Source organism: Pseudomonas sp. A-B-19, from assembly GCF_019947515.1.
Taxonomy (GTDB): Bacteria; Pseudomonadota; Gammaproteobacteria; order Pseudomonadales; family Pseudomonadaceae; genus Aquipseudomonas.
The window spans coordinates 51818-109488 of record NZ_JAGYGN010000018.1 but is presented as its reverse complement, the minus strand read 5'-3'; the positions used below and the strand labels follow the sequence as shown (position 1 = coordinate 109488).

Annotated in this window: 45 protein-coding genes and 8 tRNA genes (1 of these 53 cut by a window edge); 44 read left to right on the top strand and 9 right to left on the bottom strand. The window is 60.5% G+C overall.

Going from position 1 to position 57671, the window contains the following annotated elements; genetic code table 11:
- Nucleotides 1-336: 336 nt before the first annotated feature.
- The gene (locus KGA81_RS19965) at nt 337-1347 is read right to left on the bottom strand and encodes an AraC family transcriptional regulator (protein WP_223547812.1); all 1011 of its coding nucleotides are present in this window, start codon (nt 1345-1347) and stop codon (nt 337-339) included.
- A 119-nt stretch (nt 1348-1466) separates the two neighbouring features.
- Here KGA81_RS19965 and KGA81_RS19960 point away from each other — a divergent pair, with 119 nt between their 5' ends.
- The 12 genes from KGA81_RS19960 (at nt 1467) to KGA81_RS19905 (ending at nt 17426) form a co-directional block, all read left to right on the top strand.
- Nucleotides 1467-2291, top strand: coding sequence for an SDR family NAD(P)-dependent oxidoreductase (locus tag KGA81_RS19960; protein ID WP_223547811.1), 825 nt, complete (start codon nt 1467-1469; stop codon nt 2289-2291).
- 125 nt (nt 2292-2416) lie between these two features.
- Nucleotides 2417-2818 (top strand): carboxymuconolactone decarboxylase family protein, encoded by a 402-nt coding sequence (locus tag KGA81_RS19955; protein ID WP_223547810.1) that lies wholly within the window; start codon nt 2417-2419, stop codon nt 2816-2818.
- A 34-nt stretch (nt 2819-2852) separates the two neighbouring features.
- Entirely contained in the window at nt 2853-3902 is a 1050-nt protein-coding gene (locus KGA81_RS19950) for a 3-keto-5-aminohexanoate cleavage protein (protein WP_223547809.1), read from the top strand.
- Between the two features lie 112 nt (nt 3903-4014).
- A complete protein-coding gene (locus tag KGA81_RS19945; RefSeq protein ID WP_223547808.1) occupies nt 4015-5301 on the top strand; it encodes an MFS transporter in 1287 nt (428 codons plus the stop codon).
- 127 nt (nt 5302-5428) lie between these two features.
- The gene (locus KGA81_RS19940) at nt 5429-7063 is read left to right on the top strand and encodes a 3-(methylthio)propionyl-CoA ligase (protein ID WP_223547807.1); all 1635 of its coding nucleotides are present in this window, start codon (nt 5429-5431) and stop codon (nt 7061-7063) included.
- 63 nt (nt 7064-7126) lie between these two features.
- A complete protein-coding gene (locus KGA81_RS19935) occupies nt 7127-9031 on the top strand; it encodes a DUF1302 domain-containing protein (RefSeq protein ID WP_223547806.1) in 1905 nt (634 codons plus the stop codon).
- Between the two features lie 37 nt (nt 9032-9068).
- A complete protein-coding gene (locus KGA81_RS19930) occupies nt 9069-10427 on the top strand; it encodes a DUF1329 domain-containing protein (RefSeq protein ID WP_223547805.1) in 1359 nt (452 codons plus the stop codon).
- A 102-nt stretch (nt 10428-10529) separates the two neighbouring features.
- Complete coding sequence (locus KGA81_RS19925) at nt 10530-11609, top strand: WD40/YVTN/BNR-like repeat-containing protein (RefSeq protein WP_223547804.1); 1080 nt, start codon at nt 10530-10532, stop codon at nt 11607-11609.
- A 22-nt stretch (nt 11610-11631) separates the two neighbouring features.
- Nucleotides 11632-14160 carry an efflux RND transporter permease subunit gene (locus tag KGA81_RS19920; protein ID WP_223547803.1) on the top strand — a complete coding sequence of 843 codons (2529 nt, stop codon included), beginning with the start codon at nt 11632-11634 and terminating at the stop codon, nt 14158-14160.
- Complete coding sequence (locus KGA81_RS19915; protein WP_223547802.1) at nt 14157-14483, top strand: Rieske (2Fe-2S) protein; 327 nt, start codon at nt 14157-14159, stop codon at nt 14481-14483. Before KGA81_RS19920 ends, KGA81_RS19915 begins: the two co-directional genes overlap by 4 nt.
- Nucleotides 14480-15490 carry a YeiH family protein gene (locus KGA81_RS19910; RefSeq protein ID WP_223547801.1) on the top strand — a complete coding sequence of 337 codons (1011 nt, stop codon included), beginning with the start codon at nt 14480-14482 and terminating at the stop codon, nt 15488-15490. The genes KGA81_RS19915 and KGA81_RS19910 overlap by 4 nt, the downstream gene beginning before the upstream one ends.
- A 157-nt stretch (nt 15491-15647) precedes the next feature.
- The gene (locus KGA81_RS19905) at nt 15648-17426 is read left to right on the top strand and encodes an acyl-CoA dehydrogenase C-terminal domain-containing protein (RefSeq protein ID WP_223547800.1); all 1779 of its coding nucleotides are present in this window, start codon (nt 15648-15650) and stop codon (nt 17424-17426) included.
- 155 nt (nt 17427-17581) lie between these two features.
- Here KGA81_RS19905 and KGA81_RS19900 read toward each other — a convergent pair.
- A tRNA-Asn gene (locus KGA81_RS19900) sits at nt 17582-17657 on the bottom strand.
- A gap of 227 nt (nt 17658-17884) precedes the next feature.
- Here KGA81_RS19900 and KGA81_RS19895 point away from each other — a divergent pair.
- Nucleotides 17885-18115, top strand: a complete 231-nt coding sequence (locus KGA81_RS19895; protein ID WP_223547799.1) for a hypothetical protein — start codon at nt 17885-17887, stop codon at nt 18113-18115.
- On the opposite strand, the gene KGA81_RS19890 is transcribed toward KGA81_RS19895, so the two are convergent.
- A complete protein-coding gene (locus KGA81_RS19890) occupies nt 18112-18321 on the bottom strand; it encodes a hypothetical protein (protein WP_223547798.1) in 210 nt (69 codons plus the stop codon). The two genes, KGA81_RS19895 and KGA81_RS19890, sit on opposite strands and share 4 nt — an antisense overlap.
- Before the next feature lie 231 nt (nt 18322-18552).
- Nucleotides 18553-19749: an amino acid aminotransferase gene (locus KGA81_RS19885; protein ID WP_223547797.1), complete on the bottom strand. Its 1197-nt coding sequence runs from the start codon at nt 19747-19749 to the stop codon at nt 18553-18555.
- Nucleotides 19750-20085: 336 nt separating this feature from the next.
- Between KGA81_RS19885 and uvrB the strand changes: the two genes are divergently transcribed.
- The gene (gene uvrB, locus KGA81_RS19880) at nt 20086-22101 is read left to right on the top strand and encodes an excinuclease ABC subunit UvrB (protein ID WP_223547796.1); all 2016 of its coding nucleotides are present in this window, start codon (nt 20086-20088) and stop codon (nt 22099-22101) included.
- Between the two features lie 117 nt (nt 22102-22218).
- Here the strand turns inward: uvrB and KGA81_RS19875 are convergent, their stop codons facing one another.
- Nucleotides 22219-23709 (bottom strand): MDR family MFS transporter, encoded by a 1491-nt coding sequence (locus tag KGA81_RS19875; RefSeq protein ID WP_223547832.1) that lies wholly within the window; start codon nt 23707-23709, stop codon nt 22219-22221.
- Between the two features lie 49 nt (nt 23710-23758).
- Nucleotides 23759-24847, bottom strand: coding sequence for an HlyD family secretion protein (locus KGA81_RS19870; RefSeq protein WP_223547795.1), 1089 nt, complete (start codon nt 24845-24847; stop codon nt 23759-23761).
- Between the two features lie 219 nt (nt 24848-25066).
- On the opposite strand from KGA81_RS19870, the gene gltX reads away from it, so the two are divergent.
- From gltX to KGA81_RS19820, 10 genes are all read left to right on the top strand, one after another.
- On the top strand, nt 25067-26548 hold the full coding sequence (gene gltX, locus KGA81_RS19865; RefSeq protein WP_223547794.1) for a glutamate--tRNA ligase: 1482 nt from the start codon (nt 25067-25069) through the stop codon (nt 26546-26548).
- Between the two features lie 249 nt (nt 26549-26797).
- Nucleotides 26798-26873: transfer RNA gene (locus tag KGA81_RS19860), tRNA-Ala, on the top strand.
- Between the two features lie 79 nt (nt 26874-26952).
- Nucleotides 26953-27028 (top strand) — tRNA-Glu (locus KGA81_RS19855).
- Between the two features lie 53 nt (nt 27029-27081).
- Nucleotides 27082-27157: transfer RNA gene (locus KGA81_RS19850), tRNA-Ala, on the top strand.
- Between the two features lie 80 nt (nt 27158-27237).
- A tRNA-Glu gene (locus KGA81_RS19845) sits at nt 27238-27313 on the top strand.
- 184 nt (nt 27314-27497) lie between these two features.
- A complete protein-coding gene (locus KGA81_RS19840) occupies nt 27498-28037 on the top strand; it encodes a TetR/AcrR family transcriptional regulator (RefSeq protein ID WP_223547793.1) in 540 nt (179 codons plus the stop codon).
- A gap of 29 nt (nt 28038-28066) precedes the next feature.
- Nucleotides 28067-28900: an alpha/beta fold hydrolase gene (locus tag KGA81_RS19835; RefSeq protein ID WP_223547792.1), complete on the top strand. Its 834-nt coding sequence runs from the start codon at nt 28067-28069 to the stop codon at nt 28898-28900.
- A 48-nt stretch (nt 28901-28948) separates the two neighbouring features.
- Nucleotides 28949-29386 carry an acyl-CoA thioesterase gene (locus tag KGA81_RS19830; protein ID WP_223547791.1) on the top strand — a complete coding sequence of 146 codons (438 nt, stop codon included), beginning with the start codon at nt 28949-28951 and terminating at the stop codon, nt 29384-29386.
- Nucleotides 29387-29489: 103 nt separating this feature from the next.
- The gene (locus tag KGA81_RS19825) at nt 29490-30449 is read left to right on the top strand and encodes a tRNA dihydrouridine synthase (protein ID WP_223547790.1); all 960 of its coding nucleotides are present in this window, start codon (nt 29490-29492) and stop codon (nt 30447-30449) included.
- Between the two features lie 130 nt (nt 30450-30579).
- Complete coding sequence (locus tag KGA81_RS19820; protein WP_223547789.1) at nt 30580-31026, top strand: Hsp20 family protein; 447 nt, start codon at nt 30580-30582, stop codon at nt 31024-31026.
- Nucleotides 31027-31140: 114 nt separating this feature from the next.
- On the opposite strand, the gene KGA81_RS19815 is transcribed toward KGA81_RS19820, so the two are convergent.
- From KGA81_RS19815 to KGA81_RS19805, 3 genes are all read right to left on the bottom strand, one after another.
- Nucleotides 31141-31383: a hypothetical protein gene (locus tag KGA81_RS19815; protein WP_223547833.1), complete on the bottom strand. Its 243-nt coding sequence runs from the start codon at nt 31381-31383 to the stop codon at nt 31141-31143.
- A 272-nt stretch (nt 31384-31655) separates the two neighbouring features.
- Nucleotides 31656-34934, bottom strand: a complete 3279-nt coding sequence (locus KGA81_RS19810; protein ID WP_223547788.1) for a PAS domain S-box protein — start codon at nt 34932-34934, stop codon at nt 31656-31658.
- A 67-nt stretch (nt 34935-35001) separates the two neighbouring features.
- Entirely contained in the window at nt 35002-35892 is an 891-nt protein-coding gene (locus KGA81_RS19805) for a LysR family transcriptional regulator (protein WP_223547787.1), read from the bottom strand.
- Between the two features lie 148 nt (nt 35893-36040).
- Here KGA81_RS19805 and leuC point away from each other — a divergent pair, with 148 nt between their 5' ends.
- The 20 genes from leuC to KGA81_RS19705 form a co-directional block, all read left to right on the top strand.
- A complete protein-coding gene (gene leuC, locus KGA81_RS19800) occupies nt 36041-37471 on the top strand; it encodes a 3-isopropylmalate dehydratase large subunit (RefSeq protein ID WP_095943683.1) in 1431 nt (476 codons plus the stop codon).
- A 2-nt stretch (nt 37472-37473) separates the two neighbouring features.
- Nucleotides 37474-38118: a 3-isopropylmalate dehydratase small subunit gene (gene leuD / locus KGA81_RS19795; RefSeq protein WP_223547786.1), complete on the top strand. Its 645-nt coding sequence runs from the start codon at nt 37474-37476 to the stop codon at nt 38116-38118.
- A gap of 145 nt (nt 38119-38263) precedes the next feature.
- Complete coding sequence (locus KGA81_RS19790) at nt 38264-39031, top strand: class I SAM-dependent methyltransferase (protein WP_223547785.1); 768 nt, start codon at nt 38264-38266, stop codon at nt 39029-39031.
- Between the two features lie 65 nt (nt 39032-39096).
- Nucleotides 39097-40179: a 3-isopropylmalate dehydrogenase gene (gene leuB, locus KGA81_RS19785; RefSeq protein ID WP_223547784.1), complete on the top strand. Its 1083-nt coding sequence runs from the start codon at nt 39097-39099 to the stop codon at nt 40177-40179.
- A gap of 66 nt (nt 40180-40245) precedes the next feature.
- Complete coding sequence (gene asd / locus KGA81_RS19780) at nt 40246-41358, top strand: aspartate-semialdehyde dehydrogenase (protein WP_008075929.1); 1113 nt, start codon at nt 40246-40248, stop codon at nt 41356-41358.
- A gap of 238 nt (nt 41359-41596) precedes the next feature.
- Nucleotides 41597-42607: an aspartate-semialdehyde dehydrogenase gene (locus KGA81_RS19775; protein ID WP_223547783.1), complete on the top strand. Its 1011-nt coding sequence runs from the start codon at nt 41597-41599 to the stop codon at nt 42605-42607.
- 206 nt (nt 42608-42813) lie between these two features.
- Complete coding sequence (locus KGA81_RS19770) at nt 42814-45387, top strand: FimV/HubP family polar landmark protein (RefSeq protein WP_223547782.1); 2574 nt, start codon at nt 42814-42816, stop codon at nt 45385-45387.
- A gap of 280 nt (nt 45388-45667) precedes the next feature.
- Nucleotides 45668-46492, top strand: coding sequence for a tRNA pseudouridine(38-40) synthase TruA (gene truA, locus KGA81_RS19765; protein WP_223547831.1), 825 nt, complete (start codon nt 45668-45670; stop codon nt 46490-46492).
- A gap of 63 nt (nt 46493-46555) precedes the next feature.
- Complete coding sequence (locus KGA81_RS19760) at nt 46556-47182, top strand: phosphoribosylanthranilate isomerase (protein WP_223547781.1); 627 nt, start codon at nt 46556-46558, stop codon at nt 47180-47182.
- Between the two features lie 217 nt (nt 47183-47399).
- Entirely contained in the window at nt 47400-48320 is a 921-nt protein-coding gene (gene accD, locus KGA81_RS19755) for an acetyl-CoA carboxylase, carboxyltransferase subunit beta (protein WP_223547780.1), read from the top strand.
- A complete protein-coding gene (folC, locus tag KGA81_RS19750; protein ID WP_223547779.1) occupies nt 48317-49624 on the top strand; it encodes a bifunctional tetrahydrofolate synthase/dihydrofolate synthase in 1308 nt (435 codons plus the stop codon). The genes accD and folC overlap by 4 nt, the downstream gene beginning before the upstream one ends.
- Complete coding sequence (locus KGA81_RS19745) at nt 49608-50276, top strand: SPOR domain-containing protein (RefSeq protein ID WP_223547778.1); 669 nt, start codon at nt 49608-49610, stop codon at nt 50274-50276. Before folC ends, KGA81_RS19745 begins: the two co-directional genes overlap by 17 nt.
- 99 nt (nt 50277-50375) lie before the next feature.
- Nucleotides 50376-50936, top strand: coding sequence for a CvpA family protein (locus KGA81_RS19740; protein ID WP_223547777.1), 561 nt, complete (start codon nt 50376-50378; stop codon nt 50934-50936).
- 41 nt (nt 50937-50977) lie between these two features.
- Complete coding sequence (gene purF / locus KGA81_RS19735) at nt 50978-52483, top strand: amidophosphoribosyltransferase (RefSeq protein WP_046026886.1); 1506 nt, start codon at nt 50978-50980, stop codon at nt 52481-52483.
- Between the two features lie 166 nt (nt 52484-52649).
- Nucleotides 52650-53861 carry an O-succinylhomoserine sulfhydrylase gene (locus KGA81_RS19730; protein WP_223547776.1) on the top strand — a complete coding sequence of 404 codons (1212 nt, stop codon included), beginning with the start codon at nt 52650-52652 and terminating at the stop codon, nt 53859-53861.
- Entirely contained in the window at nt 53858-54634 is a 777-nt protein-coding gene (locus tag KGA81_RS19725; RefSeq protein WP_223547775.1) for an SDR family oxidoreductase, read from the top strand. Before KGA81_RS19730 ends, KGA81_RS19725 begins: the two co-directional genes overlap by 4 nt.
- Before the next feature lie 245 nt (nt 54635-54879).
- A tRNA-Val gene (locus tag KGA81_RS19720) sits at nt 54880-54955 on the top strand.
- Nucleotides 54956-55008: 53 nt separating this feature from the next.
- A tRNA-Asp gene (locus KGA81_RS19715) sits at nt 55009-55085 on the top strand.
- A 92-nt stretch (nt 55086-55177) separates the two neighbouring features.
- Nucleotides 55178-55254: transfer RNA gene (locus KGA81_RS19710), tRNA-Asp, on the top strand.
- A 457-nt stretch (nt 55255-55711) separates the two neighbouring features.
- Nucleotides 55712-57671: the 5' portion of a xanthine dehydrogenase family protein molybdopterin-binding subunit gene (locus KGA81_RS19705; protein ID WP_223547774.1), read on the top strand. The gene runs 872 nt beyond the window's last position; the window shows 1960 of its 2832 coding nt (coding positions 1-1960); it begins with the start codon at nt 55712-55714; its stop codon lies off the right edge, out of view.

The following is a 57671-nucleotide window of genomic DNA, read 5'->3' as shown; positions in this document are numbered from 1 at the left end:
CGAAACGCCAAAACGAAAAAACCCGCCTGTGAGGGCGGGTTTTTCGGTGGTTTCAGAGATTTTTAAAGCCTTCTCTGGAACCTTGTCTGGCTCACGACCTGGACTCGAATAGAAAAATAAGCATCTGTTTTTCAATGATATTATTCTGATTTCTAAAACTTATATCCCTACGATTATCCTAATAACGCCCGTATTTTATGCGAACTCTTTCGATACCCATGAGCACGGCAATAGCCAACTGCCAAGGTGGTATACGCAGGCAATTCTGCGGCTCTATATTGGTGAGCTTGATCGTCCAATGGCCATTATAAATCCTCATTTGAGATATAGAGCTCATTAGGCTACCGGGTTCGTTTGACGAGCCCTCCAGATGGATGGACTGCAATCGAAGTGTCGACTGAACCAGCGGGAGAAGGCACTGAGTTCGGAAAAACCCAGAACGCCGGCTATCTCACTCAAAGGATGATTGGAGTGTGCCAGGTGCCGCATTGCCAGCTCAGCACGCACCTGATCCAGCAGGGAGGAAAATGTTTCGCCTTCCTGTACCAGCTTGCGATGCAGTGTTCGCCTGTCAAATCCCAGGTTGACCGCTACTTGCTCTACCGAGCAGCGCCCCGTGGGCAACAGCATCCAGATCATCTGGCGCACCTGCTCAAGCAAAGCGGTTTTGGATTCTTCGCGGATACTGTCCAGATACTGATGAACATAACGGGCCATGACTGGATCGGCACTGGGCAATGTCTTGTCGAGGTCGGTACTGCGACAAACGATGCTATCCATCAGACTGTTGAACTGCACCGAGGTGGCGAACACTCGGCGGTGTCGGCTGTCGTCGATCGGTGCAGTGTGACGGAAGCAAACCACTGAAGGATGCCAGTGGTTACCCAGCAAGACTTTCAGCAAGCGGTGGATCACCGCGACGGACAACTCCATCGCCTGGCGCACCGGCAGGTTACCCACCGTGACCTGTTCCATACGCAAAACCACGACGCCACCACTTTCCTCGATATTCAACACCAAACCCTGATTGTGCAGGTAAAGGAAATCGCGGAACGCTTCCAGGGCTGAACGGATGGTTGGCTCGTCACGCCACAATAGTGCCAGAGGTCCCAGATTGGAGAGCTTGCGAGTTTCCGCCATGCGCAGGCCAAAATCATCCACACCGGCTTCGCGCGCAGAACTTTCGAGCAGTTGCACTACGGCTTCGGTGGGAATCTTCAAATCTGGCTCGAGCAGGCATCGCGGATCGAGACCGACGAGGCGCAATTGCTGCAGGTGATCAACGTGCAGAGATCGGGCTATTTCAGCGTAGTTGGTCAGGCTGGCACTGCGAACGAGACCGCTCATGAATGATTTACCAATCCGGGACAGCGATTTATCAGCTTAGCAGGTCGATGTCCCGCTAAGTCAAGAGACATGCCGGCAGCCGGGCGACACTGCGTCACCACCAAGACGGAGTGTTTCCAATGAAATTGCATGATCGAGTTGCCTTGATTACCGGTGGCGCAGGTGGCCTGGGCCGGGCCATCGCCCTGCGCTTTGCCAGCGAAGGCGCCTGCGTGGTCATTTGCGACATCAACGAAGAGGCGCTTGAGGCCACGCGTGCCGAGATCGAGGGGCGCGGCGCACAATGCCTGGCACTGCGTTGCGATGTCTCGTCGAGTGGTGAGGTGAACGCGATGTTCGACCAGATCGACGCGCGCTTCGGCGCTCTGCATATCCTGGTCAACAATGCAGCCCTGGTGCCAGACAAACCCCATGACGAAGAGCGGCGCAAGCGGCATTACGCACTGGTAACCCAGCCAGTGCGCCGTCAATCGTTGGAAATTACCCGCAATATGGACGATGTCGAATGGAAGCGCTTCTGGGCGGTAAACGTCGACGGGGTGTTCTATTGCACCCGTGCCGCCTTGCAGCGCATGGAGCCGCAGCGCTACGGCAAGGTCATCAATATCGCGAGCATCGCCGGTATTTCCGCCATGAGCGCCCACAGCCCGCATTACTCCGCGACCAAGGGGGCAGTGATCGCATTCACCCGCTCGGTGGCCTACGAGGTGGCCGGCGCCAATGTTCAGGTCAATGCCATCTGCCCCGGGGGCGTACGAACCCCGGCCTTCGAAAATTTCCTCGATCAGCAATCGCCTGAGCAACTCAACGTGCTCAACCAAATCCTTCCGCTGGGGCGATTGGGAGAGGCCGAGGAATATGCGGCGCTTGTGTCCCATCTGGCCTCGGATGAGTGCTACCTGGTCGGCTCGATCATCAATGCAGCGGGGGGAACCTACATCTGAGGCATTTCGCGGTGGGCGACGAGAGTGTCCCGAAATGTCAAATCGATATCCCGTAAGGTCAAACAGAATCGAATCAGTGAACTTAGAGTGGGTTCAACCACTAACAAAAATAAAAGGAACTGTTCATGTCTCTCAATCAGTCCGAGACGGTCACCCCGACCTGCGATGCCATGCGCGAAGCTGGTAATTGGAATCCAGCCTGGGACACGTTGGCCGAGCTGGATGCCGAGTGGATCGAAAAATTCCTCGCCATGGCCGTGCACCCGATGCGCAATGGCGTGCTGGAGCCCAGGACCATCGAACTGATCTCGATCGCTGTCGACGCCTCCTGCACTCATTTGTATGCCCCGGGCGTCCGCCGTCACATCCGCAAGGCCCTGGAACTCGGCGTCAGCGTAGAGGAAGTGCTCGCGGTGTTGCAGCTGACCTCGGTGCTGGGCATCCACAGCATGGCGGTGGGCGCCCCGCTGCTTATCGAAGAAGCGCAGAAGCTGGCCGCCGACGGCCCGATGCAAGACACCTACTGAATTCCTTCCGACAACGCATTTCGAGGTCACCGCCATGTTCTACACCCATGACTCGCTGTACCCGGAAAACCAGGACAAGCTGATCATCTCTGTTGCGCCCTACGGTCCCGAGTGGGTGCCGTCCGACTTCCCGCAAGATATTCCGGTGAGCATGGACGAGCAGGTGCAGAAGGCTGTCGATTGCTACAACGCCGGAGCCACCTTGCTCCACGTGCATGTACGCGAGGCTGACGGTAAAGGCTCCAAGCGCATGTCCATGTTCAACGAGATGCTGCATCGCCTGCGTGAAGCAGTGCCGAAAATGATTCTGCAGGTGGGCGGCTCGATTTCCTTCGCTCCTGAACCTGGTTGTATTGCCCAGTGGCCAGCCAATGACTCGCGCCACGCCCTGGCATTGCTCGAGGCAAAGCCGGATCAGGTGACCATCGCCATTAACACCAGCCAGATGAACATCACCGAGCTGCTGACCGCGCAGGACATCGAAGGCACGTCGCTGGCAGAGCCGGCCATGCTGGCCGCGTTCCGTGACATGTACCTGGAAGCCGGCCCGAGCTTCTATGAAACCAACCTGCGCCTCCTGTGTGAAAACGGCATCCAGCCATTTTTCATGCTGGGTCATGTCCATCAGCTGGAAACCGTCGAACACATTGTGCGCAACGGTCTGTACAAGGGCCCGCTGAACCTCTGCTACGTGGGCATTGGTGGCGGCCTGGCCGGACGGCATCCAGCCGATCTGGTCGAATTTGCCCGCCGCGTGCCCGACGGTGCGGTACTGACCAACGAGTCGATCATGCGCACCATTTACCCCACCAATGCCATCGCCATTGCTATGGGGCACCACGTACGGGTCGGCATTGAAGACTGTCTGAGCGGCCCGCGTTATGAACGTATGACCTCCGTACAGCAGATCGAATGGTGCGTACAGCAGGCCCGGCACCTGGGCCGCGACATCGCCACTGCCGACGAAGCCCGCGCCACCATGAAGATTGGCGAAACCTACGCCAGCACCGACGAAACACTCAAGGCGCTTGGCTGGGCGCCGAATCGCCAACCGGGCCAGCGCGGCAATTTGATGTGGGACTAGCGCTAGGTTGAAAACATGCGGTGGGTTGCCCACCGCAGACACCTATTCGTGCGGCCTTGGCCGTGCGGCAATCCTGATCACGCTGTTAGTGAATCAACCTGGAGTGCCCGTTATGGCTCTTCCCATCAGCAGCACCGACATCGCCGAGGATGACGCACCACGAGTTTCGCGTGGTTACGCCTGGCTAGTGTTTGCGCTGACATTTGGCTTGATGTTGTCCGACTACATGTCGCGCCAGGTCATCAATGCCGTTTTTCCCTCGCTCAAGGCCGAATGGGCCTTGAGCGATACCCAGCTCGGCGCGCTGGTCAGCGCCGTCGCTCTGACCGTCGGGCTCATGACCTTTCCCGTGTCCTTGCTGGCTGATCGTTGGGGCCGCGTGAAAAGCGCCACACTCATGGCTATCGTCTGGGGCCTGGCGACCATCGCCTGCGGCCTGAGTGGCAACTTTGTTGCGATGCTCATGGCCCGCGCCGTGGTCGGTCTAGGGGAGGCGGGCTACGGCTGCGCAGGTGGTGCCATTCTGCTCAGTGTTTTCCCGCGGCGCCTGCACTCCACAGTGATTGGCGCCTTCCTCGCCGCTGCGTTGTTCGGCTCGGTACTCGGGGTAGTTCTGGGCGGCGTGCTGGCCCAACATTACGGCTGGCGCATGGCGTTCATCGCGGTGGGAGCGGGGGGCCTGTTGCTCGCCGTGATCTACCCGATGGTGGTGCGCGAGCCTGCAAAACCCGTCGTACAAACTCCGGTCGCGCGCATGCCGCTGAAGGCCGTGTTGCGGACACTGCTGACCACGCCGACTTCGCAGTGGACCTACCTCGGGTCTGGCCTGCAGATGTTCATCCAGGGTTCGGTGATTGCCTGGATGCCGAGCTATCTGAACCGTTTCCATGGCATGGACATGACCCAGTCAGCGACCAGCGCCGGCCTGTTGGTACTGGTCGCAGGAATCGGCATGACAGGTGGCGGTGCGCTGGTCGATCGCCTGAGCCGCCGCGATGATCGCAACAAGCTGCGCGTCCCCATGCTCTTTGCCCTGATCTCGGCGCTGATCCTGCTGACGGCTTTTGCGCTGCCGCCCAGCCCGCTGCAATTGGTGCTGATCGGTGTCGGTCTGCTGATCGGTGCCGGTTTCGCCGGGCCTTGCGGTGCGGTGATTTCGGATGTAACCAGCGCGTCGATCCATGCTTCGGCGTTGGCGGTCCTGGTGCTGGCCAACAACATTATCGGCCTGGCTCCCGGCCCGTTCATCACTGGAGCGCTCGCCGATGTCTTTGATCTGCAAGTCGCCATGGCGGTGGTGCCACTGGCCAGTTTCGGCGCGGTCTTTGCCTTTCTACAGGCCGGTCGGCACTACCGAAACGATCTCGCTCGCCTGCAGCAGGGAGAGCGTACTTCATGAACAAGAGACTCCTCGCGCCCCTCTCTGCATGACCACAAACAGCCAGCAGGACAAGGATTATTGCTCGCTGCAGCAATGCCTTTGAGCGCCGCAAAACTGTAATTCAAACAATAATAGGTGACCATTGATGCTCGGCCTGATGCAACACCAACCGCTACTGATTTCTTCGCTGCTTGAGCACGCCTGTGTTTCCCACCCGGACGCAGAGATCGTCTCGCGCATCGCAGAGGGAAGCATCCATCGCTGCACTTACGCTGATATCGGCCGCCGCGCAGGTCAGATTGCCAACGCCCTGACCACCCTCGGTGTGCAGCCGGGCGAGCGCATCGGCACGCTGGCCTGGAACGGTTACCGGCACATGGAACTGTACTTTGGCGTATCCGGCATGGGCGCCGTCCTGCATACCATCAACCCGCGCTTGTTCCCTGAGCAGATCGAGTTCATTGCCAACCATGGCGAAGACCAGTACCTGTTCTTCGACCTGAGCTTCGCTGCCCTGGTGGAAGAACTGGCGCCGAAACTGCCGACGGTCAAAGCCTTCATCGCCCTGTGCGATCGGGCGAACATGCCCGACATCAAGGTTGCCAACCTGCGCTGTTATGAAGAGCTGCTTGCCGACCATTCGACCCGGTTCGATTGGCCGTCGCTCGATGAAAACAGCGCCTCGTCAATGTGCTACACCTCCGGCACCACGGGTAACCCCAAAGGCGTGCTGTATTCGCATCGATCCTCCGTGCTGCACTCGATGATGTCCTGCACTCCCAGTGGTTTTTCTCTGTCAGCCAACGACGTGGCATTGATTGTGGTGCCGATGTTCCATGTCAACGCCTGGGGCATGCCCTATGCCGGTGCCTTGTCCGGTGCCAAGCTGGTTCTGCCGGGGCCGGCCATGGACGGTGCCAGTCTGTACGAACTGATGCGCGATGAAGGCGTGACCATGGCGCTCGGCGTACCGACCGTGTGGATGATGCTGCAACAACATGTTGAAAAGGCCGGCCTGCAACCCCGCGACGAGCTGTGCCTGAATCGCGTGGTCATCGGTGGCGCCGCTGCACCGCGCGCGGTTGTCGAATGCTTCGAGCGTCTATTCGATACCCGCGTCATGCATGCCTGGGGCATGACCGAGATGTCACCGGTGGGCACCGTCTGCCATCCGTTGCCCAAACACGCCGACGCCAGCCTCGAGCAACGCCTTGATCTGCAGAGCAAGCAAGGCCGCGCCCCCTATGGTGTGGCGATGAAGATCATCGACGAGGAGGGCAGGAGTCTGCCGCGTGATGGTAAGGCTTTCGGTCATTTGCTGGTCAAAGGTCCGTGGATCGCCAGCAGTTACTTCGGCGGCGAAGGTGGCCCGATCCTCGACAGCGACGGTTGGTTCGATACCGGCGACATCGCCACCCTCGACCCGGATGGGTACATGCAGATCACCGACCGCGCCAAGGACGTGATCAAGTCCGGCGGCGAGTGGATTTCCTCGATCGATCTGGAAAATGCAGTCATCGGCCACCCGGCCGTCGCCGAGGCTGCGGTGATCGGCATCGCCCACCCGAAATGGCAGGAGCGTCCGCTATTGGTGGTGGTACTCAAGGCTGGCCGGTCCGCCAGTCGCGAAGCCTTGCTGGATTTTCTCACCGATAAAGTGGCGCGCTGGTGGCTGCCCGATGACGTGGTGTTCGTGGATGAACTGCCACACACCGCCACGGGCAAGGTGCAGAAGCTGAAATTACGAGAAATGCTCCGTGATTATCGGTTACCCGCCTGAGCGATAGGTTCCGGTTACACCCTACAAAAAAACAAAAACAAAAACACACAGGCACATCAGAAAATGAAGAGTAACAACCTCCTGCCCGTGCGGCACCGGTTGCTGGTTTCGGCCATCCTTACGGTCAGCCTTCCAGCGGCAAATGCTATGGAACTGGACACCGGCAACGAAGACTTTTCCATCCGTTTCGACAATACCGTCAAGTACAACTACGGCGTGCGCACCGAAGGGGCCGACAAGCGCATGTTGAGAACGCCGAACAACAACGACGGTGACTACAACTTCCGTAAGGCCGGCACCAACATCACCAACCGTGTCGACCTGCTGTCCGAGCTGGATGTGGTCTACCAGAAAAAGACCGGTTTTCGTGTCAGCACGGCGAGCTGGTATGACAAGGCCTATGACAATACCGGTTCCAACTCCAACCCGTTTCCCAACGGCAACGACGATTTTTCGTCGATCTCAGGGTTCGGCGGGCATCCAGGCGCGCCGGCCGTTTTTGGCAGCCCGCACCTGAGCAACTATGCCCAGCGTTACTACAGTGGTCCGTCCGGTGAAGTCCTCGATGCCTTTGTGTTCTACAACGCCGAGGTGGGTGAGGAGTCCCTGCTCAATATCAAGGCTGGTCAGCATAACGTGTTCTGGGGTGAAACCATTCTCAACCCGGTGCATTCGATCAGTTATGGCCAGTCCGGCCTCGATCTGGCCAAACTGGCTGCGTCGCCCGGCACGGAAGCCAAAGAACTGTTCGTGCCGCGCAACCAGATTTCCACCACGTTGACCATCAACCCCGAGCTGACAGTGGGCGCGCAGTATTTCCTCGATTGGGATGCCGCGCGCTTGCCCGAGGCCGGCACTTACTACGGTGGTTCTGACCTCGTGGGCTTCGGTGCCCAGTCGTTTCTTTTGGGGCACACAGGGGGGGCGGGGCTCGCCGGTCCGAACGGTACACTGACAACCGTTCGCCGCGGCGATGACTTCACCCCCGACAATCAGGGTGACTGGGGCCTGATGCTCAAGTGGTCACCCGAATGGCTGGACGGCACGCTGAGCGCCTACTACCGCAAAACCTCCGACATTCTTCCGCAAGCGATTCTCGACACTCGAGGCCTGACCAGTGTTGGCGGGGTACCCGGCTTGCGCAATTCGATCAGTACCACCACCTATGAGTTCGCTTATGCCGACGACATCGACATCTATGGCCTCAGTCTGTCCAAGGAGTTCGGCGGGGTCAGCGTCGGTAGTGACCTGAACGTACGCCATAACATGCCACTGGCGAGTATTCCGGCAATCATCAGTGCGGCTGGCCCTGGCGGGTTGCAGGCAGGCCTTGGCCTGCTCCCGGCGCGCAGTCCGGCGACAGGTGTGATCACCGATGCACCCCGCGCTGGTGACAGCATGGCCGCCACCGGCGACACGTTGCACTGGACCATCAATGGCCTGGTCACTTTCGGCGACACCCCGCTATTCGATTCAGCCAGCCTGTTGGGTGAACTGTATTACAGCAATCTGTTGAGCCTCGACAGCAAAAACAAGGCGCTCTACAAGGGCGAGGACAGCTATCGCGGCATCGACAAGCCTACCCGTGACAACTGGGGGATCGCGGTCAACTTCACGCCGACCTGGTACCAGGTATTTCCCGGTGTGGACCTGAGCGCACCGATGTCGGTCAACCTCGGTATCGACGGCGTTTCGCCTGTGGTAGCGGGCGGGGCAGAAGATACCGGCACCTATGCCGTTGGGGTGAGCGCTGCTGTCTACAACCAGTACTACGTCGACCTCAAGTACGTCGACGCCTTCGGCGAAACCACGAAATGTGACAACGGCGCAACCGATGGTTCAACCCCTAACGCCCTTGACGGCACGCAGCGTTACACCTGCTTTGGCGGCGGATATGCGTCCTTCTCCGGCGCCGGTGCCACCGAAGATCGTGGTGCCCTTTACCTGACCCTGAAAACCACCTTCTGATCTACACATTGCCAAGCGCAAGCAGGAGAACAATAAGATGAAATTCGCCTATACACTGATGGCCGCCTCCTTGGCCCTGGCCCTTGCGGGGCCGTCCCACGCAGCCGTCGACGCCACCGAAGCGGCCAAACTGGGTAACCAGTTGACCCAGATCGGCGCCGAGAAAGCCGGTAATGCCGACGGTTCCATTCCGGCTTATCAGGGTGGCTTGACCACCCCGCCGGCCGGCTTCAAGGCGGGCGACAGCATGCGCCCGGATCCGTTTGCCAGCGAGAAGCCGCTGCTGGTCATCGACGGCAAAAACGTCGACCAGTACAAGGGCCAGTTGACGGCGGTAACCGCTGAGCTTGCCAAGCGTTATCCAGGCTTTCGCATTGAAGTCTTTCCGACCCATCGAACTGCCGCGCTGCCGAAGGGCGTTCTGGACAATACGGTAAAAAATGCCACGGCGGCGCGCTCGACCGACGGTGGTAATGCGATCGAAAATGCCTTGCCGGGCACGCCTTTCCCGATCCCGAAGACCGGCGCCGAGGCGATCTGGAATCACTTGCTGCGTTACCAGGGCGTCAACATCCAGAGCAAGTACGACAACTGGAACGTCGACTCCGCCGGTGTTGCCAGCCTGGCCACGACCGGCAGCGCGCAGATCAACTACGCCGCCTATGACGACCTTTCCAAACCGCTCGCGGCTGCCGACACCTATTACCAGATCAAACTGGCCTACACCGGTCCGGCCCGACGCGCCGGTGAGGCGGTGCTGCTGCGCGATGCAGTCAACCCACTCGAGCAACCACGCCGTGGCTGGCAATACCTGCCGGGGCAGCGCCGCGTGAAGCTGGCGCCGAGCCTGGCCTACGATACCCCCAACCCGGGTACCGCTGGCGCTGCCACCTGGGACGATGCGTTCGTGTTCAACGGTGCGCTGGACCGTTATGACTGGAAGCTGGTCGGCAAGCAGGAAATGATCGTTCCGTACAACACGTACCGTGTGACCTATCAGAACGATCTGAAGCCGATGATGACTGCGAATCACTTGGCTCCCGAGTTCGTTCGCTGGGAGAAACACCGTGTGTGGGTGGTGGAGGCCACTCTGAAACCTGGTGCCCGTCATATCTACGCCAAACGCCGTTTCTACCTGGACGAAGACAGCTGGATCGCTCTGGCCTCTGACCAATACGATGCGAACGGCCAGCTGTACCGCGGCGTTTACACCTTCCTCAGCCAAAGCTATGACCAGCAGGTACCGGATGCCACGCCTTATCTGACGTACGACCTGATCGGTGGCACCTACAGCGCCATCGGCCTGCCCGGCCCATACGGCGGCATCAAGTACAGCGAGGCGCTGAGCAAGACCCAGTGGGCGCCGGAATCGCTGGCGGGTGCCGGTATCCGTTAATTGCCTCGTCGCTACTCTCTGCTGTCCGATTTGTGATCGGACAGTTCTTGCGCCGGGTTGTGCTTGCGTGCAATCCGGCGCCTTCTGCCATGAGGGCGCGTTATGTGCTCCTGCTATAAAAAAATCATGCAGCTCGTGCTGGTCGTGACGCTGGCGCTGCAAAGCGTGGTTCAAGCGGCCAGCTTCGTTGATGTGCTGGATTTGCCCGCCAAGCCGAGCGCCCTTGCGTCGCGCAGCCCTTTGCTGGATCTGGCCCATGCCGGGCAGCGTCTGGTCGCCGTGGGGCAGCGTGGCCACATTCTGTATTCCGACGATAATGGCAAGCGTTGGCAGCAGGCAGTCGTGCCTGTCAGCAGCGACCTGAATGCCGTGTATTTTCCAACCGCCGAGCAAGGCTGGGCGGTGGGCAACGATGGCGTGGTGTTGCACAGCAGCGATGCCGGCGCGACCTGGAGCAAGCAGCTCGATGGCCGCCAGATCGGCGATTTGATGTTCAAGCATTACACCGCCCTGGCGTTGGCCGAACCGGACAACGAGCAATGGGCCGTACTGGCCGCCGACGGCCAGCGGCTGATCGAGGAGGGCGCGGACAAGCCGCTGCTCGACGTCTGGTTCGCCAACGACAAGCTCGGTTATGCAGTCGGGATGTTCAACCTGATCCTGCGCACCGAGGATGGCGGCCGCAACTGGACGCCGTTCCAGGATCGCACCGACAACCCGCAGGACTTTCACCTCAATGCCATCGCCTCGACGGGCGATGCGCTGTACATCGCTGGCGAGCAGGGCCTGGTGCTCAAATGGGACGATTCGCACCGGCGTTTCGCTGCCCTGGAAACACCGTATCAGGGCAGCTATTTCGGCGTCGTCGGGCAACCTGGCGAGGTACTCGTCTATGGCCTGCGCGGCCATGTCTTGCGCAGTACCGATGGCGGGGTCAACTGGGTTCGGCTCGATAGCGGTCTGCAAGTCAGCATCAGCGCCGCGCTCCTCGATAGCCGTGGGCATTACCGGCTGTTCACCCAGGCCGGGCACACGCTGCTGACCGATGACAGCAACAGCAAACTGCGGCTGGCTGCGCAAACCGACCCGTCACCGATAGCCGGCGCCACCCTGGCGGCCGACGGCGCGCTGGTACTGGTCGGCAGCCGTGGCGTACGTGCGCTGCCCGTCGAAGAACAATAAGAATTAGAGTGAGTACCCTGACATGAGCAAATTGACGCAAGACACTATGCCGGTGATCCGCGACCTGCGGGACTTCGATCGGCGCTCCGGCAATCTGCTGGAGCGGCTGGTGTTCAACCATCGTCCGCTGTTCATGCTGCTCATGACACTGGTCACTTTGGTGTTGGGCTATATGGCGGTGACTCGCCTGGAACTGCGTCCCGGCTTTGAGAAGATGATTCCGCAAAGCCAGCCGTACATTCAGAACTACCTCGAGAACCGCAAGTCCCTGCGTGGCCTGGGCAACACGGTGCGGGTGGTGGTGGAAAACACCCGGGGCGACATCTTCGATCCGGACTATCTGGCTGTCCTCAAACAGGTCAATGACGAACTGTTTCTCACCGAGGGTGTCGACCGGGCCTGGATGAAGTCACTGTGGAGCCCGGCCGTGCGCTGGACTGAAGTGACCGAGGAAGGCTTCCAGGGCGGTCCCGTAATGCCTGACGCCTACCAGGGCAATGCGGCCGGCATCGAGCAGTTGCGCCAGAACATCAACCGGGCCGGCATCGTCGGCAGTCTGGTGGCCAGCGACTACAAATCGAGCATGTTGATCGTGCCGCTTCTGGACAAAGCCTCGGCCACCGGCCAGGGCCTCAACTACCACGAATTCTCCAGGCTGCTCGAGGAGCGTTTGCGTGACAAGATCGAGTTTGCCGGCGATAGCGCGGCGCGTAAATCCGGGGTCGAAGGCACCGGCCATTACAAGGTCCGGGTGATCGGTTTCGCCAAGCTGATGGGTGACCTGATCGACGGCCTGATTCAGGTGATGATGTTCTTCGGCCTGGCGGTGTTCACTTCGCTGGTGATCATCTTCCTCTACACCCGTTGTGTGCGCAGCACCTTGCTGGTGGTCGGTTGTTCGCTGATCGCGGTGGTCTGGCAACTGGGCATTGTCGCCTGGCTGGGCTACGCCATCGATCCGTACTCGGTGCTGGTGCCGTTCCTGATCTTCGCCATCGGCGTGTCCCACGCGGCGCAGAAGATGAACGGCATCATGCAGGACATCGCCCGTGGCACTCATAGGCTTATTGCCGCGCGCTACACCTTCCGCAGGCTGTTTGTTGCCGGCGTCACCGCATTGCTGGCCGACGCGGTCGGCTTCGCTGTGCTGATGCTGATCGATATTCCGGTGATCCAGGACCTGGCGATTACCGCCAGCATTGGTGTCGCCGTATTGATCTTCACCTCGCTGTTGCTGATGCCGGTGGCACTGTCCTATGTCGGCGTCGGCGCGAAAGCCGCCGAGCGTGCGCTGAAAATAGACAACCGCGCCGAGAAGCACAAAGGCTTCGGCAAGCTGTGGGACGCGCTCGATCGCTTCACCACCGCCAAGTGGGCCACCGGTGCGGTTCTGGTCGCGGTGTTGATGGGCATTGGCGGTTTCATGGTCAGCCTGAACCTGAAGATCGGCGACCTCGACAGCGGTGCGCCGGAGCTGCGCGCCGACTCGCGCTACAACCGCGACAACGCCTACATCACCCAGCATTACGCGCTGTCCAGCGACCTGTTCGCGGTGATGATCAAGACGGCACCGGAAGGCTGCCTGAACTACAAGACCCTGGTGCTCGCCGACCGCCTGGCCTGGGAGCTGCAACAGTATCCGGGCGTGCAGGCCACCGCCTCGCTGGTCAACGCGGTGCGCCAGATCACCGCCGGCACCTATGAGGGCAATCCCAAGCTCAACAGCCTCCAGCGTAACCAGGACGTGCTGAACTACGCGGCGCAGCAGGCCTCGGTCAATGCCCCGGAACTGTTCAACACTGACTGCTCGCTGATGCCAGTGATCGCCTTTCTCAAGGATCACAAGGCCGAGACGCTGGATGCAGTCGTGGCCATCGCCGACAAATTTGCCCGCGAGAACAGCACCGACGATCGCCAGTTTCTGCTGGCCGCCGGCAGCGCCGGGATCGAGGCGGCGACCAACATCGTGGTGCGCGAGGCCAATCGCACCATGTTGCTGTATGTCTACCTGGCGGTGACGCTGTTCTGCCTGATCACTTTCCGTAGCTGGCGTGCCACGCTGGTGGCACTGTTGCCGCTGGTGCTGACCTCGATCCTCTGTGAAGCCTTGATGGTGGCCATGGGCATTGGCGTGAAGGTGGCGACCCTGCCGGTGATCGCCCTCGGCGTGGGCATCGGCGTCGACTACGCGTTGTACCTGCTCAGCGTGCAACTGCACTTCCAGCGCCAGGGCCTGCCGCTATCCGAGGCCTACCGCAATGCGGTGGCTTTCACCGGTCGAGTGGTGGGGTTGGTCGGTATTACCCTGGCTGCCGGCGTCATCTGCTGGGCCTGGTCGCCGATCAAGTTCCAGGCCGACATGGGCATCCTGCTGACCTTCATGTTCCTGTGGAACATGCTCGGGGCGCTGATTTTGATCCCGGCGCTGTCGTACTTCCTCTTGAATACTGGATTGCACAAGAAGCTGCCCCTTGCTCAGCCTTTAGTCCCTGACGCGCAACAGCCAGCTGATGCTGTTCGCGTCCAGTGCGACGCAGGGCCTGTGGCATGAGCCGGCGGATCGCAGTGGCGGCGTTGCAGGTACCGACACCCGGTAACCGAATCCTGCTCGTGGATGAAGGCTCAAGCATTGCGCTGTTCAACGTCGATGGTCAGCTTTACGCCGTCGACGACAGCTGTCCGCACCAAGGGGCTTCGTTGTGCAGCGGGCGTCTCGAAGGGCAGGTGATCAGGTGCTGCGCCCACGGTTTGCGCTTCGACCTGGCCAGCGGCTATTTGCTCAATTCGACCCGGCTGCGGGTCGCCAGTTATCCGGTCGAAGTCATCGACGGCCAGACTTTCATTGTCTTTTTTCCCGAGGAATGCACCCCATGAGCAGCATCGCGCTCGCCAATGTCCAGAGTCGTACACGTGAGCTGGCGCCGGGCTTCGTTGTCAGTTTGATCGTTGCCGCTGCGGCGACCTTCCTTTCCGAGCATTACGGTGCGCCGGTGATGCTTTTCGCCCTGTTGCTCGGCATGTCCGTGAACTTTCTTGCCGGGGACGGCAAGTGCAAGGCCGGCATCGAGTTCACGGCGCGCAATGTGCTGCGCATCGGCGTGGCGCTGTTGGGTATGCGCATCACGCTCGAGCAAATCGCCGCTCTGGGCTGGAAGCCATTTGCGCTGGTGGTGATTGTGGTGGTGGCGACCATTGGAGTCTCGGTGATAGCGGCCAGGATTCTGGGTTTCAAGCGCATCTTCGGCCTGCTCACCGGCGGCGCCACGGCTATCTGTGGTGCTTCGGCTGCGCTGGCGCTCGCCGCCGCACTGCCCAACCACCCACAGAAGGAGCGTGCAACCCTGTTCACCGTGATCGGCGTTTCGGCGCTGTCCACCCTGGCAATGATCCTCTATCCGATGATCGCCAACTGGGCAGCTCTTTCGCCGCAGGAGGCCGGAGTCTTTCTCGGGGCAACGATCCATGACGTCGCACAGGTGGTGGGTGCCGGCTACAGCATGTCCACCGAGACGGGAGATACCGCCACCGTGGTCAAACTGATGCGTGTGGCCATGCTTGTGCCGGTGATTGTCTGCGCCGCCCTGGTGACCCGCATGCAGGGCGCCGATCCGACGGGCAAACGACCTCCGTTGCTGCCCATGTTCGCCGTCGGCTTCCTGATTCTGGCCTGCGTCAACAGCACCGGTTGGGTGCCAGCGCTGATCCAGACCGGGGTCAATGAGCTGTCGCGCTGGTGCCTGGTCATCGCCATCAGCGCGCTGGGCATGAAGACTCAACTCAAGGAGTTGGCCGCGGTCGGCATCAAACCGATCCTGTTGATGATTGGCGAAACCGTATTCCTGGCAGCACTGGTGCTGCTGTTACTGCACTGGAGCCGCTGACTGCCGAGCCGACCGCGCCTCGGCTCCCCCGGCGCTTGACCAGCGACGGGCAATTTGTCCCGCAAGGTCAAGGCGTGGTCCCCGAGCGTTCTTATCATGTTGCCCATAACAAAACCCGAAATGGGTGATCCCCCAACGCCTTCCGAGTGATTGCATCATGGCTGACTACAAAGCTCCTCTGCGCGATATGCGCTTCGTTCTCAATGAAGTATTCGAAGTATCCAGACTCTGGGCCCAACTACCGGCCCTGGCTGAAGTGGTAGACGAAGACACTGCCTGTGCAATCCTCGAAGAAGCCGGCAAACTCATCGCCAGCACCGTCGCTCCGCTGAACCGCAGCGGTGACGAAGAAGGCTGCACCTGGACCCATGGCGCGGTGAAAACCCCGAGCGGATTTCCCCTGGCCTACCGTGGCTATGCCGAAGGCGGCTGGGTCAGTGTCGGCGGTGACCCGCAGTTCGGTGGCATGGGCATGCCCAAAGTGATTTCTGCCCAGGTCGAAGAAATGGTCAACTCGGCCAACCTGGCGTTCGGCCTGTACCCGATGCTGACCGCCGGCGCTTGCCTGTCGATCAACGCCCACGCCAGCGAAGAGCTCAAAGCGGCGTACCTGCCGAACATGTACGCCGGCGTCTGGGCCGGTTCCATGTGCCTGACCGAGCCACACGCCGGTACGGACCTGGGGATCATCCGCACCAAGGCCGAGCCTCAGGCCGACGGTTCCTACAAGGTCAGCGGCACCAAGATCTTCATCACCGGTGGCGAACACGACCTGACCGAAAACATCATCCACCTGGTGCTGGCCAAGCTGCCGGATGCACCGGCGGGGCCGAAAGGCATTTCGCTGTTCCTGGTGCCGAAGTTCATGGTCAATGCCGATGGCAGCCTGGGCGCGCGCAACCCTTTGAGCTGCGGTTCGATCGAACACAAGATGGGCATCCAGGCGTCCGCGACCTGCGTGATGAACTTCGATGAAGCCGTGGGTTACCTGGTCGGCGAGCCGAACAAAGGCCTGGCGGCGATGTTCACCATGATGAACTACGAACGTCTGGGCGTCGGTATCCAGGGCCTGGCCACGGGCGAGCGCTCGTACCAGAACGCCGTTGAGTACGCCCGTGACCGTCTGCAAAGCCGTTCGCCGACCGGCGCGCAGAACAAGGACAAAGTGGCTGACCCGATCATCGTCCACCCGGACGTGCGTCGCATGCTGCTGACCATGAAAGCCTTGAACGAAGGGGGCCGCGCCTTCTCCACCTACGTGGCGATGCAACTGGACACCGCCAAGTTCAGCGAAGACGCGACCACCCGCAAGCGTGCGGAGGATCTGGTGGCGTTGCTGACCCCGGTGGCCAAGGCGTTCCTGACCGACCTGGGGCTGGAAACCACGATTCACGGCCAGCAGATTTTCGGTGGCCACGGTTACATTCGTGAGTGGGGTCAGGAGCAGTTGATTCGCGACTGCCGTATTACCCAGATCTACGAAGGCACCAACGGCATTCAGGCACTGGATCTGGTGGGTCGTAAAGTGATCGGTAGCGGTGGGGCGCTCTACAAGCACTTCGCCGAGGAGATCATGGCGTTCATCGAGTGCACCAATCCTTCGCTGGCAGAGTTCACCGAGCCACTGAAAGCAGCCGTCGCCAATCTGGAGCAAATGACGGCCGATCTGTTGGAGCGTGCCAAATCCAACCCGAATGAAATCGGTGCGGCTTCAGTCGAATACCTGCACGTGTTCGGCTATACCGCCTACGCCTACATGTGGGCCCTCATGGCGCGTACTGCGCTGACCAAGCAGGATCAGGACGATTTTTACAAGAGCAAACTCGGCACTGCGCGCTTCTTCTTCGCACGCTTGTTGCCGCGGATCTACTCATTGACCGCTTCGGTCAAGGCCGGCAGCGAAAGTCTGTATCTGCTGAATGCTGATCAATTCTGATGCGCTTGCTTGTGTTGTGAATCGTGCCACTTGAACTTCAAGGGACCACCAGCGTGGTCCGGAATCCGACAGAACGCCAAAACGAAAAAACCCGCCTGAGAGGGCGGGTTTTTCGGGGGGGCAGAGATTTTGAAAGCCTTCTCTGCAACCTTGTCTGGCTCCACGACCTGGACTCGAACCAGGGACCCAGTGATTAACAGTCACTTGCTCTACCAACTGAGCTATCGCGGAATGGCGCGTATCTTACTGATTCAAAAAGAGAAGTCAAGCATCGAATAACAATGGGAGCGAATCATCGGGGCGGGCGGTGGTTTAGCGGCGATTGGCGGTTACCAGGATCGCCCCAGAGGTCTACCATGGCCGCCCGGAAGTGGTGACACGCGCTGCCGGCCATTCGCCGAAAAGGTATGCGCCATGAATCATTTGACCCTCACACCTCGACACCACGGGGTGCACCCATGAGCATCTCTCAAATCAGCCTGCCCAAAGGTGTCGGCCCCCACGCTGAAAAGTTGTTCGACGCCATCACCCAGGCCGGCACCGTTGAAGCATTGAACCGCGCTGGCGGCAAGGCGGAAGGTTTTGTCCTGGGGCTGGAAAGCACCAAGGCAATCAAGAGTCAGGTCGCCGAATCACTCTACGTCGCCTATGACGATGCGGTCAGTCAGCGTGCGACCGAGCTGGCTTAACCGCCGAAGGTAATCGTGGCAACCATCAGTTTGGCGTAGAGCGCCGTGGCACCCAATTGCACCAGCCACAGGGCCAGGCCGCCGAGAAACACACCAGCGGCCACTTGCATCACCAGGTTGTTGCCGCGTTTTGTCGGGGCGCGGGGGGTGAAGTGATCCAGGTCATCCAGATCATCGCGGTCCGCGCGCAGGTTGTCGTTTTTCATGTGGGTTCTCGAAAAATCCGGGTGAAGACAGCCTGTAGGAGCTGGCTTGCCAGCGAAGAGGTCATAACGGTCAGCATTGGTGTTGGTGGATCGACCGCCTTCGCTGACAAGCCAGCTCCTACAAGGTCGATGTGTGGAGTTTAGAGGTCTCGGTCAGTCCATCGGGAATTATCTGAGGCGAATAAAAAACGGGAAGCACGATGGCTTCCCGTTTTCCATTTCAAGACGTGATCAGATCACCTGAACGATGGCATCCGTAACGGCCTTGATATTGCTCTGGTTCAACGCGGCCACGCAGATGCGGCCGGTGTCCAGGGCGTAGATGCCGAACTCGCTGCGCAGGCGGTGAACCTGCTCAACGCTCAAGCCGGAGTAGGAGAACATGCCGCACTGACGACCGACGAAGCTGAAATCGCGCTGGGGCGCTTTTTGTGCCAGCAGGTCGACCATCTGGGTGCGCATGCCGCGAATGCGCAGGCGCATTTCGGCCAGTTCGGCTTCCCATTGGGCGCGCAGTTCCGGGCTGTTCAGCACCGCAGCGACAACGCTGGCACCGTGGGTCGGCGGGTTGGAGTAGTTGGTGCGGATTACGCGTTTGACTTGCGACAGCACGCGCGCGCTTTCTTCTTTCGATTCGCTGACGATCGACAGGGCGCCCACACGCTCGCCGTACAGCGAGAACGACTTGGAGAACGAGCTGGAGGCGAAGAAGGTCAGGTTCGACTCGGCGAACAGACGCACGGCAGCGGCATCTTCGTCGATGCCATCGCCAAAGCCCTGATACGCCATGTCGAGGAACGGCACGTGGCCTTTGGCTTTAACCACTTCCAGGACGTTTTTCCAGTCGGCCGGGCTCAGGTCCACGCCAGTCGGGTTGTGGCAGCAGGCGTGCAGCACAATGATCGAGCCGTTTGGCAGCGCGTTCAGGTCTTCGAGCATGCCGGTGCGATTCACGTCGTGGGTCGCGGCGTCGTAGTAGCGGTAGTTCTGCACCGGGAAACCCGCGGTTTCGAACAGAGCGCGGTGGTTTTCCCAGCTCGGATCGCTGATTGCCACAACGGCGTTCGGCAGCAGTTGCTTGAGGAAATCGGCGCCGATTTTCAGAGCACCAGTACCGCCAACGGCCTGGGTGGTGATGACGCGGCCAGCGGCGATCAGCGGCGAGTCATTGCCAAACAGCAATTTCTGCACGGCCTGGTCGTAGGCGGCGATGCCGTCGATTGGCAGGTAGCCACGGGAAAGGTGTTGAGCGGCACGAATGGTTTCGGCTTCGACAACGGCGCGCAGGAGTGGAATTCGCCCCTCCTCGTTGCAGTAAACACCGACCCCCAGGTTGACCTTGTTGGTACGGGTATCGGCGTTGAATGCTTCGTTGAGGCCCAGGATTGGATCGCGTGGTGCCATTTCGACAGCGGAGAACAGGCTCATTATTGCGGCGGCTCTGAATGGAGAATGGAGGGACGTGTCGCGCTCCAGCCGAATGCACTAGAGCGGTGCACAAACGGGGAGCTAGTATAGAGGCCATCGGCGTTTGCTGGCGACAGGCGAATCAGCATTTCGGGTAAGTTTTTCCGATTATTTCTCGACCGGTAGTCGAATGGTGTCGGCAAAGGTTTTGCGCGATGTAGGACGTTTGCCTTGAAAGCGCTGGCAATCGGCTCCACATTGAGCACAATCCAGTTTTTTCTTCGGGCGACATCGGTCGTTTGCGGTCTTTTTCGTTCGTGCCGGTTTTACCGGCAAGCGTGATTCCAGAGGTATTTCATGTCTGAATTCCAGCTAGTCACCCGTTTCGAGCCCGCCGGCGATCAGCCGGAAGCCATCCGCCTGATGGTCGAGGGCATCGAAGCCGGGCTGGCGCACCAGACACTGCTCGGTGTGACCGGCTCGGGCAAGACCTTCAGTATCGCCAACGTGATCGCCCAGGTGCAGCGCCCGACGCTGGTGCTGGCGCCGAACAAGACCCTGGCGGCGCAGTTGTACGGCGAGTTCAAGGCGTTCTTCCCGAACAACGCGGTGGAGTATTTCGTTTCCTACTACGACTACTACCAGCCCGAAGCCTACGTGCCGTCCTCGGACACCTTCATCGAGAAAGACGCCTCGATCAACGACCACATCGAACAGATGCGTTTGTCGGCGACCAAGGCATTGCTTGAACGCAAGGACGCGATCATCGTCACCACGGTGTCTTGCATCTACGGCCTGGGCAGTCCGGAAACCTATTTGAAAATGGTGCTGCATGTGGATCGCGGCGACCGGCTCGATCAGCGTGAATTGCTGCGACGCCTGGCTGACCTGCAGTACACCCGCAACGACATGGATTTTGCCCGCGCGACCTTCCGCGTGCGTGGCGATGTGATCGATATCCACCCGGCGGAATCCGATTTCGAAGCAATCCGCATCGAGCTCTTCGACGATGAAGTGGAAAGCCTTTCGGCGTTCGATCCGCTGACCGGCGAAGTGATTCGCAAACTGCCGCGCTTCACCTTCTACCCCAAGAGCCACTACGTGACGCCACGGGAAACCCTGATGGCTGCGGTCGAAGGGATCAAGGTCGAGCTGCAGGAGCGCCTGGAATACCTGCGCTCCAACAACAAACTGGTGGAAGCCCAACGCCTGGAGCAGCGCACCCGTTTCGACCTGGAGATGATCCTCGAACTGGGTTACTGCAACGGCATCGAAAACTACTCGCGCTACCTGTCCGGTCGCGAAGCCGGCGCGCCGCCGCCGACGCTGTATGACTATCTGCCGCCGGACGCCTTGCTGGTGATCGACGAGTCCCACGTCAGCGTGCCGCAGGTTGGCGCGATGTACAAAGGTGACCGCTCGCGCAAGGAAACCCTGGTCGAATACGGCTTCCGTCTGCCGTCGGCGCTGGACAACCGGCCAATGCGTTTCGATGAGTGGGAAAGCATCAGCCCACAGACGATTTTCGTCTCGGCGACGCCGGGGAACTACGAAGCCGAACACGCCGGGCGCGTCATTGACATGGTGGTGCGCCCGACCGGGCTGGTGGACCCACAAATCGAGATCCGCCCGGCACTGACCCAGGTCGATGACTTGCTGTCGGAAATCACCAAGCGCGTCGCCGTCGAGGAGCGGGTGCTGGTCACCACGCTGACCAAGCGCATGGCCGAAGACTTGACCGATTACCTGGCCGACCACGGCGTGCGTGTGCGTTATCTGCACTCGGACATCGACACCGTGGAACGGGTCGAGATTATCCGCGACCTGCGTCTCGGCACTTTCGATGTGCTGGTGGGCATCAACCTGTTGCGTGAAGGCCTGGACATGCCGGAAGTCTCGCTGGTAGCGATCCTCGATGCTGACAAGGAAGGCTTCCTGCGGTCCGAGCGCTCGCTGATCCAGACCATCGGCCGCGCGGCACGTAACCTCAATGGCCGGGCGATTCTCTATGCCGACCGCATTACCGGTTCCATGGAACGGGCGATCGGTGAAACCGAGCGTCGTCGCGACAAGCAGATCGCCTTCAACCTGGCCAATGGCATCACGCCGAAGGGCGTGTTCAAGGACGTTGCCGACATCATGGAAGGCGCCACCGTACCTGGTTCGCGCAGCAAGAAGCGCAAAGGCATGGCCAAGGCCGCCGAGGAAAACGCCCGGTACGAAGCCGAATTGCGCTCACCGGGCGAGATCGCCAAGCGTATCAAAGCCCTGGAAGAGAAAATGTATCAGCTTGCCCGGGATCTGGAGTTCGAAGCGGCGGCGCAGATGCGCGACGAGATTGCCAAGTTGCGCGAGCGGTTGATCACTGTTTGATTTGTAGTGTCTGAACTGGCCTCATCGCGAGCAAGCTCGCTCCCACAGGGATCACACTGAACCCTGTGGGAGCGAGCTTGCTCGCGATGAGGCCAGTCAGGGCGCAGTAAATATCAACTAGTGCGCCTCGCCAGCCTTCAACCCCTCCGGCAATTTCCTGGTCAGCAATACCGCCAGCATGCTGACCCCCAGCGCAATCCCGACAAAATGAAACGCATCGTTATAGGCCATGATCGACGCCTGTTGATGCGCAATTTCGCTGAGTTTGCCCAGTGCCGCCGTTTCACTGCCCAGTCGATCGGTCAACGAGGCAATGCGCTCGGCCACCTGCGGATTGCTCGGCACGATCGACTCACGCAGGTAGTCAAAGTAAACCTTGGTCCGCGCATCCAGCAGGGTGGCGAGCAGGGCGATGCCGATGGCGCCGCCGAGGTTGCGCAGGATGTTGAACAGGCTCGAGGCCGATCCCGCATCCTGGGGCAGGATGTAGGCGGTAGCGATCAGCGAGATGGTGACCATGATCAGCGGCTGGCCCAGGGCGCGGATGATCTGGATCTGATTGAACTGCGGCCCGGCAAAGTCCGGGTTCAGCACGCCCGAAGAGAAGCTCGCCAAACCGAATAACCCGAATCCCAATGTGCACAGCCATTTCGGTGAGACAAACTTCATCAGCTTGGGCACCAGCGGGATCAGAAACAGCTGCGGTACGCCCATCCACATGATCACTTCACCGATCTGCAGGGCGTTGTAGTTCTGGATCTGCGCCAGGTACAGCGGCAGCAGGTAGATCGAACCGTACAACCCGACCCCCATTCCGACGCTGGAAATGCTGGATAACCCAAAGTTGCGGTTGCCGAGGATGCCGAGATTGATCAGCGGATTGGGTTTGGAAAACTGCACGATCACAAAGCTGATCAGGCTGACCAGCGCGATACTGCCCAAGGTCACGATCAGGTTCGATTCCAGCCAGTCCTTGCGATGGCCTTCCTCCAGAAACACTTGCAAGCAACCAAGCCCGACGCCGAGGGTGAGAATGCCGGCGTAGTCGGTACTTTTCAGTAGTTCCCAGTGGGCTTCTTTCTTCTCCAGGCCGTACATCAGGCCGGCGATCATGATCAGGCCGGGCGGGATGTTGATGTAGAAGATGTATTCCCAGCCCCAGTTTTCCGTCAGCCAGCCGCCGAGGGTCGGGCCGATGGAGGGGGCGAAGGTGGCGGTCATGGCGAACATGGCCATGCCTTTGGCGCGATGGTGTTCCGGGAGTTTGATCAGGGTCAGGGTGAACGCCAGTGGAATCAGCGCGCCGCCGGTAAAGCCCTGCAAGGCACGAAACATGATCATGCTTTCCAGGCTCCAGGCCATGGAGCAGAGCAGGGAGGCCGCGAGAAACCCGAGGGACACCCACACCGCCAGGCGCCGCGCCGACAGCAACTGCACGAGCCAGGCGGTGAGCGGGATCATGATGATTTCCGCCACCAGGTACGAGGTGGAAATCCATGAGCCTTCTTCCAGGGTCGCCGACAGCGCGCCCTGGATGTCCTTGAGCGAGGAGTTGGTGATCTGGATGTCCAGCACTGCCATGAAAGCGCCGAGCATCACGCTCATCACCGCGATCCAGTCCCGCCGGGTCGGTTCGCCGACCGGACGGATCAGTTGATCACCGGCCATCGCCAGCGGCGTCTTTGCTGCTCACTTTGCTGGTGACGTCTTCAGGGGCGTCCTTGATGTTCACCCTGGCGGTCACCGACATGCCCGGGCGGATCTTGCCGCGCAGCGGGTTGTCGGCGGCGAAGGTCAGTTTTACCGGAATCCGCTGCACGACCTTGGTGAAGTTGCCGGTGGCATTGTCCGGCGGCAACAGGCTGAACTGAGCGCCCGAGGCGGCGAACAGGCTGTCGACCCGGGCTTCGATCGGGGTGTCGCTGTAGGCGTCGAAGGTCAGCTCGGCTTTCTGGCCGGGCTGCATGTGGCCGATCTGGGTTTCCTTGAAATTGGCCTGAATCCAGATGTCTTCATCGGGCACGATCGACAACAGGTACGCGCCGGCCTGCACGTACTGGCCATTGCGTGCAGCGCGCTGGCCGATCAGGCCGCTGATGGGCGCGTGGATTTCGCTGCGGGTGAGGTTCAGCTCGGCTTGGGCCCGATCGGTTTCGGCATTGGCAATCTGTGCGTCGAGGCGTTTGATCTCGGCGGTCAGTGCATTGACCTGCTGCCGCTGACTTTGCGCGTCGGCCTGGGCCTTGGCCAGTTGCGAGCGGGCGATGTGGGATTCGGCGGAGAGGGTGGTCACCCGTTCTTCCGAGACATAGCCGGGTTTGCGCAAGGTCTCGGCGCGGGTCAGGTCGATTTGCGAGCGACCCAGGCTGGCCTGGCTGGACGCGACTTGCGCTTCGCTGGCGGCGATCAGGCTGGCCTGCTGGGTCAGTTTGCTCTGGGCTTGCAGGCGTTCGGCCTGGCGGGTGGCGAGGGTCGCGTTGGCGCGGTCGACGGCGAGGCGGAAGTCGTCGCCTTCGAGTTTGACCAGCAGCTGGCCTTTCTCGACATGCTGGTTGTCCTGCACCAGCACCTGGTCGATGCGCGCGCCCAATTGGCTCGACACACGGGTGATCTCGCCCTGGACATAAGCGTTGTCGGTGCTTTCATAAAAGCGCCCCTTGAAGAACCACTGGGCAAACAGACCCCCTGCAATCAACAGGACCATCAGCAGGAAGGTGAAGAGGCGACGCTTGAGTTGGGCAGGCATGAGGAAAACTGTAGTCGAGAAATTGTAAGAGAAGTTATCGGCGGGTGAATCTGGCACACAGCCGATAAACGGTAAATGCCATCGACCGATATCTGCGGCATACGGGCGTTACAGCCGCAACCTTGGCTTAAATGCCCTGTTCACTGGAGCCGGGCGGGTGTCGCCTGTTACCATTCGCGCCTTGTTTGAACTTTGCTTTTTTTCTTTTCGAGACATGCCATGACCACCGTCCGCACTCGCATCGCGCCATCGCCTACCGGGGATCCCCACGTAGGTACCGCTTACATCGCCTTGTTCAACTACTGCTTTGCCAAGCAGCACGGCGGTGAGTTCATCCTGCGGATCGAAGACACCGACCAGTTGCGTTCGACCCGCGAGTCCGAACAGCAGATTTTCGACGCCTTGCGCTGGCTCGGTATCGAGTGGAGCGAAGGCCCAGACGTCGGTGGCCCGCACGGCCCATACCGTCAAAGCGAGCGCGGCGATATTTATCAGAAGTATTGCCAGCAACTGGTCGACATGGGCCACGCGTTCCCGTGCTTCTGCACCGCCGAAGAACTGGACCAGATGCGCGCCGAGCAGATGGCCCGTGGCGAAACTCCGCGCTACGACGGTCGCGCGCTGCTGCTGTCCAAGGAAGAAGTCGCCCGTCGCCTGGCGGCTGGTGAACCGCACGTTATCCGCATGAAAGTACCGAGCGAAGGCGTCTGCGTGGTGCCGGACATGCTGCGCGGCGACGTTGAAATCCCGTGGGACCGCATGGACATGCAAGTCCTGATGAAGACCGACGGCCTGCCGACGTACTTCCTGGCCAACGTGGTCGACGATCACCTGATGGGCATCACCCATGTATTGCGCGGCGAGGAGTGGCTGCCATCGGCGCCCAAGCTGATCCTGCTTTACGAGTACTTCGGCTGGGAACAACCGGAGCTGTGCTACATGCCGCTGCTGCGTAACCCGGACAAGAGCAAGCTGTCCAAGCGCAAGAACCCGACCTCGGTGACGTTCTACGAGCGCATGGGCTTCATGCCCGAAGCGATGCTCAACTACCTGGGCCGCATGGGCTGGTCGATGCCGGACGAGCGCGAGAAGTTCTCGTTGCAGGAAATGGTCGACAACTTCGATCTCAAGCGCGTGTCCCTCGGCGGGCCGATCTTCGACATCGAGAAACTGTCGTGGCTCAACGGCCAGTGGCTGCGTGACCTGCCGGTGGAAGAGTTCGCCGCCCGCGTGCAGAAGTGGGCACTCAACGCCGAGTACATGATGAAAATCGCACCGCACGTGCAGGGCCGGGTCGAAACTTTCAGCCAGGTGGCACCGCTGGCCGGGTTCTTCTTTGCCGGTGGCGTGAACCCTGATGCCAAGCTGTTCGAATCCAAAAAGCTGTCGGGCGATCAGGTCCGCCAGTTGATGCAGTTGATCCTGTGGAAGCTCGAAAGCCTGCGTCAGTGGGAGAAGGACAGCATCACCGCGACCATTCAGGCGGTGGTCGAGTCCCTGGAGTTGAAGCTGCGTGACGCCATGCCGCTGATGTTCGCCGCGATCACTGGCCAGGCCAGCTCGGTGTCGGTGCTCGATGCGATGGAAATCCTCGGGCCGGACCTGACCCGTTTCCGTCTGCGCCAGGCCATTGACCTGCTGGGCGGCGTGTCGAAGAAAGAAAACAAGGAGTGGGAAAAGCTGTTGGGTGCTATCGCCTGATTTCCCTTGCCTGATCTTGTAGGAGCCGGCTTGCCGGCGAAGGCGACCTCGAAGCTTGCATCGTTCTTGCGGTCCTCTTCGCTGGCAAGCCAGCTCCTACAGGCCGGGAAATCCCGGATTTTCGGGGGGGAGGGCGGTAAGTGATTGTTATGTCGGCAAAAAACTTTAAATTTTTTGAAAAATAAGTTTGACAGACTTTCGATACGCCCTTAAGATTCGCCCCGTCCTCAGCGATGACATCAACGATGAGGGGCTATAGCTCAGCTGGGAGAGCGCTTGCATGGCATGCAAGAGGTCGACGGTTCGATCCCGTCTAGCTCCACCAATTTACACTTCAAGGCCTGGCCACACCGGCCTTGGAGCGATCAACACTCAGCGTTGATCAGTTGTATGGAAGGGTTTGCGTCCCCTTCGTCTAGTGGCCTAGGACACCGCCCTTTCACGGCGGTAACAGGGGTTCGAGTCCCCTAGGGGACGCCAGTTTTACAGAAGCGATGTTGCAAGATGTCGCTCCGCCGCGAGGCGAAAAATCCGGGGCTATAGCTCAGCTGGGAGAGCGCCTGCATGGCATGCAGGAGGTCAGCGGTTCGATCCCGCTTAGCTCCACCAATTTTACAGTTCAAGGTCTGGCCACACCGGCCTTGAATCGATCAGCTCTCAGCACTGATCAGTTGTATAGAAGGGTTTGTGTCCCCTTCGTCTAGTGGCCTAGGACACCGCCCTTTCACGGCGGTAACAGGGGTTCGAGTCCCCTAGGGGACGCCACGATTACCCGCTCTGCGGGATTTATAAGGGTCATTCAATTATTGAATGGCCCTTTTGTTTGTCTGGCGTTTGGCCAAATTCCTCCATTTCCAAAAAAACTGTTCTTCAGACCAGCGGTCACCCCCATGGCTTGCTAAAATTTATTATGAGAATAATATTTCAATCGTAATATTCGGAGGCAACGATGAACGATAAAAAAGCTCAAACCCGCGAACGCATCCTCAAGGCCGCCAGCGCAGCGCTGATTCAGCGCGGCCCAGCCGAGCCAAGCGTGGGCGAGGTGATGGGCGCGGCGGGCCTGACGGTCGGCGGCTTCTACGCACACTTCGAAAGCAAGGACGCGATGATGCTGGAGGCGTTCAAGCAATTGCTCGGTCACCGCCGCGACCTGATCGCCGAGATGGATGCGCAGTTGACCGGCGAAGAGCGCCGCACTCTGGTGGCGGCGTTTTACCTGTCGCGCAAACACCGTGATTCCTCCGAATCGGCGTGCCCGATCCCGGCTTCGGTCGGTGAACTGGGACGGCTGCCGGAAGCGTTTCGCATTGCATTGAATGAACACGTCGAATTGATGGTTGCGCAGTTGGCGGCCAGTCCTGAAGAAACCGAAAAAGCCCTGGCCGACCTGGCCGTGATGGTGGGGGGGCTGGCTCTGGCGCGGGCGCTGGGGCCGGGAGAGTTGTCCGATCGATTACTGCGTGCCGCCAAATCGGCAGTGCGTTGACCTGAAGGCTGCGGCCTGAGGAGAATGCGATGAGCGCGTTAAAGTGGGTTCGTGGCGTTAATGGCACCTTGGGCTGGTTTGCCCCGAAACTCGTCGCCAGCAAAATGCGACTGGCCTTCATGACACCGCGGGATCTGCCGCCCCGTGACTGGGAACTGCCGCTGTTGGCGAAGTCCGAGCGGATCACCTTGCGTTTCGGCCTCTCGGCGTTGCGTTGGGGGCAAGGCCCGGCCGTGTTGCTGATGCACGGTTGGGAAGGGCGGCCAACGCAGTTTGCCAGCCTGATCACGGCGTTGGTCGATGCCGGTTACTCCGTGGTCGCGCTGGATGGTCCGGCTCACGGCCGCTCACCGGGCAGCGAAGCGAATGTGGTGCTCTTTGCGCGGGCCATGCTTGAAGCCGCCGCCGAATTGCCGCCACTGCAAGCGGTCATCGGCCATTCCATGGGGGGCGCCAGCGCCATGCTGGCGGTGCAGTTGGGCCTGCGCACGGAAACCCTGGTCAGCATCGCCGCCCCAGCGCGGATTCTTGGTGTGTTGCGTGGATTCGCCCGCTACGTCGGGCTGCCACCGAAAGCCCGTTCGGCGTTCATTCGCCAGGTCGAGAAAGACGTCGGCATGCGTGCCGCGACGCTGGATGTCGCTCACTATCAGCTGGATATGCCTGGCCTGATCGTCCACGCCGAAGATGACAACATGGTCTCGGTCAAGGAGTCTCAACTGATCCACGAAGCCTGGTTCGACAGCCGTTTGCTGCGCCTGCAAGAAGGTGGGCATCAGCGGGTGCTGGCTGACCCTCGGGTGATTGATGGCGTGTTATCACTGCTGGCCGGTCGTCGCCTGCAATCGCGCCAATCCGCTTGAGCATCCGTTACACTGCCCCGGTCGAATCGATATGACCGGGAGTGGGGCATGGGCTGGGATCGGGAAACGCCATTTATCATTGATCTGCAAGTGGACGCCGAGGACATTGACGGGTTGGGGCACGCGAACAACGCGGTCTACGTGACCTGGCTCGAACGCTGTGCGTGGCGCCACTCCCAGCGCCTTGGCCTGGACCTGGTCGAATACCGGCGTCTGGACCGGGCGATGGCAGTGGTGCGCCACCAGATCGATTACCTGGCGGCAGCCTATGAAGGCGATGAGTTGCAATTGGCGACCTGGATTGTCGATTGGGATCAGCGCCTGAGAATGACCCGGCATTTCCAGTTGAAGCGACCCAGCGACAATTCGACCTTGCTGCGCGCACAAACCACCTTCGTCTGTATCGAGCTGTCCACCGGTAAGCCCAAGCGCATGCCCGCGGAGTTCATCGAAGGTTATGGCCCGGCACTGCAAATCCCGGCCTGACACAATCCTTGTAGGAGCAGCCTTCGGCAGCTCCTACGGGGTTTGCCTTTTCATTGCTGAAACCCAGTAAACTGCCGCACGTTTTTCCTCGAGTGTGTTTTTCATGCAAATTGCTTTGGCGCCCATGGAGGGGTTGGTCGACGACATCCTGCGCGATGTGCTGACCCGCGTGGGTGGTATTGACTGGTGCGTGACCGAGTTCATTCGGGTCAACGACCAGTTGCTCACGCCTGCCTATTTCCACAAGTTCGGCCCGGAGTTGCTCAACGGTGCCCGGACGGCCTCTGGTGTGCCGCTGCGTGTGCAACTGCTCGGTTCCGATCCGGTGTGCCTGGCGGAAAATGCCGCACTGGCTTGCGAGCTGGGTTCTGAAGTGATCGACCTGAACTTCGGCTGCCCGGCCAAGACCGTCAACAAATCCCGTGGTGGTGCGGTACTGCTCAAGGAGCCCGAGCTGCTCAACCAGATCGTCGAACACGTCCGTCGCGCCGTCCCCCCGCACATTCCGGTCACCGCCAAGATGCGCCTGGGCTTCGACAGCCCGGACGGTTCGCTGGAGTGTGCCACGGCCCTGGCCGAAGGCGGCGCGGAACATATCGTGGTGCACGCGCGGACCAAAGTGGATGGCTACAAGCCGCCAGCGCATTGGGAATGGATCCCTCGCGTGCAGGATGTGGTCAAGGTGCCGGTGTTCGCCAATGGTGATATCTGGAGCGTCGAAGACTGGCGCCGCTGCCGTGAGATCAGCGGCGTGGAAGACATCATGCTCGGTCGTGGCCTGGTGTCGCGTCCGGATCTCGCCCGGCAGATCGCCGCAGCGCGGGCCGGGCAGGTGGTGGTGGAGATGACCTGGGCCGAGTTGCTGCCGTTGATCCAGGACTTCTGGCTGCAAGCCAAGGCGCAGATGACGCCTCGCCAGTCGCCGGGTCGCCTGAAGCAATGGCTGGCGATGCTGACCCGCAATTATCCCGAGGCGGTGGCGCTTTTCACCGTACTGCGTCGTGAGACCGAACCGGATCAGGTCTCGCGTTTGCTGGGGCTGCCCGTGGCGGAAGCGGCCTGAAATTTTTTTAAAAAAAACTGAAAAAAATCTCTTGAAATGCAATCAGCGGTCCCTATCTAAGAATTACGCGATGCCGAATTCGGGTCGCGGAGACAAAAAACCTTGCTGATATTTTCAGGAGATTTGAATCATGGCTACGACATTTTCCATGGCCCCACTGTTCCGTTCGTCGGTAGGTTTCGACCGTTTCAACGACCTGTTCGAGACGGCCCTGCGAAATGAGCCAGGCAGCAGCTATCCACCCTATAACGTGGAAAAACACGGCGACGATCAATACCGCATCGTCATTGCCGCGGCAGGTTTCCAGGAAGAAGATCTGGATCTCGAGGTCGAGAAAGGTGTGCTGACCATCAGTGGCGTCAAACGTGACGCGGACGAAGACGTCACTTATCTGTATCAGGGCATTGCGCAACGTGCCTTCAAACTGTCCTTCCGTCTGGCGGACCACATCGAGATCAAGTTCGCCGGCCTGAGCAACGGTCTGTTGAGTATCGACCTGCTGCGAGTGGTACCGGAAGAGGAGAAAGCCAAGCGTATCCCGATCAACGGCACGCAAAAGAAGGCTCTGCAACACTGAGTCGAGCCCGAAGCCGGGTCGTGTAATTGATCAGGTAGCCGGCCGAAACGAAAAGACCCCGACTTGTCGGGGTCTTTTTTTGACTCAAGTCCAGCCCCATGCACTGCAAAATAATCATTGCACGCCTCGTGATCGGTGGATTCCCAACGTGATGAGGTAGCGTTCCTCGGTGGGACGCTTGTTGTCCCTGAAGCGACTGACCACCAGCATCAGTTGGTACTTGTTACCGGCTCGCCAGTAGGCTGTACCGCCTTTGTTGACGTCGCGCAGTTGGGCTCGCCACAGCTGGGCGTAGGCGGCATTGATCGCCTTGTTGCGTGCCTTGGGGTCGGTGATCAGCTTGCCTCCCGGCGCCACGACCTTTTCGACCCTTTGCTGGTAGCTGCGTCAGAGATTCTCGCAGGCCTGCCCCGAGTGAAAATGGAGGCATGACAAAGTGCGACGCACAGGGTTAACGCGGGGGGAATAAACGTAAATGGGATGTTTCCGAGATGCGTGTAGGAAATGGAGAATCAATCGCCTTCTGCTATGGCTTCCGGCGAAAAGTGTGAAGGAAACCGTATTTTTCCAGCCTGCGCGCGTAATCGTTAACGTGCTTCGCGAGCAAGCTCGCTCCTACAGAGGGGGGGTTATTTCAAGAGTTTTTGGAACTCCTCCACCGGCAACGGCTGACTGTGCAAATACCCTTGGTAGAAGTGACAGTCCAACCCCTGCAAGAACTCCAGCTGCTCCGCTGTTTCGACCCCTTCGGCGATCACTTTCAAATCCAGGCTGTGGGCCATGGCGACGATGGCGCGGATGATCTCGGCGTCGTTCGGGTCGGTGGTGGCGTCGCGGATGAACGACTGGTCGATTTTCAGGGTGTCGACCGGCAAGCGCTTGAGGTAGGTCAGCGAGGAATAGCCGGTGCCGAAGTCGTCCATGGCGAAGCTCACACCGAGTTTTTTCAGGCGGCGCATTTTGCTGATGGTGTCTTCCAGGTTCTGGATGACGATGCCTTCGGTGATTTCCAGTTTCAACAGGGAGCAGGGCAGGCCATAGCTGGACAGGCTGCTTTCGACGCGCTCGACGAAGTCGTTCTGGCGGAACTGGCGCGGGCTGATGTTCACGCACAAGCTGAAGTTGTATGGGTCTATCGAGCCTTTGTCGATCAGTTGTTTGAAGGCCTGGCAGGCTTCGTCGAGGATCCAGGTGCCGACCTCCAGAATCAGCCCGCTGTCTTCCAGCACCTTGATGAACTCGGTGGGCGACTGCCTGCCGAGCTCTGGATGATTCCAGCGCACCAGGGCCTCGGCACCGACGATGCGATCGCCCCGGGCGTCGACCTGGGGTTGGTAATGCACGCGAAACTCACCCCGGGAAAGCGCCAGGCGCAAGTCGGTTTCCATGCGCAGACGTTCGCTCGCGGCCTTCTGCATGGTGTTGTGGTACATCTGCGCGGTATTGCGCCCCGAGTCCTTGGCGCGATAGAGCGCGATGTCGGCGCGCTTGAGCAGGTCGGTCGGGGTCGAGCCGTGATCGGGGATCAGCGCAATGCCGATGCTTGGCGTCACTTGCAGGCGCTGGCCATCGAGGAACATCGGTTCGGACAGCAGTTCGCGGATGGTGTCGGCCAGTTCGCGTACCTGATCGCTGACCTCGCTGCGCGAGCCTTCGAGACCGCTGAGCAGTATTACGAATTCGTCACCGCCCAGGCGCGCGACGGTGTCTTCCATGCGTACGCTGGCCTCCAGGCGCGCGGTGATGATTTTCAGCACGGTATCGCCCACTGGGTGCCCGAGGGAGTCGTTGATGTGCTTGAAGTGGTCCAGGTCGAGGAACATCAGCGCGCCGCGCAGGTTATGCCGTTTGAGCAGGGCGATCTGCTGGCTCAGGCGATCCATCAGCAATGCGCGGTTGGGCAGGTTGGTCAGTGAGTCGTGGTAGGCCAGGTGGCGAATCTGCGCTTCGGCGTTTTTCAGCAGGCTGACGTCTCGCGCGGTCAGCAGCAGGCAGGCGGTTTCATTGAGGGTGATCGGCTCCACCGAGACTTCGACGGTGAGCAGTTCGCCACGCTTGTTGCGCCCGAGCATTTCCTGGTGATGAACCCGGCCCTTGATCTGCAATTCGGCGAGCAGCGCCGAGCGTTGTTTTTCTTCAGCCCAAATTCCCACCTGATACACCGTGCGGCCCAGCACTTCTTCGGCGCGGTAGCCGGTCAGGCGGCAGAAACCGTCGTTGACCTCCAGATAGCGTCCGGTGTCGCGTTCGGTGATGGTGATGGCGTCGGGGCTGGAGTGGAACGCCTTGGCGAATTTCTCTTCACTGGCCTTGAGCGCCGCTTCCGAGCGCTGTTGCTGGGTGATATCGCGTAGCGTGGTGACGATGCAGGCCTGGTCGCCGACGCTGATCTGGCGGCTGGAAATCACGCAGGTCAGGACCTGTCCGTCCTTGTGCTGGACCAGAATGGCGACGTTGTTCAGGCCTTGCTCGCGGATTACTTGTTCGATCCGTCGCAGGCTTTTCGCCGAAGCGTCCCACAGGCCGATTTCGTCGGCGCTGCGGCCGATCACATCGGCGGTGCTCCAGCCGAAGGTCTGGGTGAAGCTGGAGTTGATTTCAATGAACTGGCCGCTGTCCTGGCGGGTGACGCAGATCGGATCGGGGCTGACCTGGAACAGCGTGGCGAATTTCTCTTCGGAGGCCACCAGCCGTTGTTCGCGCTCCACCTGGTCGGTGATGTCGAGCAATGTGCCGGCCATGCGTACCGGCACGCCGTTGTCATCGCGGTAGAGGCGGGCGCGGCTTTCCAGGTAGCGCGAGCTGCCGTCGGGCAATTGCACGCGGTAGGTCAGTTGATAGTTGCCGGCCGGGCCTTCACGCAGGCTGCGGTAAGCGTCGCGCATGGTGTCGCGTTCTTCGCCGGGCACGCCTTCGAAAAACTCGTCGAAGGACTCGTGAAAGGGTTTGGCGTCCAGGCCGTGCAGTTGGGCGGCCCGTGCCGATCCGTAGAGCATGCCGCTGGGAATGTGCCAATCCCAGGTGCCGAGCTGTGCGGAGTCCAGGGCCAGGTCGAGGCGTTCCTGGCTGTCCTTGAGGGCGTGTTCGGCGACTTTGCGTTCGGTGGTGTCCAGGAATGTGCTCAGTAGATAGGGCTGGCCTTCGAGCTCGACTTTTTGCGCGCTGAGGATACCGTCATGGATCTGGCCATTGCTGGCGCGAAACTGCACTTCCATGCTGACCAGCTCGCCTTTGGCCTTGGTGGCCTTGACCAGGTCGGCCCGTTGTTCGGGATGCACCCACAGGCCCAGTTCGAGGGTGGTGCGGCCGATCGCGTTTTGCACCGGCCAGCCGAACAGGCTTTCGAAATACTGGTTGGCTTCGGAAATCAGGCCGTCTTCCTGGCGGGTCAGCAGGACCATGTTCGGGCACAGGTGAAACAGGGTGGCGAAGCGTTTTTCCGAGCTGCTCAACGCCTGTTCGCGCTGGCGTTGGTGGGTAATCTCGCGGATCACACCGATCATCCGTGGCCTGCCGTGCTTGTCCGGCAACAGGCTGCCGTTGATTTCCAGCCAGTGCAGGCTGCCATCGGGCCAGCGGATGCGGTGATGCATCGCTTGCTCCAGGGGCGCGCCAGCGATGACCGCGTGGAAGGCGCGAAGGGTTTTCGCGCGATCTTCCGGGGGCAACAGGTCAAGGTATTCCAGATCCCGTGGCAGTGGTTGCCGGGGATCGAAGCCGAACAACGCCTGCGTGCCCCGGGACCAGCTGATCTGCCCGCGCTCGATGTCCCAATACCAGGCGCCCAGGCGCGCGCCGTTGAGCGCGGCCAGCAATTGCGAGGCACTCTCCCAGCTCTGTTCGGAGCTTTTCGGATCAATTGCCTGAATTCGCGGCATCGGCGGAATACGGTCTACAGATTTCGGCATTGGCAAGCCTTGAGCTGAGTTTGGGCTTTTGTTGCAGGAATTCTCGGCTCTATAGGAGTAGCACAAGTTAGCCTTGAGTCCCTGGCGGATCGAGTTGAGCGTCCAGCAAGGCCATGAAGGCCCGCGCAGCATTCGACAGCGTCCTTTCCGTGTGCAGGATATAGCCTAGCTGGCGAGTGAGCTGTATGCCCGGTAAAGGTATGCGTGCTACCTGGTCATCGAGCATGGTGCGCGGCAAAACGCTCCAGGCCAGGCCAATCGAGACCATCATCTTGATGGTTTCCAGATAGTTGGTGCTCATGGCGATGTTTGGCGTCAGGCCCTGGGCTTCGAACAGCCGTTGCACAATGTGGTGGGTAAAGGTATTGCCGCCGGGGAAGACCGCCGGGTGCCGGGCGATGTCCGCCAGGCTGACACTGCCGCTATTGAGCAGTGAATGCTCCGGGGCGACCACGAAATCCAGCGGGTCGTCCCACACCGGGGTGGCCTTGACCAGCGCGTGGGGTTCCGGTGCCAGGGTGATGACCGCCAGTTCGGCGCGGCCATGGAGAATTTCCTCGTAGGCTACTTCCGAATCGAGAAACTGAATATCCAGCGCCACCTCGGGATAACGTCGGGTGAACTCCCTTAATAAAGGCGGCAAGCGGTGCAGGCCGATGTGATGGCTGGTGGCCAGGGTCAGACGACCGGTCACCTCGCCTGTGAGGTTGGTCAGGGCGCGGCGCGTATCATCGAGGACATTCAGAATCTGGTAGGCCCGCGGCAGCAGGGCGCGCCCGGCCTCGGTCAGGCCCACTTCACGACCCAGTCGGTCGAACAGCCGCACCTTCAATTGCTGCTCCAGCCCGGCGATGCGTTTGCTGATGGCCGGTTGGGTCAGGTGCAGCCGTTCGCCGGCACCGGAGAAACTTCCGGTCTCGGCGATGGCGATAAAGGCATTGAGGTTGGCCAGGTCCATAGTTGCATTCCAATTGGTTATCCAAAGCATAAAAAATATGAATTTGAGTTATTTAATGTAACCCCATAGGATCAGCCTCACAAGCCAGAGGGTTATTGAGACTTTCAAAGCCCGGGGCATAGAAACAAGCTGATGAGGAAACCGTCTGATGGCCGGCAAAACGCTCTACGACAAGCTCTGGGATTCGCATTTGGTCAAGCAGCGCGACGATGGCTCTGCGCTGATCTATATCGATCGTCACATCATCCACGAAGTGACCTCGCCGCAAGCCTTCGAAGGCCTGCGTCTGGCCGGGCGCAAGCCATGGCGCATCGATGCCAATATCGCGACCCCGGACCACAACGTACCGACTACACCGGAGCGCAAGGGCGGCATCGACGCCATCGTTGACCAGGTCTCGCGTCTGCAAGTGCAGACCCTCGATGACAACTGCGATGAATACGGCATCGTCGAGTTCAAGATGAACGACGTTCGCCAGGGCATCGTCCACGTCATCGGCCCGGAGCAGGGCGCAACCTTGCCGGGCATGACCGTGGTCTGCGGCGACTCCCACACCTCGACCCACGGCGCATTCGGCGCGTTGGCGCACGGTATCGGTACGTCCGAGGTCGAGCATGTGCTCGCCACCCAGTGCCTGGTCGCCAAGAAAATGAAAAACATGCTGGTACGGGTCGAAGGCCAATTGCCGTTCGGCGTGACCGCCAAGGACATCGTGCTTGCCGTGATCGGCAAGATCGGCACCGCTGGCGGTAACGGCCATGCCATCGAGTTCGCCGGCAGCGCGATTCGCGACCTGTCTGTTGAAGGCCGCATGACCATCTGCAACATGTCCATCGAGGCCGGCGCTCGCGTAGGCCTGGTGGCGGCTGACGAAAAAACCGTGGCCTACGTGAAGGGCCGTCCATTCGCTCCGAAAGGCGCGGAGTGGGATTTGGCCGTCGAAGCCTGGAAAGACCTGGTGTCCGATGCCGACGCCGTCTTCGACACCGTTGTCGAACTCGACGCAGCCGACATCAAGCCGCAAGTCAGCTGGGGCACCTCGCCGGAAATGGTGTTGGCTGTTGATCAGAACGTGCCGGATCCTGCGAAGGAAATGGACCTGGTCAAGCGCGACTCCATCGTCCGCGCCTTGAAATACATGGGCTTGACCGCCAACCAGGCGATCACCGACATTCAGCTCGACCGCGTGTTCATCGGCTCCTGCACCAACTCGCGGATCGAAGACCTGCGTGCGGCGGCCGTGATCGCCAAGGGCCGCAAAGTGGCCTCGACCATCAAGCAGGCTATCGTGGTGCCGGGCTCGGGTCTGGTCAAAGCCCAGGCCGAATCGGAAGGCCTGGACAAGATTTTCCTCGAAGCCGGTTTCGAATGGCGTGAGCCGGGTTGCTCGATGTGCCTGGCGATGAACCCGGACCGTTTGGAAAGTGGCGAGCATTGCGCCTCGACCTCCAACCGCAACTTCGAAGGCCGTCAGGGCGCCGGTGGCCGTACTCACCTCGTCAGCCCGGCCATGGCCGCGGCCGCCGCGGTGAACGGTCGTTTCATCGACGTCCGTGAATTGATCCAGGGAGCGCAGTAAGCATGAGAGCATTTACCCAACATACCGGACTTGTCGCGCCTTTGGATCGTGCCAACGTCGACACCGACCAGATCATCCCGAAGCAATTTCTGAAGTCGATCAAGCGCACGGGTTTTGGCCCGAACCTGTTCGATGAATGGCGTTACCTGGATGTGGGCCAGCCGTATCAGGACAACTCCAGGCGTCCGCTGAACAAGGACTTCGTGCTCAATGCCGAACGTTACCAGGGCGCCAGCGTACTGTTGGCCCGGGAGAACTTCGGTTGCGGTTCCAGCCGCGAGCACGCGCCGTGGGCGCTGGAAGAGTACGGTTTCCGCAGCATCATCGCGCCGAGTTATGCCGACATCTTCTTCAACAACAGCTTCAAGAATGGCTTGCTGCCGATCATCCTGAGCGATGCCGAAGTCGATGAACTGTTCCAGCAGGTCGAGGCCAATCCTGGCTATCAGTTGCAGGTCGATCTGCAAGCCCAGACCGTGACCCGCCCTGACGGCAAGGTGCTGAGCTTCGAAATCGATGCCTTCCGCAAGCATTGCCTGCTCAACGGCCTGGACGATATCGGCCTGACCTTGCAGGACCATGAGGCAATTGCCGCGTTTGAAGCCAAACACCGGGCGAGTCAGCCGTGGTTGTTTCGCGACGCCTGATTTTGCGTAAGGCGTAATGACGCCATCGCGAGCAAGCTCGCTCCCACATTGGATTTGCGGCGTTCACAAAACCTGTGGGAGCGAGCTTGCTCGCGATGAGGCCAGAACAGACACCCCAAGACTAACCCCCCAAAAGGAAGTCCCCATGACCAGCACCGCCCAGCACACCCAGGTAGTCCAGAAGCAATTCGGTGAACAGGCCTCGGCCTACCTGAGCAGCGCCGTCCACGCTCAAGGCACTGAATTCGCGCTGCTACAGGCTGAACTGGCGGGGCAGGGCGATGCGAAAGTTCTGGACCTGGGTTGCGGCGCCGGTCACGTGAGTTTTCACGTAGCCTCATTGGTGAAAGAAGTGGTGGCCTACGACCTGTCGCAGCAGATGCTCGACGTGGTGACCGCTGCCGCTGTCGATCGTGGTTTGAGCAACGTGTCCACGGTCAACGGTGCCGCCGAGCGCCTGCCGTTCGCCGATGGCGAATTCGATTTCGTCTTCAGCCGTTATTCGGCGCACCATTGGAGCGATCTGGGCGCGGCCCTGCGGGAGGTGCGTCGGGTCCTGAAACCGGGTGGTGTGGCGGCGTTCGTCGACGTATTGTCACCGGGTAGCCCGCTGTTCGACACCTACCTGCAAAGCGTCGAAGTGCTGCGCGACACCAGCCATGTGCGCGATTATTCCGCCGGCGAGTGGTTGCGCCAGGTCAGCGAGGCGGGGCTGCACACCCGCAGTACCACCCGTCAGCGCCTGCGTCTGGAGTACAACAGCTGGGTCGAGCGCATGCGCACACCAGAAGTGATGCGCGCGGCGATCCGTGCGTTGCAGCAGTCAATGGGCAATGAAGTACGCGAATATTTCGAGATTGAGGCCGATGGTTCGTTCAGTACCGATGTACTGGTACTGATGGCTGAACGATAGGCGTTGAGCGATAGACTTTTTCCGGGAGCGCCCCAGGGCGCACCGACTGATGACATGAGGAAAGCATGAGCAAGCAGATTCTGATTCTCCCAGGTGACGGTATTGGCCCGGAAATCATGGCCGAAGCGGTCAAGGTGCTGGAGTTGGCCAGTGACAAGTTCGCTTTGGGCTTCGAACTGGGCTTTGATGTGATCGGCGGCGCGGCCATCGACAAGCATGGCGTGCCTCTGGCCGACGAAACCCTGGAGCGTGCCCGCGCGGCCGACGCCGTATTGCTGGGGGCCGTTGGCGGCCCGAAATGGGATGCCATCGAACGTGACATCCGTCCTGAGCGCGGGCTGTTGAAAATCCGTGCGCAACTGGGCCTGTTCGGCAACCTGCGTCCGGCGATCCTGTACCCGCAACTGGCCGAGGCTTCCAGCCTGAAGCCGGAAATCGTTTCCGGGCTGGACATCCTGATCGTTCGCGAACTGACCGGCGGCATCTACTTCGGCGCGCCACGCGGCACACGTACCCTGGAAAACGGCGAGCGTCAGTCCTACGACACCCTGCCGTACAGCGAAAGCGAAATCCGTCGCATCGCCCGTGTCGGCTTCGACATGGCCATGGTCCGTGGCAAGAAGCTGTGCTCGGTGGACAAGGCCAACGTACTGGCCTCCAGCCAGCTGTGGCGTGAAGTGGTCGAGCAAGTGGCCAAGGATTATCCTGAAGTCGAACTGAGCCACATGTACGTCGACAACGCCGCCATGCAGCTGGTGCGCGCACCGAAGCAGTTCGACGTGATCGTCACCGACAACATGTTCGGCGATATCCTGTCCGACCAGGCCTCGATGCTCACCGGTTCCATCGGCATGCTGCCGTCGGCGTCCCTGGACACCAACAACAAAGGCATGTACGAGCCGTGCCACGGTTCGGCGCCGGACATCGCGGGCAAGGGCATTGCCAACCCGCTGGCGACCATTTTGTCGGTGTCGATGATGCTGCGTTACAGTTTCAACCAGCAGGCCGCGGCCGATGCCATCGAGAAAGCCGTGAGCCTGGTGCTGGATCAGGGTTTGCGCACGGGCGACATCTGGTCGGCCGGTTGCACTAAAGTCGGTACGCAGCAAATGGGTGACGCAGTAGTCGCCGCGCTGCGGAATCTGTAATCTCTCGGGCCCGCTGCCAAATACAAGACTAGGCAGCGGTCCACATTTCAAGAAGGTGTAGTTGCGATGAAACGTGTAGGTCTGATCGGTTGGCGCGGTATGGTCGGTTCCGTGCTCATGCAGCGGATGCTGGAAGAGCAGGATTTCGATCTTATCGAGCCGGTGTTTTTCACCACTTCCAATGTCGGTGGCCAAGGCCCGTCCGTGGGCAAGGACATTGCTCCGCTCAAGGACGCTTACAGCATTGAAGAGCTGAAGACCCTCGACGTGATTCTGACCTGCCAGGGTGGCGACTACACCAGCGAAGTTTTCCCCAAGCTGCGCGAAGCCGGCTGGCAGGGTTACTGGATCGACGCCGCTTCCAGCCTGCGCATGCAGGATGACGCGGTGATCGTTCTGGACCCGGTCAACCGCAAGGTGATCGACCAGCAGCTGGACGCGGGCACCAAGAACTACATCGGCGGCAACTGCACCGTCAGCTTGATGCTGATGGGCCTGGGTGGCCTGTTCGAAGCCGGTCTGGTGGAGTGGATGAGCGCCATGACCTATCAGGCGGCCTCCGGTGGCGGCGCGCAGCACATGCGGGAACTGATCAAGCAAATGGGTGTGACCCACGCTGCTGTCGCCGATCAACTGGCCGACCCGGCCAGCGCGATCCTCGACATCGACCGTCGTGTTGCCGAAGCCATGCGCAGCGACGCGTACCCGACCGAAAACTTCGGTGTACCGCTGGCCGGCAGCCTGATCCCGTGGATCGACAAGGAACTGCCGAACGGCCAGAGCCGCGAAGAGTGGAAGGCCCAGGCCGAGACCAACAAGATCCTCGGTCGCTTCAAGAGCCCGATCCCGGTGGACGGCATCTGCGTGCGCATCGGCGCCATGCGCTGCCACAGCCAGGCGCTGACCATCAAGCTGAACAAAGACGTGCCGATCGCCGACATCGAAGGGCTGATCAGCCAGCACAACCCTTGGGTCAAGCTGGTGCCGAACAACCGCGAAATCAGCATGCAGGAGCTGAGCCCGACGAAAGTCACCGGCACCCTGAACGTGCCGGTTGGCCGTCTGCGCAAGCTGAACATGGGTTCGCAGTTCGTCGGCGCGTTCACCGTTGGCGACCAGTTGCTGTGGGGCGCGGCCGAGCCGCTGCGCCGCATGCTGCGGATCCTGCTCGAGCGTTGATCGGTTGATGCAATGAAAGAACCCGTGCCTTGAAGGAGGTGCGGGTTTTTTTATGCAATTAGCGTCGTCAGTGCCGGCCTCATCGCGAGCAAGCTCGCTCCCACAGATTTGTGTACACCATCACCCCCTGTGGGAGCGAGCTTGCTCGCGATAGGGGCAGGTCAGGCACCACAGAATTGCCTGCATGCCACCCACCCGGTAAAGTGCCGCTCCCCCCGTTTCGCCAGAGGTAAAACCCATGAGCCAGTCCATTGATATTGCCGTGATCGGCGCCACCGGTACTGTCGGCGAAACGCTCGTGCAGATTCTCGAAGAGCGCGATTTCCCGATCGACAACCTTCATCTGTTGGCCAGCAGCGAATCGGCCGGCAGTTCCGTACCGTTTCGCGGCAAGAACGTGCGGGTGCGGGAAGTCGATGAGTTCGACTTCAGCAAGGTGCAGTTGGCATTCTTTGCCGCCGGCCCGGCGGTTTCGTTGAGTTTTGCTTCCCGCGCGACCGATGCCGGATGCTCGGTGATCGATCTCTCCGGTGCCTTGCCGGCCGAAAAGGCGCCGCAGGTCGTGCCTGAGGCCAATGCTCAGGTGTTGGCCGGCTTGAAAAAACCGTTTCAGGTCAGCAGTCCAAGTCCGTCGGCCACCACGCTGGCGGTGGTGCTCGCGCCGCTGATGGATTTGCTCGATTTGCAGCGCATCAGCCTGACCGCCAGCCTGGCGGTATCGGCCCAGGGCCGCGAAGCCGTGAGCGAGCTGGCGCGGCAGACCGCTGAGCTGCTGAATGTGCGGCCGCTGGAGCCGAAATTCTTTGATCGGCAGATGGCCTTCAACCTGTTGGCCCAGGTCGGCAAACCGGATGAGCACGGTCATACGTTGCTGGAAAAACGCCTGGTACGTGAGCTGCGCCAAGTCATGGCGCGGCCGTCATTGAAGATTTCCGTCACTTGCATTCAAGCCCCGGTGTTTTTTGGCGATAGCTATAGCGTGACCCTGCAGTCCGCGAGTGAAATCGATCTGGCGAAAATCAATGCGGCCCTGGAAGACGCACCCGGCATCGAGCTGGTGGAAGCCGGTGATTACCCGACCCCGGTGGGCGATGCGGTAGGGCAGGATGTGGTTTACGTCGGTCGGGTTCGCCAGGGTATCGACGACCCGTCGGAACTTAATCTGTGGCTGACGTCAGATAACGTACGCAAAGGCGCTGCGCTCAACGCTGTGCAACTGGCCGAGTTGTTGCTTAAAGACTTGGTGTAAAAGATACTTTGCAACAATTTGTCGAGTGATTCCGGGCGAGCCTATGCTTGCCGGAGCGCTGAAGGCAGAGCCACTCTGCAGGGCTTTGCGGGGCATCAATGAAATGACCGCGCGCGACGACCCTCGCCGTTGCGCGCAATGCCTTACGGCAGCGACTATCAATACCTTCTCGCTGGCCGAGGAATGTTCAAACTAAGGATGAGCTAATGGTTCAAGTTCGCAAACTGGTGTTAGCAATAGCGGCCGCCTCGGCGCTGTCCTCCGGTATGGCGCATGCCCTGGGGCTCGGGGAGTTGACCCTGAAATCGACGCTCAACCAGCCGCTGGTTGCGGAAATCGAGCTGCTCGACATCAAGGATCTCACCGCTGCCGAAGTGGTGCCGAGCCTGGCCTCACCAGACGATTTCGCCAAGGCCGGTGTCGACCGCCAGGCGTTTCTGAACGACTTGACCTTCACCCCGGTGCTCAACGCCAGCGGCAAAAGCATCCTGCGCGTGACCTCCAGCAAGCCACTCTCCGAACCCATGGTGAAGTTCCTGGTTCAGGTCATGTGGCCGAACGGTCGTTTGCTGCGCGACTACAGTGTGTTGCTCGATCCATCGAAATTCTCGCCGCAAACCGCTGAAGCGGCTGCGCAACCAGCGTCCACGGTTGCCGCGCCCGTCACGGGGGCGACCAAGGCGTCCCAATACACCACCACGCCGCGCGATACCCTGTGGGAAATCGCCGCGAGAGCGCGTAATGGCGGTTCGATCCAGCAAACCATGCTCGCCATCCAGGCGCTGAACCCGGACGCCTTCATTGACGGTAACATCAACCGCTTGAAAACCGGCCAGGTGCTGCGCCTGCCGGACCAGGGGCAGAGCACCGACCTGCCGCAGCCCAAGGCCATTGCCGAAGTGGCCGCGCAAAACAAAGCCTGGCGTCAGGGTCGTCGTTATGTGGCGAACCCCGGGGCAGGGCAGCAACAGCTCGACGCCACTCATCGCGCCCGCACCGATGGTGCTCCGGCTCAAGCGGCCACCGACAAGCTGAGCCTGGTGTCTGCCGAGTCTGGCAAGAACCGTGGCAAAGGGCCTGCCGGCGATGCCAGGGCTCTGAGCAACAAGCTGGCGGTGACTCAGGAAAGTCTCGACACCAGTCGTCGTGATAATGCCGAATTGAAAAGCCGCATGGCCGACCTGCAAAGCCAGGTGGACAAGCTGCAGCGCCTGATCGAGCTGAAGAACAACCAACTGGCCAAGTTGCAGGTTGAGGGCGCAAATGGCGCCCCGGCTGCTGCGACGGCTCCGGCTATGTCGGCCGAGCTGGCTGCCAGCCCGGCCACGGCACCTGCTCCGGCTGAAACTGCGCCAGTGGCCACACCGCCCGAGGCGGTTCCAGCAACGTCCGACGATCAGAAATTCAACGAGTTGCTGACCAATCCGGCGCTGCTGGGTCTGGCGGGTGGCGGTGCGGTAGTTCTGCTGCTCTTGCTGCTGTTGCTGGCGCGCCGTCGCAAAGCCCGGCAAGCAGCCGAGAAGCATTCGCGCATGGCCCGTGCCCTGGCCGAAGAGCAGCCGTTCTCGGCCGATTTCGACTTGCCGGAAAGCAGCTTCGAAGGCCTCGAAGTTCCGCCGCCGAGCGTAAAACTGGCGACTGCACCGACGCCGGCTCCCGCGCCAGCGCCGGTCGTTGCCCCGGTGGTGATGACCACGCCGATCGCCGCGCCATTGGTGGCGCCGGCTGCCGAGCGTTCCGATGATGTGTTGAGCCAGGCTCAGTCGCACATCGATGCCGGCCGCCTGAACCAGGCTGCCGCGTTGCTGGAGGACGGCGTCAAGCGAGAGCCGCAGCGCAGCGACTTGCGCTTGAAACTGATGGAAGTCTACGGCCAGCAAGGCGACCGCGATGCATTCGTCGGCCAGGAGCGTCAGTTGGTGGCCAATGGCGACAACTACGCCAGGGTTGAAAAACTCAAAAGCCGCTTCCCGGCCATGGCGCTGGTGGCTGCCGGTGGCATCGCGGCAGCCGCCGTTGCCGCCGAGCTGGACGCGCAATACGTCAAGGATCTGTTGCTCGATGAGCCGCAAGCCCCGGCGCCAGAACCAGCGGCGTTCGAGGATGACCTCGACAGCGCCTTCGACCTGAGCCTGGATGATCTGGACTCGATCACACCTGTGGCGCCTGCACCTGCACCGGAGCCGGAAGTGGCGGCGCTGGCAGATCTGGATGAATTCCCGCTGGACGACGATCTGAGTTTTGAGTCGGTGTTGCAGCAACAGACTGAAATCAAGGAAAACCTCGATGATCTGTCGGACTTCGACCTGGACCTGGATCTCGGTGCAGAGCCGTTGCCGGCGCTACCGGCTGAAGACGATTTCCTGCTGGATCTGGACGAAGGCGTGAAGGACTTTGCGGTCGCCGAAACCCCGGCTGTTCCCGAGGTCGCACTGGATGATCTGGAATTGCCGGCCGATTTCGACTTGTCGCTGGCCGATGAAATGGACGCGCCGGATGCCTTCGCGGCCGAACTGGATGATGTCAACGCCGAGTTGGAAAGCCTGTCCGGCAGCATCGGCGAGCCGACCTTCACCGAAGCGGATGCCGCGCTGGGCGACGATGATGACTTCGACTTCCTCTCGGGGACTGACGAAGCCGCCACCAAGCTCGATCTGGCTCAGGCCTATATCGACATGGGCGACAGCGACGGCGCTCGCGACATCCTCAATGAGGTGGTGAGCGAAGGCAGTGCCGAGCAGAAGAGTGAAGCCGAGGAAATGCTTTCGCGCCTGGCTTGAGTGATTGGCAGGTTGTAAAAAAGCGGCAGCCCATTGAGGCTGCCGTTTTTGTCTGGCTGATGAATTGATGTTGTTTGCACGGGCCTCTTCGCGGGCAAGCCCGCTCCTACAGTGATTCATGCCGCCCACAACACCTGTAGGAGCGGGCTTGCCCGCGAAGAGGCCGGAACGGTCAAAGGATATCCCTCTGGCATCCCCGCCCCACAGCCTTATAATGCCCGCCTTTGGTACATCAGCAGGCTGTCCCACCTTGGCAAATATAGATAACCCGGCCGCCGAAATGGCAGCCGACGGCTTTTTCCGCATCGCGCTGGGCGTCGAATACAAAGGCTCGCGCTACCGCGGCTGGCAGCGCCAGGCGTCCGGGGTGCTCACCGTGCAGGAAACCCTCGAAAACGCCTTGTCCAAAGTCGCCGACTCGCCCGTTTCGCTGATGTGCGCCGGGCGTACCGACGCCGGGGTGCATGCCTGCGGACAGGTGGTGCATTTCGACACCCGGGTCGAGCGTTCGATGAAGGCCTGGACCATGGGCGCCAACATCAACTTGCCCCATGACGTCAGTGTCAGTTGGGCCAAGGTCATGCCGGCGCATTTCCATGCGCGGTTCAAGGCCATCGCCCGGCGTTATCGCTACGTGATCTACAACGACCAGATCCGCCCGGCACACCTGAACGAAGAAGTGACCTGGAATCACCGTCCGCTGGACGTCGAGCGTATGGCCGAGGCCGCCCGGTACCTGCTCGGCACCCATGATTTCAGCGCTTTTCGCGCCGGCCAGTGCCAGGCCAAGTCACCGATCAAGGAGCTGCATCACCTGCGCGTCACCCGTCACGGCAAGATGATCGTGCTGGATATTCGCGCCAGCGCCTTCCTGCATCACATGGTGCGCAACATCGCCGGCGTGCTGATGACCATCGGCGCCGGTGAGCGTCCGGTGGAGTGGATGAAAGAGGTGCTGGAGAGTCGGATTCGGCGGTCCGGTGGCGTGACGGCGCATCCGTTCGGGCTGTATCTGGTGCAGGTCGAGTACCGTGACGAGTTCCAATTGCCCGAGCGTTACATCGGTCCACACTTCTTGACCGGCTTCTCGGAACTTGGCGGCTGACGCCCTCGAATGCTTTTGTTACCATCCGGGACTTTCCCGGATTTGTCTTGGAGTTGTGTCGACATGTCAGCCGTTCGCAGCAAGATCTGTGGGATTACCCGCATAGAGGATGCGTTGGCAGCCGTCGAGGCCGGGGCGGATGCCATCGGACTCGTGTTCTACGCCAAAAGCCCCCGTGCGGTGACGTTCCAGCAGGCGCGCTCGATCATCAAGGCGCTGCCGCCGTTCGTAACCACCGTGGGCTTGTTCGTCAATGCGAGTCGTTGCGAACTGGGTGAAATTCTCGACGCGGTGCCCCTGGACCTGCTGCAGTTTCACGGCGATGAAAGCGCGGCGGATTGCGAGGGTTGGCATCGCCCGTACATCAAGGCGCTGCGGGTCAAGGCGGGTGATGACATCGCCGCGGCCTGTGATGCCTATGCCAGTGCCAGCGGCATCTTGCTCGATACCTATGTCGAAGGCGTTCCCGGAGGAACCGGTGAAGCGTTTGACTGGTCACTGATACCGCAGGGCTTGAGCAAGCCGATCATTCTGGCGGGCGGTCTGACGCCGGATAACGTCGCCGAAGCGATTGCACGCGTTCGACCTTACGCCGTGGATGTCAGCGGCGGGGTAGAGGCGAGCAAGGGCATCAAGGATCACGCAAGGATTCAGGCATTTATCAAAGCGGTACGTGGTAGCACCTGTTGATGTGACGGCTGGCAGACTGCCGCCGTCCACTGCACTGTACAAAGCGGATGCACTGCTCACGGCAGGCAGATCCGAGGGTTTGTGGTTGCACGCAGGTCATGTTTCGCGCTGACCGTGGCAGTCCATCGACCGTCGCCGCACACATGAATTTAGCGCTAGGGCATACACGGGGTCGCGAACCAGAGCGTTCGGGCCGCCGGTACTGGAGAAAGAAAGCATGAGCAACTGGTTAGTAGACAAACTGATCCCTTCGATCATGCGTTCCGAGGTCAAGAAGAGCTCGGTGCCTGAAGGTCTTTGGCACAAATGCCCGTCTTGCGAGGCTGTGCTTTATCGTCCAGAGTTAGAAAAGACCCTGGACGTTTGCCCCAAGTGCAACCATCACATGCGAATCGGCGCCCGCGCTCGTATCGACATTTTCCTCGACGTTGAAGGTCGTACCGAGCTGGGTGCAGACCTGGAGCCGGTTGACCGTCTGAAATTCCGCGACGGCAAGAAATACAAGGACCGCCTGAGCGCTGCACAAAAGCAGACCGGCGAAAAAGACGCGCTGATTTCCATGAGCGGTACCTTGCTGGGCATGCCGGTCGTGGTTTCGGCGTTCGAGTTTTCCTTCATGGGCGGTTCGATGGGCGCCATCGTCGGTGAGCGTTTCGTTCGCGCTGCCAACTACGCCCTGGAAAAACGTTGCCCGATGGTCTGCTTCTCCGCTTCCGGCGGTGCGCGGATGCAGGAAGCGCTGATTTCCCTGATGCAGATGGCCAAGACCTCCGCGGTGCTGGCGCGTCTGCGTGAAGAAGGCATCCCGTTCATTTCCGTGCTGACCGATCCGGTCTACGGCGGCGTTTCCGCCAGTCTGGCGATGCTGGGCGATGTGATTGTCGGTGAGCCGAAGGCGTTGATCGGTTTTGCCGGTCCGCGTGTGATCGAGCAAACCGTGCGTGAAAAACTGCCGGAAGGCTTCCAGCGCAGCGAGTTCCTGCTGGAGCACGGTGCCATCGACATGATCATCGATCGTCAGGAGCTGCGTCCGCGTCTGGGCAACCTGCTGGCGCAAATGATGGGGCTGCCGACGCCGACGTTCGTGGCTGCACCTATCGAGCCGCTCGTGGTTCCACCGGCACCCGCCAGCCTATGACTCAACGTACCCTCGGCGAATGGCTCGCCTACCTCGAGCAGTTGCACCCTTCAGCCATCGACATGGGCCTGGAGCGGTCGCAGCAGGTAGCGTCCCGCATGGGATTGGGCAAGCCGGCGCCGCGGGTGATTACGGTCACCGGGACCAACGGCAAGGGTTCCACCTGTGCGTTCGTGGCGTCTTTGCTGCGGGCCCAGGGCTTGAAAGTGGGGGTTTACAACTCCCCGCACCTGCTGCGTTACAACGAGCGGGTGCAGGTCAATGGTGTCGAGGCCACTGACGCCCAACTGTGCGAGGCCTTTGCTGCGGTAGAGGCCGGGCGCGGCGATACTTCCCTGACTTACTTCGAAATGGGCACCCTGGCGGCGTTCTGGCTGTTCCAGCGCTCAGGGCTCGATGCCGTGGTGCTGGAAGTCGGTCTGGGCGGCCGCCTGGATACGGTCAACGTGGTGGACGCCGACATGGCGCTGGTCACCAGCATTGGCGTCGATCATGCGGATTACCTCGGGGATACCCGAGAGTCCGTGGCCTTCGAGAAGGCCGGTATTTTCCGTCAGGGCGCGCCTGCGCTGTGCGGTGATCTGAATCCTCCACAACCTCTGCTGGACAAGGCGCGCGAGCTCAAGTGCCCGTTTTTCCTGCGTGGGCGCGATTTTGATCTCGGTATGACCGATCACAACTGGCAGTGGCGCGGTGTCGATGCGCAAGGGCGCGCCGTTGAGCTTCGCGACCTGCCGCTGCTCGATCTGCCGATGGAAAACGCTGCGCTGGCGCTGCAGGCGTACCTGTTGCTCGGCTTGCCTTGGGTGGATGCGCAGATTATCGAGGCGCTGCGGGCAACGAAGGTGGTCGGTCGTCTGGATCGCCGTGAGTTCGAGTGGCAAGGCAAACGCTTGAATCTATTGCTGGATGTGGGGCATAACCCCCATGCGGCGGAGTATCTGGCGCGTCGTCTGGCCAGTCGCCCACCGGTCGGCAAGCGCCTGGCGGTGTTCGGTCTGCTGGCGGACAAGGATCTGGATGGTGTCGTCGGCGAATTGAATGCTAGTGTCCAGCACTGGGCCGTTGCACCTCTGGATTCGCCCCGGGCGCGTCCGGTTGCGGATTTGCACAGCGCTCTGCAGGGTCTTGGTGCGTCGGTCACGTCATACGACAGTGTCGCGACCGCCCTGGAAGGGCAGTGCGCGCAGGCCACGAGCAACGACGAAATCCTGTTGTTCGGATCATTTTATTGTGTCGCCGAGGCCCTTGAATGGCTGGCCCGGCGCTCCACGGAGGACGCGGCAAATGGCATTGCTGGATAAGGCATACAAGCAGCGCATGGTTGGCGCCCTGGTGTTGGTCGCGCTGGCGGTGATTTTTCTGCCGATGATGTTTTCCCGTCAGGACGAACAGCGTCAGGTGAAGGTCGAAGCGCCCGCCGCTCCGCAGGCGCCTGCGATGTCTCAGATACAGGTCGAACCTGTGGCGGTGCCCGAGCCGCAAGCCTTGCCTCAGGAGCCCGTGCCGAGCGATGAGGAAATCGCCCGGCAGGAATCGGTGGTGCCAGCTGCGCCGGTAGTTTCAGCGCCTGCGGCTCCGGCGCCCGCGGCCAAGCCGGCTGCACCCGCGCCAGTCCCGGCTCTGGCCGCCAAACCTGCGACAGCGCCTGCCCAGCCGATCACGGCGGCACCGGGCAAGCCGGACACCACGCAAAGCCGTGTCGACGCCAATGGCTTGTCTGTCAGCTGGTCGGTGCAACTGGCCAGCCTGTCGAGTCGTGAAAGCGCGGAAAAACTTCAGAAAACCCTGCGCAGCCAGGGTTACAACGCCTATATACGTACCGCCGACGGCAAAAACCGGGTGTTTGTCGGGCCGCTGATCGAGCGCGCCGAAGCCGACCGGCTGCGTGACCTGTTGAACCGCCAGCAGAATCTCAAGGGGTTTGTGGTGCGCTTTCAACCGGAACGTGGCTAAAAACTATCGCCCCGATATGAAATGCTCTTGCAATAGCAGCTTACCGATAAGCATGGGCTCTGCTAAAATGCGCCGCCTTATCCGTCTGTAGGCTGCACTGTGCCATTTACCTGGGTTGACTGGGCGATCGTCGCGATCGTCGCCATCTCCGCATTGATCAGTCTGAGCCGCGGCTTCGTCAAAGAAGCATTGTCGCTGCTGACCTGGATCATCGCAGGAGTCGTTGCCTGGATGTTCGGTGGCTCACTGTCCGAATACCTCGGCGGGTACATTCAAACGCCATCGGCTCGTATAATCACGGGCTGTGCCATCATGTTTGTCGCCACTTTAATCGTAGGCGCAATGATCAATTATCTTATCGGCGAACTGGTTCGCGTCACCGGGCTCTCCGGGACCGACCGATTCCTCGGCATGGCCTTCGGCGCCGCGCGTGGCGGGTTGCTGGTGGTCATTGCCGTCGGGCTGTTGAGCCTGGGGCCGGTACAGCAGGACGGGTGGTGGTTAGAATCACAGCTCGTGCCAAAGTTTTTATTGGTCGCCGACTGGTCCAAAAACCTGATTCTCGGGTGGAGCAGTCAGTGGCTTGCCAGCGGAATCAGCGTACCCGCTGATATACCGTTCAAGGAGCACCTCTTGCCGATGGCCAAAACGCCTCAGTGAGTTGTGTTCAGTTCAGATCCATTAAGTAGGGGTTGCGTCGCATGTGTGGCATCGTCGGTATCGTCGGTAAGTCGAACGTCAATCAGGCGCTGTATGACGCGCTAACCGTGCTCCAGCACCGCGGCCAGGACGCTGCCGGTATCGTGACCAGCCATGATGGCCGGTTATTCCTGCGCAAGGACAACGGCCTGGTGCGTGACGTGTTCCATCAGCGTCACATGCAGCGCCTGGTCGGTCACATGGGTATTGGCCATGTGCGCTATCCGACCGCGGGCAGCTCGACCTCGGCCGAAGCTCAACCGTTTTACGTCAACTCGCCTTATGGCATCACCCTGGCGCACAACGGTAACCTGACCAACGTTGAACAACTGGCCAAGGAGATTTACGAATCTGACCTGCGCCACGTCAACACCAACTCCGATTCGGAAGTGCTGCTCAACGTGTTCGCGCACGAACTGGCCCAGCGCGGCAAGTTGCAGCCGACCGAAGAAGACGTGTTCGCCGCCGTGACTGACGTGCACAACCGTTGTGTCGGTGGCTACGCCGTCGTGGCGATGGTGACCGGCTACGGCATCGTCGGTTTCCGCGACCCGCACGGCATCCGTCCGATCGTGTTCGGCCAGCGTCATACCGACGAAGGCGTCGAGTACATGATCGCCTCGGAAAGCGTTTCCCTGGACGTGCTCGGCTTCACCCTGATTCGCGACCTGGCACCGGGCGAAGCGGTCTACATCACTGAAGACGGCAAGCTGCACACCCGTCAGTGCGCGACCAACCCGTCGTTGACTCCGTGCATTTTCGAACATGTGTACCTGGCGCGTCCGGACTCGATCATCGACGGCGTGTCGGTCTACAAGGCCCGCCTGCGCATGGGTGAGAAACTGGCCGAGAAGATCCTGCGCGAGCGTCCGGAACACGATATCGACGTGGTCATCCCGATCCCGGACACCAGCCGCACTGCGGCCCTGGAGCTGGCGAACCATTTGGGCGTGAAGTTCCGCGAAGGCTTCGTGAAGAACCGCTACATCGGCCGGACCTTCATCATGCCGGGCCAGGCCGCGCGGAAAAAATCCGTACGCCAGAAGCTCAATGCCATCGAACTGGAATTCCGCGGCAAGAACGTGATGCTGGTGGACGACTCCATCGTTCGCGGTACCACTTGCAAGCAGATCATCCAGATGGCCCGCGAAGCTGGCGCCAAGAATGTCTACTTCTGCTCTGCGGCCCCAGCGGTTCGCTACCCGAACGTTTACGGTATCGACATGCCGAGCGCCCACGAACTGATCGCCCACAACCGTTCGACCCAGGACGTGGCTGACCTGATCGGCGCTGACTGGTTGATCTATCAGGACTTGCCTGACTTGATCGAAGCGGTCGGTGGCGGCAAGATCAAGATCGACAAGTTCGACTGTGCGGTGTTCGATGGCCAGTACGTCACCGGCGACGTCGACGAGGCTTACCTGAACAAGATCGAGCAGGCACGCAACGATGCCTCCAAGGTCAAGACGCAGGCAGTCAGTGCGATCATCGATCTGTACAACAACTGATTTAACACCGGCCCTGTAGGAGCTGGCTTGCCAGCGAAGACGGTATCACAGGCAACAATAATGTTGATTGTGGCGACCCCTTCGCTGGCAAGCCAGCTCCTACAAAAGGCGTCTCTCCTCAAGGCCGGTTTCGTACCTACTATCGAATAAGGCAAGGAGTGACAGCATGAGTCAGGAATGGGATGCCGGTCGGCTGGACAGCGACCTCGAAGGTGTAGCGTTCGATACCCTGGCCGTACGCGCCGGTCAGCACCGTACGCCGGAAGGCGAACACGGTGATCCGATGTTCTTCACCTCCAGCTATGTGTTCCGTACCGCCGCCGACGCCGCTGCGCGCTTCGCTGGTGAAGTACCGGGCAACGTTTATTCGCGCTACACCAACCCGACCGTACGCGCGTTCGAAGAGCGCATCGCCGCGCTGGAAAGCGCCGAGCAGGCCGTGGCCACCGCCACCGGCATGGCGGCCATCATGGCCGTGGTGATGAGCCTGTGCAGCGCCGGTGATCACGTGCTGGTGTCGCGCAGCGTATTCGGCTCGACCATCAGCCTGTTCGAAAAGTACTTCAAGCGCTTCGGCATCGAAGTCGACTACGTGGCCCTGGCGGATTTGTCCGGTTGGGATGCGGCGATCAAGGCCAACACCAAATTGCTGTTCGTCGAATCACCGTCCAACCCGTTGGCCGAGTTGGTCGATATCGCCGAACTGGCGAAAATCGCGCACGCCAAAGGCGCGATGCTGGTGGTCGACAACTGCTTCTGCACCCCGGCCTTGCAGCAGCCGCTGAAATTGGGCGCGGATATCGTCGTGCACTCGGCCACCAAGTTCATCGATGGCCAGGGTCGTTGCATGGGTGGCGTGGTCGCCGGTCGCAGCGAGCAGATGAAGGAAGTGGTGGGTTTCCTGCGTACCGCTGGGCCGACCTTGAGCCCGTTCAACGCCTGGATTTTCCTCAAGGGCCTGGAAACCCTGAACCTGCGGATGAAGGCCCATTGCGCCAACGCCCAGCAACTGGCCGAGTGGCTGGAGCAGCAGGAAGGCATCGAGAAAGTCCATTACGCGGGCCTCAAGAGCCATCCGCAGCACGAACTGGCGCTGCGCCAGCAGAAGGGGTTCGGTGCGGTCGTCAGTTTTGAGGTCAAGGGCGGCAAAGAGGGCGCCTGGCGCTTTATCGATGCCACGCGCCTGATTTCGATCACCGCCAACCTGGGCGACAGCAAGACCACCATCACGCATCCGAGCACCACGTCCCATGGTCGCCTGGCGCCGCAGGAACGTGAAGCGGCGGGCATTCGTGACAGCCTGATTCGCGTAGCGGTCGGCCTGGAAGACGTGGCGGACCTGCAGGCCGATCTGGCACGCGGCCTGGCTGCGTTGTGATCGAGTTGCCTGTGCCGACCACTGGCTCGAATGGCCGCGTAGCGCTGGTGACCGGTGCTGCGCGGGGCATTGGCCTGGGGATCTCGGCCTGGCTGATCAGCGAAGGCTGGCAAGTCGTGCTGACGGACCTGGACCGGCAGCGCGGTTCGAAAGTGGCGAAGGTGCTGGGCGACAACGCCTGGTTCATCGCCATGGATGTCTCGAATGAAGGGCAGGTCGCGCTGGGGGTGGCCGAGGTGCTCGGCCAGTTCGGGCGCCTGGATGCGCTGGTCTGCAATGCTGCGGTTGCCGATCCGCACAACATCACCCTGGAAAGCCTCGATCTGTCTCACTGGAATCGGGTGTTGGCGGTGAACCTCAGCGGGCCGATGTTGCTGGCCAAGCACTGTGCGCCGTACCTGCGCGCTCACAGCGGTGCCATCGTCAATCTGGCCTCGACCCGCGCCGGGCAGTCGGAACCCGACACAGAGGCCTATGCGGCGAGCAAGGGCGGTCTGTTGGCCCTGACCCATGCCCTTGCAATCAGTCTTGGCCCGGAGATCCGGGTCAATGCCGTCAGCCCTGGCTGGATCGACGCGCGCGATCCTTCGGTGCGGCGTGCCGAACCCTTGAGCGAAGCCGATCATGCCCAGCATCCGGCGGGCAGGGTAGGGACGGTCGAGGATGTCGCGGCGATGGTGGCCTGGCTGCTGTCGAGGAACGCCGGGTTTGTCACCGGCCAGGAATTCGTGGTCGATGGCGGCATGACCAAGAAGATGATTTACAGCGAGTGATGGGGGCGGGGTGCGGTTTTCAGCATTTGATGTTGAATGTGCTGCCCTCATCGCGAGCAAGCTCGCTCTCACAGAGGGAGAGAGCATGCTTTTAACTGTGGGAGCGAGCTTGCTCGCGATGGCGGACTGATGCTTGCCGACAATGGCCGGAATGAAATGATTTTGTCTTTTTCAGAAAAACTTCAATCCTGCTATTGACTTAGGTTCGCTACCTGCGTAAATTTCGCGGCCTCGGAGATGCAAACGGGTGATTAGCTCAGCTGGGAGAGCGTCTGCCTTACAAGCAGAATGTCGGCGGTTCGATCCCGTCATCACCCACCACTCCCGAGATACTTGCGAAAGCAAGAGGTAGGCTGAAATGCCTCCACCGACGCGCAGCGGTAGTTCAGTCGGTTAGAATACCGGCCTGTCACGCCGGGGGTCGCGGGTTCGAGTCCCGTCCGCTGCGCCATATTTTCCGAGTCAGGTACGCTTGATTCGAGATTGAAAAGCTACTGAGTTTTCAATCAGACGAGTTACTTGGATGAAAGTCCAAAGCGATACGCAGCGGTAGTTCAGTCGGTTAGAATACCGGCCTGTCACGCCGGGGGTCGCGGGTTCGAGTCCCGTCCGCTGCGCCATATCTGCCCCGAGGCCCACTGAACGCCTTGGAGCTACGAAGAAGCCACTGGTTACTTCGAGTCGATAGCAAAGACCCTGGTCGAAAGACCGGGGTTTTTTGTGTCTGCGATTTGGCTTTTCCCTCCTGTCTCCCTCCATTTCTCCGAACCTGCCCCTGTAGGAGCTGCCGAAGGCTGCGATCTTTTGATCTTGTTTTTCAAAAGCAAAATCAAAAGATCGCCCGAGCGCGGACCGAGCCTTCGGCAGCTCCTGCACAACACCAATCTCCCTATATTTCATCAAATTTTTTTATCCACTTGTTTGCCGTAAGAGCATAAGTCTATAAACTTAACCTTTCGGTCAGCTTTGCACTGTCAACAACAGCCCTTTGCATTGTCGAAAAGGGCTTCTGCAAGACTCGAGATTCCCCGTACATAACCAGAAGGGCGGACCCCGTGACCGCCCAGAGGATGATCCATGTCCAACCGTGATATATCCCGGCGCTCGTTCCTTCAGGGCGGGCTGGTAGCGGGTGTGAGCGTGACGCTCACGCCATTGAGCAGCCAGGCGCTGGCCGCCCTGATGGAAAACAGCGTGACCGTGCCGTCCGAGCAGTGGCTTGGCAACAACGGCAAGGCGCGCGCCCGTAACGATGCCTTGTCCAAGGTCTGCGGCAGCAAAGTCTTTGCCCGCGACATCCGCGCCAAGGACATGCCGGGCTGGCCGCAGCAACAAGGTCACGCCATGCTGCTGAAAACCATCAAGGCCGACCACATCTTTGCAGGCATTGACCTGTCATGGCTCGGTGCCGATTTGCAGCCCGATCGCATCGTCACCGCCGAAGATCTGGTCAAGGACGGTATCGTGTTCCCTGAGGAGCACGCCCCGGATCCGCTGTTGCCGGCCGGCAAGGTGCCGATGTTCATCGGGCACCCGGTGGCGATCCTGATCTGGAACGACTTCGAGCGCTTCCGTCAGGCCAAGAACCAACTCAAGTTCAATGACAAGGCGATTCGTTACGGTGCCCAGGTACCGTTCTACGAAGGCGATCCCTACGGCAGCTTCCGCTACGTGCGCGTCGGCGGCGCGACCTCGGCCGACGAAGACGAGTTCGCCAGCCTCAAGGACTCGATCCTGTTCCCGATGCTGAAAAACCGGCGTCCGGTGTGGGACTCCCAGCCGAACCTGCACGGCAACCTGACCGAGCGCGGACTGTTCTACGCCGACCGCATGAAGCAGCAGATCGATACGCCGCCGGATAACTGGCTGGTGTTCGACGAGCGCTACAAGACGCCGTCGATCGAACCGGCCGCCCTGGAGCCGGACAACGGCAACGGCTGGTACGACCCGGCGACCAAGACCCTGCATTTCGTCGTCGCGACCCAGTGTCCGCTGGAGACCGCGACCGAGACCGCGAAGATGATCGCGCCGTCGCGTTTCGGCCTGGCCAACCTGAACATGCACCCCGGTTATACCGTCGGTTATGGCTCGAAAGACCACAACATTTTCGTTTACTACGCAGCGCTGGCCGCGTTGTACGGCGCCGGTGTGCCGGTACGCCTGGCCAACGACCGCTACGAGCAGTTCCAGAGCGGCATCAAGCGCCACCCGTTCGACATTCGCTACCAACTGGCGGTGGACAAGAACGACTACAGCTTCAAGATTTTCCGTTCCGAGATGAGCGTCGATGGTGGCGGGCGAATCAACTACAGTCCTTCGGTGGCGGCGGTGGGCGCCACGGCCGCACAGTCGATCTACTACATGCCGCAGAACGATCTGCAGGTCACGGCCTATCATTCCCGCGCCGTTGAAGCCGGGTCGATGCGCGGCTACGGCACCCTGCAGAGCATGGCAGCGACCGAGATGATGGTCGACGAAATCGCCGGTCGCCTCGGTATCGATGCCATTGAGTTGCGCCGCAAGAACGCCCTGCGCTCGGGCATGAAAAACACCCAGGGCGCGATCCCGGCCGGTGCCTTGCGCCTGCACGAGATTCTCGACAAGGCGGCGGTCCACGACACCTGGAAAAACCGCGACGCGATCAAGAAACAGCGCGAAGCTGCCGACCCGGATAACTGGTACGGCGTCGGTTTCGCCATCTGCCAGAAAGACTTCGGCACCGGTTCCGAAGCGCCGATGGCCAGCATTGAATTCACCGCCGAAGGGCGCATCAGCCTGCGCCACATCGGTATCGAAATCGGCACCGGCATGTCCACCTCCCAGGCCATGGTCGTGGCCGATTTCCTCGGTCTCCCGGCGCACGAAGTGAAGACCGGTGAAACCCAATGGAAAGAGTTGCAGCTGGTCAGTGGCGGCAATCCGTACATCATGAGCCAGGCCGAGCAGGACAATTTCCTGCGCAATCCACGCTGGGTCGGCAAGGTGGCTTCGGCTTCGTCGGCCACCAACTCGGCGTACTACTTCAGCCACGCCACTC

Coding starts and splice junctions, on each gene's coding strand:
- KGA81_RS19965 (WP_223547812.1), bottom strand. CDS start 1,347: ATGAGCGGTCTCGTTCGCAGTGCCAGCCTGACCAACTACGCTGAAATA.
- KGA81_RS19960 (WP_223547811.1), top strand. CDS start 1,467: ATGAAATTGCATGATCGAGTTGCCTTGATTACCGGTGGCGCAGGTGGC.
- KGA81_RS19955 (WP_223547810.1), top strand. CDS start 2,417: ATGTCTCTCAATCAGTCCGAGACGGTCACCCCGACCTGCGATGCCATG.
- KGA81_RS19950 (WP_223547809.1), top strand. CDS start 2,853: ATGTTCTACACCCATGACTCGCTGTACCCGGAAAACCAGGACAAGCTG.
- KGA81_RS19945 (WP_223547808.1), top strand. CDS start 4,015: ATGGCTCTTCCCATCAGCAGCACCGACATCGCCGAGGATGACGCACCA.
- KGA81_RS19940 (WP_223547807.1), top strand. CDS start 5,429: ATGCTCGGCCTGATGCAACACCAACCGCTACTGATTTCTTCGCTGCTT.
- KGA81_RS19935 (WP_223547806.1), top strand. CDS start 7,127: ATGAAGAGTAACAACCTCCTGCCCGTGCGGCACCGGTTGCTGGTTTCG.
- KGA81_RS19930 (WP_223547805.1), top strand. CDS start 9,069: ATGAAATTCGCCTATACACTGATGGCCGCCTCCTTGGCCCTGGCCCTT.
- KGA81_RS19925 (WP_223547804.1), top strand. CDS start 10,530: ATGTGCTCCTGCTATAAAAAAATCATGCAGCTCGTGCTGGTCGTGACG.
- KGA81_RS19920 (WP_223547803.1), top strand. CDS start 11,632: ATGAGCAAATTGACGCAAGACACTATGCCGGTGATCCGCGACCTGCGG.
- KGA81_RS19915 (WP_223547802.1), top strand. CDS start 14,157: ATGAGCCGGCGGATCGCAGTGGCGGCGTTGCAGGTACCGACACCCGGT.
- KGA81_RS19910 (WP_223547801.1), top strand. CDS start 14,480: ATGAGCAGCATCGCGCTCGCCAATGTCCAGAGTCGTACACGTGAGCTG.
- KGA81_RS19905 (WP_223547800.1), top strand. CDS start 15,648: ATGGCTGACTACAAAGCTCCTCTGCGCGATATGCGCTTCGTTCTCAAT.
- KGA81_RS19895 (WP_223547799.1), top strand. CDS start 17,885: ATGAGCATCTCTCAAATCAGCCTGCCCAAAGGTGTCGGCCCCCACGCT.
- KGA81_RS19890 (WP_223547798.1), bottom strand. CDS start 18,321: ATGAAAAACGACAACCTGCGCGCGGACCGCGATGATCTGGATGACCTG.
- KGA81_RS19885 (WP_223547797.1), bottom strand. CDS start 19,749: ATGAGCCTGTTCTCCGCTGTCGAAATGGCACCACGCGATCCAATCCTG.
- uvrB (WP_223547796.1), top strand. CDS start 20,086: ATGTCTGAATTCCAGCTAGTCACCCGTTTCGAGCCCGCCGGCGATCAG.
- KGA81_RS19870 (WP_223547795.1), bottom strand. CDS start 24,847: ATGCCTGCCCAACTCAAGCGTCGCCTCTTCACCTTCCTGCTGATGGTC.
- gltX (WP_223547794.1), top strand. CDS start 25,067: ATGACCACCGTCCGCACTCGCATCGCGCCATCGCCTACCGGGGATCCC.
- KGA81_RS19840 (WP_223547793.1), top strand. CDS start 27,498: ATGAACGATAAAAAAGCTCAAACCCGCGAACGCATCCTCAAGGCCGCC.
- KGA81_RS19835 (WP_223547792.1), top strand. CDS start 28,067: ATGAGCGCGTTAAAGTGGGTTCGTGGCGTTAATGGCACCTTGGGCTGG.
- KGA81_RS19830 (WP_223547791.1), top strand. CDS start 28,949: ATGGGCTGGGATCGGGAAACGCCATTTATCATTGATCTGCAAGTGGAC.
- KGA81_RS19825 (WP_223547790.1), top strand. CDS start 29,490: ATGCAAATTGCTTTGGCGCCCATGGAGGGGTTGGTCGACGACATCCTG.
- KGA81_RS19820 (WP_223547789.1), top strand. CDS start 30,580: ATGGCTACGACATTTTCCATGGCCCCACTGTTCCGTTCGTCGGTAGGT.
- KGA81_RS19810 (WP_223547788.1), bottom strand. CDS start 34,934: ATGCCGAAATCTGTAGACCGTATTCCGCCGATGCCGCGAATTCAGGCA.
- KGA81_RS19805 (WP_223547787.1), bottom strand. CDS start 35,892: ATGGACCTGGCCAACCTCAATGCCTTTATCGCCATCGCCGAGACCGGA.
- leuC (WP_095943683.1), top strand. CDS start 36,041: ATGGCCGGCAAAACGCTCTACGACAAGCTCTGGGATTCGCATTTGGTC.
- leuD (WP_223547786.1), top strand. CDS start 37,474: ATGAGAGCATTTACCCAACATACCGGACTTGTCGCGCCTTTGGATCGT.
- KGA81_RS19790 (WP_223547785.1), top strand. CDS start 38,264: ATGACCAGCACCGCCCAGCACACCCAGGTAGTCCAGAAGCAATTCGGT.
- leuB (WP_223547784.1), top strand. CDS start 39,097: ATGAGCAAGCAGATTCTGATTCTCCCAGGTGACGGTATTGGCCCGGAA.
- asd (WP_008075929.1), top strand. CDS start 40,246: ATGAAACGTGTAGGTCTGATCGGTTGGCGCGGTATGGTCGGTTCCGTG.
- KGA81_RS19775 (WP_223547783.1), top strand. CDS start 41,597: ATGAGCCAGTCCATTGATATTGCCGTGATCGGCGCCACCGGTACTGTC.
- KGA81_RS19770 (WP_223547782.1), top strand. CDS start 42,814: ATGGTTCAAGTTCGCAAACTGGTGTTAGCAATAGCGGCCGCCTCGGCG.
- truA (WP_223547831.1), top strand. CDS start 45,668: ATGGCAGCCGACGGCTTTTTCCGCATCGCGCTGGGCGTCGAATACAAA.
- KGA81_RS19760 (WP_223547781.1), top strand. CDS start 46,556: ATGTCAGCCGTTCGCAGCAAGATCTGTGGGATTACCCGCATAGAGGAT.
- accD (WP_223547780.1), top strand. CDS start 47,400: ATGAGCAACTGGTTAGTAGACAAACTGATCCCTTCGATCATGCGTTCC.
- folC (WP_223547779.1), top strand. CDS start 48,317: ATGACTCAACGTACCCTCGGCGAATGGCTCGCCTACCTCGAGCAGTTG.
- KGA81_RS19745 (WP_223547778.1), top strand. CDS start 49,608: ATGGCATTGCTGGATAAGGCATACAAGCAGCGCATGGTTGGCGCCCTG.
- purF (WP_046026886.1), top strand. CDS start 50,978: ATGTGTGGCATCGTCGGTATCGTCGGTAAGTCGAACGTCAATCAGGCG.
- KGA81_RS19730 (WP_223547776.1), top strand. CDS start 52,650: ATGAGTCAGGAATGGGATGCCGGTCGGCTGGACAGCGACCTCGAAGGT.